This is a genomic window from Streptomyces sp. YIM 121038 (assembly GCF_006088715.1).
GTDB lineage: Bacteria > Actinomycetota > Actinomycetes > Streptomycetales > Streptomycetaceae > Streptomyces.
On sequence record NZ_CP030771.1, the window covers coordinates 6619364 to 6677034 of the forward strand.

Here is a 57671-nt window from a genome sequence, read left to right on the forward strand (position 1 = left end):
GGCCCCTGTGGTCCCTGGGGACGCACGGGTGCGGCAGCAGGGGGGCGTGGCTGCGCATCCAGGAAGACGCCAACATGGTCCTGTACGACCGCGACTGGCGGGCGCTCTGGGCGCGCTACGACGGCCCCTCGTCGCGCCCCTGCTGAGCCGCTGGGCGCCGCCTGAAGCCGCCTGAAGGGAGCGCGGCCGGTCAGGTCACCTGGAGCACGATCTTGCCCTGGGTGCGGCCGCGCTCCCCGTAGGCGTGGGCCTCGGCCGCGTCCTTCAGGGGCAGGACCTTCGCGATCTCCGCGCGCAGCTTGCCCTCCTCCACCAGGCGGGCGATCTCCAGCATGCCGTGGCGGTCGGGCTCGACGACCGTCCAGCCGGTGTGCACGCCCAGCGCCTCGGCCCGCGCGGCGTCGGGGAGCCCGCCCGGGTCGGGGAGGGTGACCAGGTGGCCGCCCCTGCGCAGGACGGGCAGCGACCGGGGGCCGTACGCGCCGCCGACGCCGTCCAGGACGACGTCCACGTCCCGCACCGCCGCCGCGAAGTCCGTCGTCGTGTAGTCGATCAGCTCGTCCGCGCCCAGGCCCCGCAGGAAGTCGTGCTTGTCGGCCCGTGCCGTGCCGATGACGTACGCCCCGTGCGCCTTGGCGATCTGCACGGCCAGGTGGCCCACGCCGCCCGCGGCCGCGTGGATCAGGACCCGCTGCCCGGCGCGCAGGCCCGCCGTCTCCACCAGGCCCTGCCAGGCGGTCAGCGCGGCCAGGGGCAGGGCGGCCGCCTGGACGTGGTCGACGGCGGCGGGCTTGCGCGCGAAACGGCGCGCGGGCGCCGTCACGTACTCGGCGTAGCCGCCCGCCTGCTCCGGGAAGCGCGGCATGCCGAACACCTCGTCGCCGGTCGCGAAGAGGGTCACCCCGGGGCCCACGGCCTCGACGGTCCCCGAGACGTCGTAGCCGAGGATCGGCGTGTCGCCCCAGGTGCCGAACTCGCCCGCGGCGCGGGTCTTCCAGTCGACGGGGTTCACCCCGGCCGCGTGCACCTTGACCAGGATCTCCGTCAGTCCGGGCACGGGGCGGTCCACCTCCACGGGGACCAGGACGTCGGGGGCGCCCCACGCGCGCGGGCTGACGGCACGCATGGTCGGGCGGGTCGGGCGGGTCGGGCGGTCGCTGGGCGAGCTCATTGAACGTGTCCTTTGCGGTGAGCGGACGCCGGAGTTCCGGCGCATGCCCACCAGCGTGCGGCCCCGCGGCCCGCCGCAGTGCTGGCAGCCTGGCCATCATGTGACAGGATCTGGCCATGAGCACGTCCCCCGCACCCGACCGTCCCCACCGCGTCGCCGTCCTCGCCCTGGACGGCGTCTACGCCTTCGAGCTGGGCATTCCCTCACGCGTCTTCGGCAACGCGGAGGACGCCGCGGGGCGGCCGCTGTACGAGGTCGTGGTGTGCACGGCCGACGGGCGCCCGGTGCGGACGGACGCGGGCTTCTCCGTGGCCGCCGAGCACGGCCCCGAGGCCCTCGGGCACGCGGACACCGTGGTGATCCCGCCCGCGGCCCCCTGCGACCGGGCGACGGCCGCCGACGGGCTGCCCGCGCCCCTGGCCGCCGCGCTCGGCCGGGTGCGCCCGGGCACGCGCCTGGTGTCGTTCTGCAGCGCCTCGTTCGTCCTCGCGGCGGCCGGTCTCCTGGACGGGCGGCCCGCGACCACGCACTGGCAGGTCGCCGAGCAGTTCCGGCGCGAGTTCCCGCGCGTGCGCCTCGACGAGGACGTCCTGTTCGTGGACGACGGCGACATCCTCACCTCCGCGGGCGTCGCCGCCGGGGTGGACCTCTGTCTGCACCTGGTGCGCCGCGACCACGGCAGCGCCGTCGCCAACCACGTGGCCCGGCGCTGCGTGGTCCCGCCGTGGCGCGACGGCGGGCAGGCGCAGTACATCGAACGGCCCGTCCCGGAGCCGACGGTCGCCACCACGGCGCCCACGCGCGCGTGGGCGCTCGAACGCCTCCAGGAGCCGCTGACGCTCGGCGAGATGGCGGACCACGCCCGCATGAGCCTGCGCACGTTCACGCGCCGGTTCCGCGACGAGGTGGGCACCACGCCGGGCCGCTGGCTCACGGGCCAGCGCATCGAGGTGGCCCGCCACCTCCTGGAGAGCAGCGACCTGCCCATCGACCTGGTGGCCCACCGCGCGGGCTTCGGCACCGCCAACTCCCTGCGCCAGCACATGCGGTCCGTGCTCGGCGTGTCACCGGCGGCGTACCGCAGGACGTTCGCGGCCGTCCCTCAGGAGGCCCGCGCCACCTCCTCGGTCGCGTAGAAGCACAGGTGGTCCTTGATCTCGGCCACCTCGGCCTTGGGGTCCGGATACGCCCACACCTGGTCCTCGCCGCCGGGCAGCGACCAGTACGAGGCCGTGCCCTTGAACGGGCAGTACGTGTGCGTGCCGGACGGCGTGAGCAGATCGGTGCGCACGTCCTCCGGCGGCAGGTAGTAGCGCACCGGACAGCCCGTCTCGCGCAGCACCAGGGGGCGCTTGCTCTCCGCCACGACCTGTCCGTCGTGCTCCACGCGCACGTGCTGGGTGCCCTGCTCGATGGTGATGCGATGTCCTGCGGTCACGGTCATCCCTTTCGCCGGGGTCGCCTCGTCTGTGCCGGGGGCGCTCCGTACAGCGCGCGGGGCGGCGCACTTCTTCCGCGGCCCCCGGGGCGCCCGTGGCGAACCGTACGGTAGGGCGCATGAACATCTGCGTCTTCCTCTCCGCGGCCGACCTGCCCGAGACCTACACCCGCCCCGCCCGCCAGTTCGCCGAGCTGCTCGGCAAGGGCGGCCACACCCTGGTGTGGGGCGGCTCCGACACGGGCCTGATGAAGGTCGTGGCGGACGGTGTGCACGAGACGGGCGGGCGGCTCACCGGCGTGTCGGTGGACTTCCTCGCCGCCAAGGCCAGGACCGGCGTCGACGACATGGTGATAGCCAGGGACCTCGCCGAGCGCAAGGCGCTGCTCCTGGAGAAGGCCGACGCGGTCGTCGTCATGGTCGGCGGCACCGGCACCCTCGACGAGGCCACCGAGATCCTGGAGCTGAAGAAGCACGGCCGCACCACCAAGCCGGTCGTGCTGCTCAACACGGCGGGGTTCTACGACGGGTTGCGGGAACAGTTCCGCCGCATGGAGGACGAGGGCTTCCTGCCGGTGCCGCTGACCGACCTGGTCTTCTTCGCGGAGGAGCCGGTGGGCGCCCTGGCGTACCTGGAGGAGTCCCTGGGAGTGCGCTGAGGCGCCGGGGGCCCCGGGACGGCGCGGACGGCGCACACGGGCACGCGGGCCCGGCGGGAGCGCCCCGCTGCCACCGGCTCGCTCCCGGCTGCCCGCCGCACCCCGCCGCCGGGCGCCCCGCCCCGGCTCGCATCCGGGAGCGCGCGGCCGGAATGCGACCATAAGCGCATGGCAACTCATGTGATCACCGGGGCGGGCTCCGGCATCGGGGCCGCAGTGGCCCGCCGTCTCCACGCGCGCGGGGACGCCCTCGTGCTGCACGCGCGCGACGCGGGCCGCGCCAAGGAGCTCGCCGCCCAGTTCCCGGGCGCGAGCACCCTCGTCGGCGACCTGAACGACCCGGACAAGCTCTCCTGGGCCTTCTCCCACCAGACGCTCCCGGACCGCGTGGACTCCCTGCTCCACATCGCCGGCGTCGTCGACCTCGGCCCGGTCGGCGACCTCACCCCCAAGGCCTGGCGCCACCAGCTGAACGTGAACCTGATCGCGCCCGCCGAGCTGACCCGGCACTTCCTGCCCCAACTCCGCGTCTCCCAGGGACACGTGCTCTTCGTGAACTCCGGCGCGGGCCTGCACGCGGGCGCCGAGTGGTCCGCGTACGCCGCCTCCAAGCACGGCCTGAAAGCCCTGGCGGACTCCCTGCGCCAGGAGGAGCACGGCAACGGCGTCCGCGTCACCTCCGTGTACCCCGGCCGCACCGCGAGCCCGATGCAGGTCAAGGTGCACCAGCAGGAGGGCAAGGAGTACGACGCCGCGCGGTGGATCGACCCCGAGTCCGTGGCGACGACGATCCTGATGGCCCTCGACCTGCCGCGCGACGCGGAGGTCAACGACCTGACGGTGCGGCCCGGACGGTGAGCACGGCGGTGAGCACCGAGGACACCTGGACCCTGGGCCCGGCCACCGGCGTCGGCTCGATGCCCGGCGGCGACGCCCGGGAGAGCGCGAAGACCGTCACCGGCACCTTCGAGACCCCCGAGCAGGGCATCCCGTACCTGCCGGAGCTGCCCGCGCGCGGCCCCGGCGCCGACATGATCGGCCGCACCGCGGGGCTGCTCGTCGAGCTGTACGCGCGCGTGGAGCCCAGCGGCTGGCGGGTCGGCGACCGGCCGGGACGGGACACGCGGCGCGCGGTGTCCTGGCTCGGCGAGGACCTCGACGCCCTGGAGGAGTTCACCCAGGGCTACGAAGGCCCCCTGAAGGTCCAGGTCGTCGGCCCGTGGACGCTCGCCGCCGCCCTGGAGCTGAGGAACGGCGAGGCGATGGTCTCCGACCCCGGCGCCTGCCGGGACCTGGCCGGGTCCCTCGCCGAGGGCCTGCGCGCCCACCTCGCGCAGGTGCGCAAGCGGGTGCCGGGCGCCCGGCTCGTGCTCCAGCTCGACGAGCCGTCGCTGACCGCCGTGCTGCGCGGCCGGATCAAGACCGCCAGCGAGTACCGCACCCACCGCGCCGCGGACCGCCAGGTCGTGGAGAGCGCCCTGCGCGACGTCATGGCCGTGCACGACGGCCCGGTCGTCGTGCACTCCTGCGCGCCGGACGTGCCCTTCGCGCTGCTGCGCAGGGCGGGCGCGCACGGCCTGTCGTTCGACTTCTCGCTTCTCACCGAGCGTGACGACGAGGTCCTGGGCGAGGCCGTCGAGGCCGGGACGAAGCTGTTCGCCGGTGTCGTGCCGGGCACGGACGGTCCATTGTCAGACCCTGCCGGTAGCGTCATGGGTGTCAGGACGCTCTGGCGCAGGCTGGGGCTGAATCCGGGGTCGCTCGCGGAGTCGGTCACGGTCACGCCGTCGTGCGGTCTCGCGGGTGCTTCGCCCGCATATGCCCGGGCGGCGCTCGCGCACTGCGTCCGGGCGGCGAGATCGCTCGCGGACTCTCCTGAGTGACGCTGAGCAACTGGGTCTGAAGGTAACGGGAGGACGAGACGGTGGCTGTCGAACAGGAAGGCGCGGTGCCGGCGAAGGCGCGCGAGCAGCACGCCCAGCTGGCCGAGCGGATCGAGGAGCACCGCTTCCGGTACTACGTGAAGGACCAGCCGGTCATCAGCGACGCCGAGTTCGACAAGCTGCTGCGCTCGCTGGAAGCCCTGGAGGAGCAGCACCCGGAGCTGCGCACACCGGACTCGCCGACCCAGAAGGTCGCCGGGGCGTACGAGACGGACTTCGCCTCCGTCGAGCACCGCGAGCGCATGCTCTCCCTGGACAACGCCTTCGACGACGAGGAGCTGGCCGCCTGGGCCGACCGCGTCGCCAAGGACGTCGGCTCCCCGGACTACCACCTGCTGTGCGAGCTGAAGGTCGACGGCCTCGCGGTCAACCTGACGTACGAGCAGGGCAGGCTCACCCGCGCCGCCACCCGCGGCGACGGCCGCACCGGCGAGGACATCACGCCGAACGTGCGCACCATCGCCGACATCCCCGACCGCCTCCAGGGCGACCGCGTCCCGGCCCTCGTGGAGATCCGCGGCGAGGTCTTCTTCCCCATGGAGAAGTTCCAGGAGCTCAACGCCCGCCTGGTCGAGGCGGGCGACAAGCCCTTCGCCAACCCGCGCAACGCGGCGGCGGGTTCGCTGCGCCAGAAGGACCCCCGCGTCACCGCCACGCGTCCGCTGCACATGGTGGTGCACGGCATCGGCGCCCGCGAGGGCCTCGACATCGACCGCCTCTCGCAGGCGTACGACCTGCTGCGCGAGTGGGGCCTGCCCACCGCCCGGCACAACAAGGTCGTCGAAGGCCTCGACGGCGTGCGCGAGTTCATCACGTACTTCGGGGAGAACCGCCACTCCGTGGAGCACGAGATCGACGGCGTCGTCGTCAAGCTCGACGAGATCCCGCTCCAGGGCCGCCTCGGCTCCACCTCGCGCGCCCCGCGCTGGGCCATCGCGTGGAAGTACGCGCCGGAGGAGGTCAACACCAAGCTGATCGACATCAGGGTCGGCGTCGGCCGCACCGGCCGCGTCACGCCCTACGCCCAGGTCGAGCCCGTCACCGTCGCGGGCTCGGAGGTCGAGTTCGCCACGCTGCACAACCAGGACGTGGTCAAGGCCAAGGGCGTCTTCATCGGCGACACCGTCGTGATCCGCAAGGCGGGCGACGTCATCCCGGAGATCCTCGGCCCCGTCGTCGACCTGCGCGACGGCAGCGAGCGCGCGTTCGTCATGCCCGCCGAGTGCCCCGAGTGCGGCACGGCCCTTAGGGCCATGAAGGAGGGCGACATCGACCTTCGCTGCCCGAACGGCCAGACCTGCCCCGCCCAGCTGCGCGAGCGCCTCTTCTACCTCGCGGGCCGCAAGTGCCTGGACATCGAGAACTTCGGCTATGTGGCCGCCGCCGCGCTCACCCGCCCCCTGGAGCCCGCGACGCCCCCGATCCTCGACGAGGGCGACATCTTCGACCTGAAGGTCGAGGAGCTGCTCCCCATCAAGTCGTACGTCCTCGACCAGGACTCGGGCCTGCCCAAGCGGGACCCGAAGACCGGCGAGGAGAAGGTCGTGACCTTCTTCGCCAACCAGAAGGGCGAGCCGAAGAAGAACACCCTCGCCATGCTGGAGAACATCCAGGCCGCCAAGGAGCGTCCGCTGGCCCGGATCCTCACCGGCCTGTCCATCCGCCACGTGGGCCCCGTGGCCGCCGAGGCGCTCGCCCGCGAGTTCCGCTCCATCGACCGCATCGAGCAGGCCACGGAGGAGGAGCTGGAGGCCACCGACGGCGTCGGCCCGATCGTCGCGAAGTCTCTGAAGGAGTGGTTCGCCGAGGACTGGCACCAGGAGATCATCCGTAAGTGGCGGGCCGCGGGCGTCCGCATGGAGGAGGAGGGCGGTGGCGAGGACGAGGGCCCGCGCCCCCTCGAAGGCCTCACCGTCGTAGTCACCGGAACGCTGCAGAACTACACGCGGGATGGCGCGAAAGAGGCGCTCCAGAGCCGCGGAGCCAAAGTCACCGGTTCCGTTTCAAAGAAGACCGGATTCGTCGTGGTGGGGGACAACCCCGGCTCGAAGTACGACAAGGCCATGCAAGTGAAGGTTCCCGTACTCGATGAGGACGGCTTCGCGGTCCTGCTGGAACAAGGGGCGGACGCCGCCCGGGAAGCCGCGCTTCCGACCGAAGAATAGCGGTTGAAGGCCACCCGTTCAGCGCATACCAGATGCATACGGGTGGCCGGGTCGCATTCGGGCAACCGTAGACGACCGCTGCCCGTGGAAGCCTTCTGCGGCCTACTGTTGAGGTGTGCGCCTGCCGTGCCCCGCATGCGGACGGGGTGTTCCCCTGCTCGTGTCGTGGAGAGCCGGGGGAAGGGTTTTCAGACGCGGCTGTCAGGACGTGAGTCCGCGTGGCGTGGGCACCGCCGGCTGTGAGAGGGACGGGAATGGAACCGACCGAGAGCGTCGCCCCGGACTCATGGCTGCGGTCGCGCCTGCGGCGCGGGCTCGGCGGGTGGCGGTGCCGCCGCGCCGCCCGGTCGGCCGCGGGCGCCCCCGCCGACACCGACGAGCGGGCCGAACGGCCCGCCCAGGCACCCGAGATCCGTCCCAGGGAGCGGGCGTGGACACACGGCGGCACCCTCCTCGACGACGGCGCCCCAGCGGCCTGGGGGGCGTCTCCCGGCTGCGGAACGGGCTTTTCCGGCCCAGCTGGTGCCGTACAGGGGGGAGTAACGGGCATTCGGGGTACGGCAGTTGGTGAGGGACCGGAAGCAGGCGGGCGGGACGCGCCCGGGCGGGGCGGCGGAGGTCGAGGAACGTCAGGCCCGGCGGAGGCTGGTGTGACGGCGAGTGCCGAAGACGCGCGGCGGAGTGCGGCCGGTGGTGCCGCCGGCCCTGCCCCCGTGCGGGAGGTGGCGGGCGGCGCGAGCGGCGCCCCCGCCGTGCGTGGTGCGACGGGCGCGGGCGCCCCGGGAGCGCGGGCCGCGGCAGCCGGGCCCGCCGCCGGACCGTCCGGTGTGCGGGGCGCGGTGAGCGCGGCCGCGGGCGGGCCCGGCGCCGCGCGAGGGAGCACGGCCGGACGGCGCGGACGGTGGCGCGGCGGGCCCGGCGCGCACGAGCGGGCCGCGGACCAGCCGGACGGCCTGGACGGTCTCGACGGCCTCGACGGCATGGAGCAGGACGGCCGCGGCTGGCAGCTGCTGCCCATGGCCGTCGTCGCGGCCGCCGCGATCGTCCTCGGTACCGGCTTCTTCCACGCCTTCACCGGCGGCCACCCGCTGTTCCCCTCCGGCACGGTCGGCTGGTCGCTCGCCGTCCTGACCGGCCTCATCGTCGGCCACCTCGTCGCGCTCGGCCGCGACCGCTGGTGGGGCGGCACCGGCTCCGGCGGCGCGCTCACCGTCGCGGTCCTGCTGCTGTACGGCTGGATGCCCGCGGGCATGGTCAGCCTCACCGTCGTCGTCCTCGTCGGGGTCGCGCGCCGCCACCGCTGGCGCCAGGGCGTGCTGCACGGCGCCGTCGACATCCTGGGCATCGGCGCGGGCGCGCTCACGCTGGCCGCGTTCGGCACCGCACCGGCGGCCGACGCGCCCTGGAATCCCGAGAGTTGGGACCTGTACACGGCGCCCGAGGTGGGCCTCGTCGCCGTCGCGTATCTGGCCGTCACCCGCGTCCTGCTCTGGTACGTGCACGCCCCGCGCACCGGCGCGCTGCCCACCGTCACCCGCACCGCGCTGGTCCGCCAGGGCCTGCTCGGCGTGGCCCTGCTCGGCATCGCCCCGCTGATCTGCGTCGTCGCGATGTCGCTTCCGCTGCTCCTGCCGCTGTTCACGATCCCGCTCGTCGCGCTCGACTCCACGCTGTGGATCGCCCGCGCCAGAGCGGAGGAGCAGCTGCGCGACCCGCTCACCGGACTGCCCAACCGGCAGTGGCTCCTGGAGCGGACCTGGACGGCCCTGGACGACGCGGAGCGCATCGGCGCCCGCTCCGCCCTGATGCTGATCGACATGGACCGCTTCCGCTCGGTCAACGACACCCTCGGACACCTCGCGGGCGACCGGCTGCTGCTCCAGATCGCCGACCGGCTGCGGCTCGCGCTGCCGCGCGGCGCGGAGGCGGCCCGGCTCGGCGGCGACGAGTTCGCGGTGCTGCTGCCCGTCGCCGACTCCACCACGTCCGCGCAGCGCGTCGCCCGCCAGCTCGTCGGCGCGCTCGGCTCCCCGCTGGACCTCGACGGCCTCACCCTGGTCCTGGAGGCGAGTGCCGGACTCGCCGTCTTCCCCGACCACGCGCTCGACGCGGAGGGCCTGCTGCGCCGCGCGGACGTCGCGATGTACCAGGCCAAGCGGGACCGTACGGGCGTGGAGGTGTACGAGTCCAAGCGCGACTCCAACACCCCCGACCGCCTGGGCCTGTTGGGCGATCTGCGCCGCGCCCTCGACGCGGGCGACGTGGAGCTGCACTACCAGCCGAAGGTCCGCTTCGACGGCGAGGTGGCGGGCCTGGAGGCCCTGGTGCGCTGGGTGCACCCCGAGCGCGGCAAGGTGCCGCCGGACGAGTTCATCGCCATCGCCGAGTCGTCGGGCCTCATGCCGCACCTGACCGAGTACGTCCTGGAGTCGGCCCTCGCCCAGGTCGCCAGATGGCGCTCCCAGGGCCTGAACGTGCCCGTCGCGGTGAACGTGTCACCGCGCGACGTGCACACCCCCGGCTTCGCGGGCGCCGTCGCCGCGCGCCTGGCCCGCCACGGGGTGCCCGCGGGCGCGCTCCAGCTGGAGATAACGGAACACGTGCTCCTCGAGGACCCGCAGCGCGCCGCGGACACCCTCGCCGGGCTCACCGGGCACGGCGTGAAGATGTCCCTCGACGACTTCGGTACGGGGTACTCCTCCCTGGTGCATCTGCGCCGCCTGCCGGTGAGCGAGCTGAAGATCGACCGCTCCTTCGTGGCGCGGCTCGCCGTCGACACCGAGGACGCCGAGATCGTGCGCTGCACCGTCGACCTCGCCCACTCCCTCGGGCTGCTCGTCGTCGCCGAGGGCGTCGAGGACGACGAGACCTGGGAGCGGCTGCGGGACCTCGGCTGCGACGCGGTGCAGGGGTGGCTCGTCGCCGCGGCGATGCCGCCCAGCGAGACCACGGCCTGGCTGCGCGCCCGCGGCGAGGGCGCCACGCACCGGCCCGTCGACCCGGCGCCCGGGCCCGCCGCGCCCGACCCGGCGCCGCCGTCGCCCAGCCGCGCGGTGCAGTGACCCGGCGGGCGCGGGCCGCGTTCAGCGCGCCGCGCGCTCGTCCGCACGGACCGGACCCGCCGGGTCCACCATCGCTTCGCGGCTCGTCCGTCCGCCCGGGACGGTCCTGACCGGCCGTGGCCGGAACGCCACGGCGGCCCACACCACGAAGCCGACGCCCAGCCACACGTACGCGTTGCCCACGACCACGTGGAACGGATCCCACTGGAGCTCGCGCTGCCAGTGCGGCACGTACCAGAGGAGGCCGTACGGCAGGAGCGGGCGGGACGGGTCCCAGGTGCCGAAGCCATCGATACGGATCGGCCACGCCGCGAACAGCGCGAACAGGCCAGCCGTCCATAGCCACGCCGCCGCCGTGCGCCGCCGCAGCGCCGCGTCCGCCGCCAGGACGAACCCGGGCACGATCCACACCCAGTGGTGGGTCCACGACAGGGGCGAGCAGACCAGCGTCAGGGCGCCCACCACACACACCGCGACCAGCTCCCGGCCCCGCCGCGAGGCCCGTGCCGCCGCGCCGAGCCCCGCCACGGCGAGCACCCCGCACACCGCTCCCCACACGGGCCCGCCGACGCCGTCGGCGCCGAGGCCGAAGCGGACGAAGAGCCCGTTCAGGGACTGGTTCGCCAGATACTCGCGGCCGCCCGCGCTGCCCGCGAACGCCCCGCCCCAGAAGTCCGCCGACGCCTCCGGCAGCGCCCACCAGCCCGCCGCGACCGTCCCGGCGAAGACGGCCGTGGCCACGCCCGCGGCCCGGTACCGGCGGGTGAGCAGCAGATACACCACGAACAGGCCCGGGGTGAGCTTCAGGCCCGCCGCGACGCCGATGCCCACGCCCTTCCAGGGGAGGCGGTCGGGCGTGGCCAGGTCGGTGACGACGAGCGCGAGCAGGATCAGGTTGACCTGCCCGAAGTCCAGGTTCTGCAGCACCGGCTCGGTCCACAGCGCGAGGCCGCAGACCGCGAGCGCGCACCCCGCGGTGGCCGCCCCCGGGCGCCGCCCCGCCATGCGGGCCGCGGCCCAGGCCGACAGCGCCATCGCCGCGAGGGACAGGCCCGCCATCAGCCGGGCGGCGACGGTCAGGTCCAGCTCGCTCACGGCGCGGAAGGGGAGCAGGGCGACGGGCGGATAGAGGTACGGCAGGGAGTGGACGCCGAATTTCCCGCCGTACAGCTCGTGCTCCGGGGCCCTCGCCGCGTCCAGGTAGACGCTGAGGTCGGCGGGGGTGCGGTGCGACGCGTACGTCGGGTCGTTGATCAGGGTCCACCACGCGGTGAGCGACAGGGCCAGGGCGAGGGCCCCGGCTCCGAGTGCCACCGGGCCTGGCCAGGGGCCTTTCGCCCCGGGGAATTGCATGCGCATGCCGGGCATGCTGCGCCTCCCCGGGGCGGGGGGCGGGGCAGCGCACCGGGGCCGGGCAATTGTCGTACCGCGACATCCCCCCGCGGGGCGCCCCAGGCCCGCCCCTTCCCGAACCGGGGGCTGCCGCCCCCGGGCCCCCGCCCTTATCGGCGCTCCGCGCCTCGTCCTCAAACGCCGGACGGGCTGAAACTCTCCGGTGCGGGCCGGGAAAGGGGCGGGCGGGCGGGGAAAAGCCCGCGGCGCGACGCCCGGTCCGGGGCGGTAGCCCCGGGCCTGATCCGTCGAGCGCGCCCCCGCGAGAGGAAAGCGTTTCGCGGTCAGCCGCGCGCGCCCCATAGGATTGGGTCCACATCCATCACGCTCACCCCAGAGGATCGCTGCATGCCTGGCATCACGCGCGAGGAGGTCGCTCACCTCGCCCGCCTTGCACGTCTGGAGTTGAAGGACGAAGAGCTCGACCACTTCGCCGGACAGCTCGACGACATCATCGGCGCGGTCGCCCGCGTCTCGGAGGTCGCCGACCAAGACGTACCGCCGACCTCGCACCCGCTGCCGCTGACGAACGTCATGCGCGCGGACGAGGTCCGTCCGTCGCTCACCCCCGAGCAGGCGCTCTCGGGCGCCCCGGCCCAGGAGCAGCAGCGTTTCAAGGTGCCGCAGATCCTGGGGGAGGACTAACCGAACATGACGGACATCATCAAACTCACCGCCGCCGAGATCGCCGCGAGGATCGCTTCCGGCGAGCTCACCGCGGTCGAGGTCACCGAGGCCCACCTGGCCCGCATCGAGGCCGTTGACGAGAAGGTGCACGCCTTCCTGCACGTCGACCGCGAGGGCGCGCTCGCGCAGGCCCGCGCCGTGGACGAGAAGCGCGCCAGGGGCGAGCAGCTCGGCCCGCTGGCCGGTGTGCCGCTGGCGCTCAAGGACATCTTCACCACCGAGGGCGTCCCGACGACCGTCGGTTCGAAGATCCTCGAAGGCTGGATCCCGCCGTACGACGCCACGGTGACGAAGCGGCTCAAGGAAGCCGGCGTCGTCATCCTTGGCAAGACCAACATGGACGAGTTCGCCATGGGGTCCTCCACCGAGAACAGCGCGTACGGACCGACCGGCAACCCGTGGGACCTGACCCGGATCCCCGGCGGCTCCGGCGGCGGCTCCAGCGCGGCCCTCGCCGCGTACGAGGCCCCGCTCGCCATCGGCACCGACACGGGCGGCTCCATCCGCCAGCCCGCGGCCGTCACCGGCACGGTCGGCGTCAAGCCGACGTACGGCGGCGTCTCGCGCTACGGCATGGTGGCCTTCTCCAGCTCCCTGGACCAGGGCGGCCCCTGCGCCCGCACCGTCCTCGACGCGGCGCTGCTGCACGAGGCCATCGCCGGGCACGACCCGCTGGACTCCACCTCCATCGACGCCCCGGTCCCCGCGGTCGTCGAGGCCGCGCGCAACGGCTCGGTGGACGGCATGCGCGTCGGCGTCGTCAAGCAGTTCTCCGGCGAGGGCTACCAGGCCGGTGTCGTCCAGCGCTTCAACGAGTCCGTCGAGCTGCTGAAGTCGCTCGGCGCCACCGTCGTCGAGCTGGACTGCCCGTCCTTCGACCTGGGCCTGTCGGCGTACTACCTGATCGCGCCGTCCGAGTGCTCCTCGAACCTCGCGCGCTTCGACGCCATGCGCTACGGCCTGCGCGTCGGTGACGACGGCACGAAGTCCGCCGAGGAGGTCACCGCGCTGACCCGCGAGGCCGGCTTCGGCGACGAGGTCAAGCGCCGCGTCATGCTCGGCACGTACGCGCTCAGCTCCGGCTACTACGACGCGTACTACGGCTCCGCGCAGAAGGTCCGCACGCTGATCACGCGGGACTTCGAGAAGGCCTTCGAGCAGGTCGACGTCATCGTGTCGCCGACCACGCCGACCACCGCCTTCCCGATCGGCGAGCGCGCCGACGACCCGATGGCGATGTACCTGGCCGACCTGTGCACGATCCCGACCAACCTGGCGGGCAACGCCGCCATGTCGCTGCCCTGCGGCCTCGCGCCGGAGGACGGCCTCCCGGTCGGTCTGCAGATCATCGCTCCCGCCATGAAGGACGACCGCCTGTACAAGGTGGGGGCAGCCGTCGAGGCCGCCTTCGTGGAAAGGTGGGGCCACCCGCTGCTTGAGGAGGCACCGTCGCTGTGAGCAACAAGACGCTGGCCAAGGCCAAGGGCTTCAAGAAGTCCAGGACCGGCACGTATCTGTCCATCGGCACCACCGCCTTCGGGGCGCTCAGCACGCTCAAGCAGGTCAAGAAGGCCCGTGCCGAGCACGACGCGCTGCAGCTCGTCGACGCCGTCGTCTCCGCGGCCGCCATCGTCACCGGCATCGCCATCCTGGTGCGCGAGCTCAAGCGCATCGGTGACGACGACGTTCTGCTCGGCTGAGAGGGAAGTTCCAACACCGTGACTGTCACGACCACCCCCGACCTGGTGCCGTACGAGGACGCGCTCGCGTCGTACGACCCCGTCATGGGCCTCGAGGTCCACGTCGAGCTCGGCACCAAGACGAAGATGTTCTGCGGCTGCTCCACCGAGCTCAAGCAGGACGCCAATTCGCAGACCTGCCCGACCTGCCTCGGCCTGCCCGGTGCGCTGCCCGTGGTCAACGCCGTCGGCGTCGAGTCCGCGATCAAGATCGGTCTGGCGCTGCACTGCGAGATCGCCGAGTGGTGCCGCTTCGCCCGGAAGAACTACTTCTATCCGGACATGCCGAAGAACTTCCAGACCTCCCAGTACGACGAGCCGATCGCCTTCAACGGCTATCTGGACGTCCAGCTGGAGGACGGCGAGGTCTTCCGCGTGGAGATCGAGCGCGCCCACATGGAGGAGGACACCGGCAAGTCGACGCACGTCGGCGGCGCCACGGGGCGCATCCACGGCGCGTCCCACTCCCTGCTCGACTACAACCGCGCGGGCATCCCGCTCATCGAGATCGTCACCAAGCCGATCGTCGGTGCCGGGGAGCGCGCCCCCGAGGTCGCCAAGGCGTACGTCGCCGAGCTGCGCGAGCTCATCAAGGCGCTCGGCGTCTCCGAGGCGCGCATGGAGCAGGGCCAGATGCGCTGCGACGTGAACCTCTCGCTGCGCCCGCACGGCCGGGAGAAGTTCGGCACCCGCTCCGAGACGAAGAACGTGAACTCGCTGCGGTCCGTGGAGCGCGCCGCGCGCTACGAGATCCAGCGGCACGCGGCCGTGCTCTCCTCCGGCGGCACGATCATCCAGGAGACCCGGCACTTCCACGAGGAGGACGGCTCCACCACGTCGGGCCGGGTGAAGGAGGAGGCGGAGGACTACCGCTACTTCCCCGAGCCCGACCTGGTGCCGGTGGCCCCGTCCCGCGAGTGGGTCGAGGCCCTGCGCGCCGAGCTGCCGGAGCTGCCGCTCGCCCAGCGCAACCGGCTGCGCGAGGAGTGGGGCGTCTCCGCCCACGACATGCAGTCGATCCTCAACGCCGGTGCGATCGGCCCGATCGTCGCCACCATCAACGCGGGCGCGGACGCCGTGTCGGCGCGCAAGTGGTGGATGGGCGAGCTCGCGCGCAACGCGAACGAGCAGGGCGTCGACCTCGGCGCGCTGCCCATCACGCCGGAGCAGGTGGCCCGCGTGAGTGAGCTCGTCGCCTCCGGTGACCTGAACGACAAGCTGGCCCGTCAGGTCATCGACGGCGTGCTCAAGGGCGAGGGCGACCCCGACCAGGTCGTCGAGAAGCGCGGCCTGAAGGTCGTCTCGGACGACGGCGCCCTGACGGCGGCCGTCGAGGAGGCCATCGCGGGCAACCCGGGCGTCGCGGACAAGATCCGCGGCGGCAAGGTGGCCGCGGCCGGTGCGCTGGTCGGCGCGGTCATGAAGGCCACCCGTGGCCAGGCCGACGCGGCCCGCGTCAAGGAGCTCATCCTGGAGAAGCTGGGCGTCGAGGGCTGACACCCGCGCTTCCCGCGCACGGCAGGGGCGCCGCATCCGGACCGGGTGCGGCGCCCCTTCGCGTACGCGGGGCCCGAAGACGGCGGCAAAGCGCCGACGTTCACCGCGACTTTGGTCAACAGCCTTCCCCCTGCCACCGAGAGTCACTACCGTCCCAGCTCAGCAGACCAATGGATCACCGGACAACCATTGGGTGTCGACTGGAGGTTGGGCGTGGCAGCGGAGATTTCGCGCAGACGGTTGATGGCAGTGGGTGGCGGCGCGCTCGGCGCCGCCACGGTCGGGTCCTTCCTGCCGCCGTCCCTTCAGGAGGCGCTCGCGAAGGAGCCGCCGAAGGGCGGGCTCGACGCCATCGAGCACGTGGTCATCCTGATGCAGGAGAACCGCTCCTTCGACCACTACTTCGGCTCCCTGCGCGGCGTCCGCGGCTTCGGCGACCGCAACGCCGTCCAGCTCCCCAGCGGCAAGAGCGTGTTCGAGCAGCCCGGCGCCGGGCGGTCCGTGCTGCCGTTCCCGGTGCGCGAGGCCGCCGCCACGCAGAAGAAGGACCTCCAGTACATCGGCGCCCTCGACCACTCCTGGAGCGGCGGCGCCAAGGCCTGGCACGACGGCTGGATGGACGGCTGGGTGACGGCCAAGACCGCCGCCACGATGGCGTACTACACGCGCCAGGACATCCCGCTGCACTACGAACTCGCCGACACCTTCACGGTCTGCGACGCCTACCACTCGTCCATCCACACCTCCACCAGCCCCAACCGCAACCACCTGTGGAGCGGCAAGACGGGCTTCGAGGCGTCCGGCAAGCGGGCCGTCGACAACGACGCGTACGACGAGGGACGGCACCCGGGCTACGACTGGGGGACGTACGCCGAGCGCCTGGAGAAGGCGGGCGTGAGCTGGCAGACGTACACCGAGTGGGAGAACTTCACCGACAACCAGATCGAGTTCTTCACCACCTTCAAGGCCATCGCCCGCAAGGCGCTCGCCCAGACGGAATTCACCTTCATGGAGGCCTTCTACGCCAAGGTCCGCGACGCCAAGGACGAGCCGGAGCGGACCCGGCTGCTCGCCGCGCTCGACGCCGGGGTCAAGACGCTGACCAGGCGCGAGCGTTCGCTCTTCGAGCGGGGCCTGAGGCGGGTGCCGACCGGCACGCTCGCCGAGACCTTCGCGCGGGACGTCGCCCGGGGCAAGCTGGCGAAGGTCAACTACCTGGTGCCGTCCGCCGTCGACTCCGAGCACCCTTCGGTCTCCTCGCCGATCCACAGCGCCACCATCGTCTACAAGGTCCTGGACGCGCTCGCCTCGCACCCGGAGGTCTGGCGGCGCACCGCCGTGTTCATCAACTACGACGAGAACGACGGCTTCTTCGACCACGTGCCGCCGCCCGTGCCCGGCACCGACGACCCCGACGGCGCCGAGGAGCGCTGGCAGGGCCTGCCGACCGGGCTCGGCGCCCGTGTGCCGATGCTCGTCGTGTCGCCCTGGAGCGTCGGCGGGTACGTGTCCTCCGAGGTCTTCGACCACACCTCCGTGGTGCGCTTCCTGGAGCGCTGGACCGGGGTGCGCGAGCCCAACATCAGCGCCTGGCGCCGCCGGGTCACCGGCGATCTGACCGGCGCCTTCGACTTCGACCGCGGCCACCGGCAGCCGGAGGTGGAGCAGCCCGGCGCGATCCCGCCGTTCAGCGGCCGCTGGCAGCCCCAGCCGCCCGTCCAGCAGTCGATGCCCCGCCAGGAGCCGGGCGTGCGCCGGGCGCGCCCGCTGCCGTACCAGCCGGACGCCGACGCCAGGACCGCCAAGGACGGCACGCTCTCGGTGCGGCTGCGCAACGGCGGCCGGCGCAGCGCGCACTTCGCGCTGTACCCGTACGCCGGGGAGTTCCCGATACCGCAGCACCAGGACGTCCGGCACGAGGGCCGCTGGTCCGTGCCGGTGCGCGGGGACGCCTACCGCTTCACGGTCACCGGGCCGAACGGGTTCCGCCGCGAGTTCGCGGGCGGCAAGGACGGCGTCGCCGCCCTCTCCTCGGTGATCACCCGGCGCGAGCTGCACCTCACCGTCGCCAACCGGGGCGAGGAGCCGCTGGTCTTCACCGTCAGGCCGCTCGGCTACGTGGACGCGGACGAGGTCCGGCGGCGCACCCGGACCGTGCGCGTGCGGCCGGGCAGCAGCCGCACCGTCGCCTGGCGGACGTCGGACGAGCGCGGCTGGTACGACGTCGAGGTGACGGCCGCGGGCGACAAGGCCTTCCGGCGGCGGCTGATGGGCCACATCGAGAACGGCCGCGCCAGCGTCTCGGGCTGATCCGCGAGACCGTCTCGGGCTGATCCGCGAGACCGGTGAGCGTGGTGCGGGGGCATACGGGCGTGGCCCGTGTGCCCCCGCGTGGCGGCTGCGGTGCCGGGCGCCTGGGCGGACCCGCCTGAGCTGTTGTGAGGCTGGACACGAAACGGACTAAGGATCTCCGGTGGCTGTCAGAGTGGCTCCCGCATGGCCCATCCCGGTCATGTCGCCGCACAAGCGGCCACATGATCTTTATCTGGCCATGCCGATCATGTAGTACTTCAAGCAGTAGGCGTGTTCTTTTCGGGTCAATTGCGACGCTTCCCGGCTGTCCCGACGAGGATCCACGAGTCACTCAGGGAGCCAGTCCGTGGCAGCACTCGCCCGGTGGTGCGTCCAGCACCGCCTCGTCGCCGTACTGCTCTGGCTCCTCGCACTCGGCTCCACCGCGACCGCTGCCGCCGTCGTCGGATCGGCGTACTCCAACGACTACGAGGTGCCCGGCACCGAGTCCAACCGTGCGAGCCAGCTCCTCAAGGACGGCTTCCCGAGCCTCGGCGGCGACAGCAACACCGTCGTCTGGCACACCGGCGGGGACCAGTCCGTGCGGGCCGCCGCCGTCGAGCAGACGATGACCGCGACGCTCGACGAGATCGCCGAGCTGCCGGGCGTGGCCTCCGTCACCAGCCCCTACACCGAGCGCGGCGCCACCCAGATCAGCGCGGACGGCCACACCGCGTACGCCACGGTCACCTTCCGTGACCAGCTCGAATCCGTCGCCCCCGGCGAGGCGCGCGCCGTCGTCGAGACCGCCGGGGCCGCCGCGACCAAGGGCCTGGACGTGGCCCTCGGCGGCGGCGCCGTCGGCCTCACGGAGACCAAGAGCGCCAAGACCGCCGAGATCGTCGGTGTGGCCGTCGCCGCCGTCGTGCTGTTCCTCGCCTTCGGCTCGCTCGCCGCCTCGGCCCTGCCCATCGCCACGGCCGTCGTCTCCGTCGGCACGGCGTACGCGGGCATAGTGCTGCTCGGCCACGTCATGACGGTCGCCGACTTCGCGCCCATGCTCGGCACCCTGATCGGCCTCGGCGTCGGCATCGACTACGCCCTGTTCATCGTCACGCGCCACCGCAAGGGCCTCAAACGCGGCCTGCCGGTCGCCGAGGCCGCCGAGCGGGCCGTCGCCACCACCGGCCGCGCCGTCGTCTTCGCGGGCGCCACCGTCTGCATCGCGCTGCTCGGCATGCTGATCCTGCGCCTGAGCTTCCTCAACGGCGTCGCCATCGCCGCCTCCCTGACCGTCGTCCTCACGGTCGCCGCGTCCGTGACGCTGCTGCCCGCGCTGCTCTCGTTCATAGGGCCGCGCGCCCTCAGCCGCCGCGAGCGGCGCAGGCTCGCCGAGCGCGGGCCCGAGCCGGAGGTGCCCACCGGGCTCGCCGCCCGCTGGTCGGCGTTCGTGGAGCGCCACCCCAAGGCGCTCGGCGCCCTCGCGGTCGTGGTGATCGCGGTGCTCGCCGTGCCGACGCTCTCGCTCCGCCTCGGCACCTCCGACCAGGGCAACAACCCCGCGACGGCCACCACGCGGCAGGCCTACGACCTGCTCGCCGACGGCTTCGGCCCCGGCGTGAACGGCCCGCTCACCCTCGTCACGGACGTCCGCGGCGCCCCCGACCGGCTCGCCCTCGACAACCTCGGCGCGACCCTGGAGTCCACCCCGGGCGTCGCCTCCGTGAGCCCCGTGACCTACGCCGACGGCGGCGGCGCGGCCTTCCTCACCGTCGTACCGGACTCCGCGCCCCAGTCGAAGGCCACCAGCGACCTCGTCGACCGGCTCCGCGGCGAGGTCCTGCCGCGCGCCGAGAGCGGCACCTCCCTCGACCTCCACGTCGGCGGCGTCACGGCGGGCTACGACGACTTCGCGGAGATCATCGTCGGCAAGCTGCCGCTGTTCGTGGGCGTCGTCATCGGCCTGGGCTGCGTCCTGCTGCTCCTCGCCTTCCGCTCGGTCGGCATACCGCTGAAGGCCGCGGTCATGAACGTCGCGGCGGTCGCGGCCGCCTTCGGCGTCGTGGTCGCGGTCTTCCAGTGGGGCTGGGGCAGCGAACTGATGGGCCTGGGACGCGCGGGCCCCATCGAGCCCTTCCTGCCCGTCATCATGGTCTCGGTCCTCTTCGGCCTCTCCATGGACTACCAGGTCTTCCTGGTCAGCCGGATGTACGAGGAGTGGCTGGAGACCGGCGACAACCGCGTGGCCGTCCGCGTCGGCCTCGCCGAGACCAGCCGCGTCATCAACTCCGCGGCCGTCATCATGATCTCGGTGTTCCTCGCCTTCGTGCTCAGCGGGGACCGGGTGATCGCGATGTTCGGCATCGCCCTGGCGGCGGCCGTCGCGCTCGACGCGTTCGTGCTGCGCACGCTGCTCGTGCCCGCCCTCATGCACCTGCTCGGCGGGGCCAACTGGTGGCTGCCGCGCCGCCTGGACCGCTGGCTGCCGCGGATCAGTATTGAGGTGCCCGAGCGCCGGACACGTGCGAGGATCCCCGGACACCGCGAGCGCGAAGAGATCGCGTACGCACCGCTGGAGAAGCGCTAGCCGCAGCACCGCCGAGGGAGATCCGGATGTTCGCCATACCCGTGGGGGAGGGGGCCGAACTGCGGCCCCTGGAGCCGTGGAACGCCGAGGAGTTCCTGGAACACATCGACCGGGCACGGGAGTTCGCCAGTCCCTGGGTGCCGATGACCGCCAAGGTCACCGACCTGGAGTCCGCCCGCGCGGTCCTCCAGCGGTACGCGGACAAGCAGGCCGCGGACACCGGCCGGATGTACGGCGTCTGGCTGGACGGCACGCTCGTCGGCGGTGTCTTCTTCCGGATCTTCGACGCCGAGACCGACTCCTGCGAGGTCGGCGTCTGGCTCGAACCCTCCGCCACCGGCCGCGGCCTCGTCACCGCCGCCGCCCGCGTCCTCATCGACTGGGCCGTCGACCAGCGCGGCATCCACCGCGTGGAGTGGCTCGTCTCCTCCCGCAACGACCCCAGCAAGGCCGTGGCCAAACGGCTCGGCCTGATCCGCGACGGCGTGCTGCGGGAGAGCTTCCCCTGGCAGGGCATCCGCCACGACATGGAGGTCTGGTCGGTGCTCGCGCCCGAGTGGCGGGCCGCCCGCGCCGCGCGTTAAGGGGCTTCTCAGACTCCGTCCGTACGGTGCGGAGCATGGGAACGAAGAGTGTGGACGAGACGGAAGCGACGGACGAGGCACCTAAGGAGGTACCTCAGACCCCGGAGCCGTCCAAGGCCCTTACCGAGGCCGACGGGCCTGAGGGCGGGCTCGCCGAGGCCGGCCGGCCTGAGGACGGGCTCGCCGCGGCCGCCGAACCCGAGGGCGAGTCCGCCGAGGACGAACCCGCCCCGGCCCCCGCGCCGTCGGGCGTCGGGCAGGGGGCGGCCGCCCTCGTCGCCGCCGCGCTCGGCCTGATCGGCCTCTCCGGAGGGTGGCTCGGCACGGTCGCCTCGGCCCGCGAGTCCCTGATCGGCCAGCTCAACACCTCCCAGGGCGTGAGCGTGGCCCGCCAGGTCGAGGAGGTCTACGGCGACTCCTGGAAGACGACGGCCCTGGTGGCGGGCGCGTTCGCCCTTGCCGCCCTGGTGGTCGGCGCCGCCACCCTGCTCCGCCCGGCCTTCGGTGCCCCCGACCGCGTCCAGGCCCCCTGGATCAAGTCGGTGGCCTGGGCGGGCGTGGCCCTCGGAGCCATCGGTCTGCTCTTGGCGGTGGCCAAGTACACGGACCTGTTCCTGGGCCTGCCGTCGACGAGCTAGGCCCCTGCCGCCGCTCCCGGGGCAGGGGATAAGGCCCCTCCTCATACCTAAGGCCCCCCGCCCCCGGAAGATGCGGAACCTTCCCGATGTGCCGGACCCCCCTGGGAAACGAAAGTGGAGTCATCGCAGAGAGCGAGACACCAACTCCGCAGGGGGAAAAGAAAATGTTCGACTACGAACTCCACCAGCTCCGCACCGCCGAGCTCGCCGCCCAGGCCGCCCACCACCGCCTCGTACGGGAGGCGCGCAAGGCCGCGAAGCCCCGCTGGGCGCTCGGCCGGGAAGAGGCCGAGGCCCGTCTCGCGGCGGACCGCACCGGCGCCGTCCGCGAGGCCGACCGCTTCACCCGGGCCGCCTGACCGGGCCCCGGCCCACCCGCCCATGTCGCGCACAGCGAAACCCACTCCCACAAAACCGCAGCTCTGTGCGATGCTCACCGCTGTGGAGACCAAGTCCGTCAGCCCCGTCTTCGTCGGTCGAGCCGATGAACTGCGCGTACTGAACGACGCGCTCGCCCGTGCCGCCGAACCCGCCACGGGCGAGCCGCAGGCGCTGCTGCTCGGTGGCGAGGCGGGCGTCGGCAAGACCCGGCTCCTGGAGGAGTTCGAGGCCGCGGCCGTCGCCGCGGGCGCGCTCGTGGCGGTCGGCGGCTGTGTGGAGATCGGCGCCGACGGACTGCCCTTCGCCCCCTTCTCCGCCGCCCTGCGCATCGTGCGCGAGCAGCTGCCCGCCGAGTTCGCTGCCGCCGCCGCGGGCCAGGAGGAGGAACTGGCGCGGCTGCTCCCGGAGTTGTGCGAAGGGGCCAAGGGCCCGCAGTCCTCCGGCGGCAGGGCGGGCGAGGAGGCCATGGCGCGGCTCTTCGAGCTCACCGCCCGCCTCCTGGAGCACGTGGCCGCCGACCGGACCGTCGTCCTGGTCCTTGAGGACCTGCACTGGGCGGACGCCTCCACCCGCCATCTGCTCTCGTATCTGTTCCGCACGCTGCGCAGCGGCCACCTCGTCGTCCTCGCCAGCTACCGCGCCGACGACATCCACCGCCGGCACCCGCTGCGCCCGCTGCTCGCCGAGCTGGACCGCCTGCGCACGGTCCGCCGCGTCGAACTCGCCCGCTTCAGCCGGGACGAAGTGGCCCGCCAGATGGCCGGGATCCTCGCCGCCGAGCCCACCCCCAAGCTGGTCGACGACGTCTTCGAGCGCTCCGACGGCAACGCCTTCTTCGTCGAGGAACTCGCCGTCGCCTCCCACGGCGGCACCTGCGCCGCCCTCACCGACTCGCTGCGCGACCTGCTCCTCGTCCGCGTCGAGGACCTGCCCGACGACGCCCAGAAGGTGGCGCGGATCGTCGCCGAGGGCGGCTCGACCGTCGAGTACGACCTCCTCGCCGCGGTCGCCGACCTCACCGAGGACGACCTGATCGACGCGCTGCGGGCCGCCGTCGGCGCCAACATCCTGCTCGCCTCGCCCGGCGGCGACGGCTACCGCTTCCGGCACTCCCTGGTGCGCGAGGCCGTCGGCGACGACCTGCTGCCCGGCGAGCGCTCCCGCATCAACCGCCGCTTCGCCACCGCCCTGGAGGCCGACCCCGCCCTGGTCGCCGCCGACCAGCGCACCACCCGCCTCGCCAGCTACTGGTACCACGCCCACGACGCCGCGAAGGCGCTGCCCGCCGTCCTCAACGCCTCCGTCGAGGCCCGCCGCCGGCACGCCTACGCCGAGCAACTGCGCCTCCTGGAGCGCGCGATGGACCTGTGGGACGCGACCCCCGACGACGTGCGCGCGCTGCTGCGCCCCGTCGACTACACCGAGGTCTACCCGCCCTGCGGCTGCGACCCCGCCGCCATGCCGCTGCGCTACCTGGACCTGATGGCCGAGGCGGCCGTCGCGGGCCGCCTGTGCGGCGAACGCGAACGCGCCCTGAAGATCACCAAGCGCGCCCTGCGCCTCCTGGAGGAGGAGCAGGACAACCTGCGCTCCGCCTGGTTCTGGGTGCAGCGCTCCCGTCTGGTGCAGAGCCTCGCCCGCGGCGACGGCTGGAAGGAACTCGCCACCGCGCAGGAACTCCTCAGCGGCCACCCGCCGTCGGAGGTGCACGCCGAGGTGTTCGCCCTGGTCGCGGGCTGGCAGATGCTGCACCAGCCGGGCCCCGACAGCCTCGCCGCCGCCGAGCGGGCCGTCGAGTACGCCCGCATGGTCGGCGCCCACGAGATCGAGCTGAACGCCCGGCTCACCCTGGGCGGCCTGATCGTCGACACCGGCGACATCGACGCCGGGCTCACCGAGATGTACGCCGTCAGGGACCGGGTCACCGCCGAGGAGATCGTCGGTGTGCTCTGCCGCTGCTACATCAACCTGCCCTCCGTCCTCGAAGGCATCGGCCGCCACCGCGAGTCCCTCGCCCTCCTCGACGAGGGCATCAAGCACGCGCAGCGGTACGGCCTGCGCGAGTCCGAGGCCTGGATGTGGGCGAACCGCTCCGAGTCCCTCTACTCGCTCGGCCGCTGGGACGACGCCGTCGACTCGGCGAGCCGCGCCGTCCTGAGCGCCAAGCCGCGCGGCGGCGCCGGTGTGCGCCTCGCCCACTTCGCGCTCGCCCGCGGCGACATGGCCGAGGCCGCCCACCAGCACGCCGAGGCCCGCCGGCACTTCGGCACGCACGACTCCATACCGCAGAACACCCTGCCCCTGGCCCGCATCGCCCTCGGCATCGCCGCGGGCGAGGGCCGCATCCTCGACGCGCGCGCCGAGCTCCTCCAGGCCGCCGGCGACGGCCTGCCGCCCGGCACCCAGCGGTACGGCTGGCCGCTGCTCCTCGCCGCCGCCACCGCCGAGGCGGACGCCCGCGGCCTCGCGATCGCCGCGCCGGGCCGCGACGAGCACCTGGACCTGATCCGCACCACCATGAAGTCCCTGGCCGCCCGCGTGCCGGTCTGGCAGGCGTACGAACGCTGGGTCCGCGCCGAGCTCCTGCGCGCCGAGGGCCGTGCGAGCGCCGACGACTGGCTGGAGGTCCTCACCGCGATCGCCCCGCTGGAGCGGCCCTACGACCTCGCCCGCGTCCGCCACCGTCTCGCGGAGGCGCTGCTCACGTCCGGGGCCCCGGGCGGCAGGACCTCCGCCACCGGCGACACCGACCGGGAGAGGGCCGCCGAGCTGCTGCGGCAGGCGGCCGCGGTGGCCGAGCACCTCAGCGCCCGCCCCCTCGTCGAGGCCGTCGCGCACCTCGCCCAGCGGGCCCGGCTCTCCCTGACCGGGACGGCGGCCACCACCCCGGCCGACCCCGCCGAGGAGCTCGGTCTGACCACCCGCGAGCGCGGCGTGCTCCGCCTGGTCGCCGCGGGCCGCAGCAACCGCCAGATCGCCGAGGAGCTCTTCATCTCCCCGAAGACGGCGAGCGTCCACGTCTCCAACATCCTCGCCAAGCTGGGCGTCGCGGGCCGCGGCGAGGCGGCGGCCCTCGCGCACCGGCTCCGCCTCTTCACCGCGGACGAGGAGCCCGTGGCCGCCGGGTGACCGGCCCCGGCCCGCTTCCCGGGCGCTCGCTTACCCTGGGGAACAGGACCGCCGTCAGCCTTCGGGAGGCACCGTGTTCAACGTGTTCGAGCAGCTCTTCGCTCCCGGGCGCAAGCACACCGACGACGAGAAGAAGCGGCTCGAGCTGTCGCGCGTCGACGTGGACGACGGGGATCCGGGCCGGGGGCCCATAGACCTGTCCTCCGGCAAGGTGGTCGTCCGCGTGCCCCACCAGGCCGCGGAGGAGCCCCACTCGGCCTCCGACAACCCGGCCCCGGCTCCCGCCCCGGCCCCGGCTCCCGCCCCGGCCCCGGCTCCCGCCCCGGCCCCGGCTCCCGCCCCGGCCCCGGCTCCCGCCCCGGCCCCGGCTCCCGCCCCGGCCCCGGCTCCCGCCCCGGCCCCGGCTCCCGCCCCGGCCCCGGACGAGACCCCGCCCGCCACCTGAGCCCGGCCCCGGCCTCGGACGCCTGAGCCCGGCTCCGGCTCGGTTCCGGCTCAGCTCCGGCTCCGGCCCCGGCTCCGCTTGCCGCTCGGGTGCGGCTCCGGCCCCGGCCGCGCGTTCCCCCGCTACTTCACCCGCACCTCCAGGATCTTGTCGTCCCCCTTCTCCGGGGTGCCCCGGGAATCCGTCTCGCTCGTCACCAGCCAGAGCTTGTCGCCGCCCGCGGCGAGCACCGTGCGCAGTCTGCCGTGCTCCTCGGTGAGGAACGCCTGGGTCTTCGGCTCGCCGTCCACCCCGCGCACCGGGACGCGCCACAGCCGCTGGCCGCGCAGGCCCGCCATCCAGACCGAGCCCTCGGCACAGGCGACGCCGCTGGGGGAGGCCTCGGACGTCTTCCACTGGGCCACCGGGGCGTGGAATCCCTCGGCGCCTTCGTCGTCCTCGTCGCCCTTGCCCTCCACCTCGGGCCAGCCGTAGTTGTCCCCCGCCTTGATCTCGTTCAGCTCGTCCCAGGTGTCCTGGCCGAACTCCGAGGCCCACAGGCGCTTGTGTTCGTCCCAGGCGAGACCCTGCACGTTCCGGTGGCCGTACGAGAACACCGGGGAGTTCCCGAAGGGGTTGCCCGGGGCCGGCTCGCCCTCCGGGGTCAGGCGGAGGATCTTGCCGCCGAGGGACTTCTTGTCCTGGGCGAGACCGGTGTCGCCCGTCTCTCCCGTGCCCACGTACAACAGCTTGTCGGGGCCGAAGGCGATCCGGCCGCCGTTGTGGATCATGCCCTTGGGGATGCCCTTGAAGATCGTGTCGGGGGCTCCCAGGCGCTGGCCGGAGGGCTTGGCCTCGTCGTACAGCATCCGGGCCACGCGGTTGTCGGAGGCCGTCGTGAAGTACGCGTACACGAAGTGGTCCGAGGCGTACGTCGGGGACAGGGCGAGGCCCATCAGGCCGCCCTCGCCGCCGGGGTCCACCCCGGGCACCGTGCCCACCTCGGTCTTCTTGCCGGAGGTGCCGTCGACATGGGTGATCGTGCCCTCGTCCCGCGACGACACGAGCAGGTCGCCGCCGGGGAGCGCGGCGAGCCCCCACGGTGACTTCAGGCCCGTGGCCAAGGTCTTGGTGACCTTGGCCGAGCCTTCCTCGGGGGGTGGTGTCGCGCCGTCGTGCGACCGGGAGGCGCCGGGGTCGGTGCGCTTGCCGCCGTCCGGGGTGCCGTCGTCGTCCGACGAGCATGCGGTGGCCAGGAGGAGGGTGGTGGCCAAGGTGGCTGTCACGGCGAAACGTTGAGGACTCGGCACGGTGGGATCCCTTCGGCGCGGCGCTTCTCCTGTTCATACACCGCCGGAGCCCCACGCGTTCCCCGCCCCTGCCGGGACCTCCCCAAGCCCGCCCCTTCCCGATCCGGGGGCTGGCGCCCCTGGCACCCCGCCCTTCATCGCGCCGGCGCGCTCGTCCTCAAACGCCGGACGGGCTGGATGGTTGCCGGTGCGGACCGGTTCTCGTCCGCGGCCCGCACCGGAGACTTCCAGCTCGTCCGGGGTTTGAGGACGAGGCGCGGAGCGCCGATGAACGGGGGTGCGGGGGCGGAGCCCCCGGATCGGGAAGGGGCGGGCTCGGGGAGCCCCCGGCAGGGCTCTGCAGTCAGTCCCACGACCCCTGCGCGGCGGGCAAGGCCGCCAGGTCGGCCAGGTCCTGGGGGGAGAGGCGGAGCCCCGCCGCCCCCGCGTTCTCCCGCGCCCAGCGGTCCCGTTTCGCACCGGGTATCGGCACCACCTGGGCGCCCTGCGCGAGGACCCAGGCGAGGGCCGCCTGCGCGGGCGTCGCGCCGTGGCGGGCCGCGACCCGGCGCAGGCCCACGACCAGGGGCTGGTTGGCGGCCATCATCTCGGCGGTGAAGCGCGGGTGCCGGGCGCGCAGGTCGTCCCGCTCGAAGCCCTGACCCGGCGTCAGCGTGCCCGTGAGGAAGCCGTTGCCCAGCGGCATCGCGGCCAGGAAGCCCACGCCCCGCGCCGCGCACCACGGGAGCAGCGCGTCGAGGGCCTCCGGCGACCACAGCGACAGCTCGGCCTCCACCGCGGTCACCGGGAAGACCTGCTGGACCCGTTCGAGCTGGCGGATCGTGGTGTCGTGCATCCCGGCGCCGGACCGCCGCCGGGCCCGCGCCCCGACCGCGCACAGGCCGAGCGCCCGCACCTTTCCGGCCGTGACCAGGTCGGCCAGCGCGCCCCAGGTCTCCTCGATCGGCACCTCGGGGTCGGCGCGATGCAGCTGGTAGAGGTCGATGGTGTCGGTCTGGAGCCGCCGCAGCGACGCGTCGCAGGCGCGCTTCACATAGCCGGGGCGGCCGTTGGCGACGATGTGCTGATCGCCCACGAGCAGCCCGCACTTCGTCGACACGAAGGCCTCGCCGCGCCGCTCCCTGAGCACCCGGCCGACGAGCAGTTCGTTGGTGAACGGGCCGTACATGTCCGCGGTGTCGAGGAGCGTCGTGCCGTGGTCGAGCGCCGCGTGCACGGTCCGCATCGAGGCGTCACCGCGCTGTCGCGAGCCGGAGTACGCCCAGCTCATCGGCATGCAGCCGAGTCCGACGGCGCCCACCCCGAGCGCCCCGGCGCCGATCGTCCTGCGCTCCACCTGGTCGAACCCTCCCGCTGTCCCGCGATCCCTCGACTGTCTGCGATCTTCCGTCTGGGCGGCACCAAACGTAACCTCTGCGTCCCGGCACGCGGCGTGCGCCCTGTTCGCATTAGCCTCCTGACCATGACAACTGACGTATGGCTGCCGTTCGAAGAGACCGACGTCGAGGGTCTGCCCGCCGCGTCCGAGGCGGGTCTGACGTACCGCTACTGGGACGGCGGTCCGGACTACCCCGCCGATCCGGCCGACTGCGCGTTCTACGTAGTGCCGTACATGAAGAGCACCGACATCGTGGTGCCCCCGATGGCCGCCATGGCGTCGCTTCGGGTCGTGCAGACGCTGACGGCGGGCATCGACGCCCTGGAGCCCGGTCTGAGGTTCCTGCGGCCCGGCGTACAGCTGTGCAACGCGCGCGGCGTGCACGAGGCCAGCACCGCGGAGCTCGCGCTGACCCTGATCCTCGCCTCCCTGCGGGGTGTTCCGCGGTTCGTGGAGGGACAGCGGACACAGGAGTGGCACTCGGGGTTCTATCCGGCGCTCGCCGACAAGTCCGTCCTCGTCGTCGGGTACGGGTCGATCGGCTCCGCGATCGAGGACCGGCTCGCGCCGTTTGAATGCGCGCGGGTGGCGCGCGTCGCGCGCACCGAGCGCACCACGGCGCGCGGTGTGGTGCACTCGCTCGGCGAATTGCCCCGACTGCTTCCCGAAGCGGACGTCGTGGTGCTGTCCACGCCCCTCACGGAGGCCACCCGCGGCCTGGTGGACGCCGACTTCCTGGCGCGGATGAAGGACGGCGCGCTGCTCGTGAACGTGGCCCGCGGCCCGGTGGTCGACACCAAGGCCCTGCTCCCCGAGCTGGAGAGCGGCCGTCTCACCGCGGCCCTGGACGTCACCGACCCCGAGCCGCTGCCCGCCGGTCACCCGCTGTGGCGGAGCCCGGGGGTGCTGATCAGCCCGCACGTGGGCGGTTCGTCGTCCGCGTTCGCGCCGCGCGCCCGGCGCCTGTTGACCGCCCAGCTGCGGCGGTACGTCACCGGGGAGCCGCTGTCCCACGTCGTTCTGACGACCTCGTGACCCCAATGACCTCGTGAGCCCAAGGGTGTCGTAACCCGTCGCAATCCCAATATTCAGGGCTTCGGAGCGCGGCCCTCCGGCCTGCGGCGGCTTCACAAGTCGGTCAGGATCGGTCGATATCCGGCGCACCGTGACCGCCTGGAACCGGCGTTGCGCCTTCTGTGCACGCTCCGCACTCACTCGTGTGCGCCGCGTGTCCATATTGACGAGTGTAGTCACGCAGCGTAGAGCAGACCTGTCCCTGAGTGACGAGGCTGGTGTATCGTCCCGACAGGGGCTGCGCCGTGCACCGTTCGGCGCCGGGGATCGAGTACCGAGACTGCGAGGGGGGCGACGGGCGATGCACGGCCTATGGGCGAACGATCCGAAGCGGCGGGACCACCGCCCGCGACTCTCGCGCACACCGGCCCACGGACGTCGGCACCGCGCCCGGCGGCACCGGCACCCGCACCGCGCCGCCAGGCGCCGTCCACAGCGGTCGGAGGTCGGCGCATGGCAGCCATCAGGGCGGACGAGCGGCCGTCGGTCCACGGATCCGGCGCCCCCCGGCGGACAGCGGCAGGGCCCCTGTACCCCGCCTGTCCCGTCGACGGGACCGGGGTCCTACGGCCCGGTGCCGGATGGAACCCGTGGTGCCACGAAGGGCCTCCCGCGCGCGGTGCGTGGACGCGGCCCCCGTGGCCGTGGCACCGGCGCGCGCAGCGAGGTGGCCCGGTGAGCGGGCAGGCGGCCTCCGCGGCCGTCCTGGAGGGCGGCCTCGGCGCCCCCATGGCCTCGCCGGGCGCCCCCATGGCCCGCCGCCCGGCGCCGAGCGGCGGCACGGGCCTGCTCTCCCAGGTCTTCCTGCTGCTGGTCTGCGGCGGCTATGCGACCGGGTCCGCCCTCGGCTGGGGCTCGGACCGGCTCGCGCTCATCATGGGCGACTTCGGCCTCAGCGCCGCCGCCGCGGCCGCCGCCGTCTCCTGCTTCTTCTACTCCCGCACCCGGCGCAGCCGCTTTCGACCCGCGTGGCTGCTGTTCGCGCTCTCCTCCGCGATGGCGGCCTGCGGAAACGCGGTGTGGGGATGGCACGAGGTCGTCCTGCGGCAGACCGTGCCCGAGCGCGGCTTCGCGGACCTGTTCTTCCTCTGCTTCGCTCCGCCCGCCATCATCGGGCTGCTCGTGCTCGCCAAACGCCCGGTCACCAAGGCCGGATGGGTGTGCCTCGGGCTCGACGCGTGGCTCATCGGCGGCTCGCTGCTCACGCTCTCCTGGAGCCTCGCCCTCGCGCACACCGCGCAGTTCGACGGGCCCGGCGTCGCGCACGCCGCGCTGTCGCTCGCGTATCCGCTCCTGGACATCGCCCTCGTCAGCATGGTCCTGGCGCTGCACTTCAGGCGCTCATCGGCGAACCGCACCGCCGTGAACACCGCCATCGGGGCCCTCGCGCTGACCGTGATGTGCGACGCCCTGTTCACCTCGCCGCTGCTGCACGCCAGTTACCGCTCCGGCCAGCTGCTCGACGCGGGCTGGTTCGCGGGCTCGCTGCTCCTCGCGTACGCCCCGTGGGCGGCGCCCCGGCCGGGACGCATCGAACCGGACCCCCCGCGCGCGGCCCACCGCCCGTACGGCAGGACGCGCATCGCGGGCGTGCACGACGTACGCGGGGCCCGCGACGTCCACGACGTGCGGGGCGCCCGCGACTTCCACGACGTACGCGATCCACGGGACGTACGCGATCCCCACGAGGGGCGCGACCACCGCGACCACCGCGATCTCCGTGATCCGCGTGACCTTCGTGATCCCCGTGACGTGCGCGACGGGCGCGAGGTCCGCGACCACGAGCGGGGCGACGACGGACGGTACGCGACGACGCGGCCCATCGCCGGTTCGCTCGCCGCCCTCACGCCGTACCTGGCCGCCGCGGTCTGCACGCTCGGGATCCTCTACAACGTCCTGAACGGGCGCAGCGTCGACGAGGTCGTGCTCTTCACCGCGGGCACCGTCGTCCTCGCGCTCGTCGTGCGCCAGGGCATCATGCTGCTCGACAACATCACGCTGACCCAGGAACTGGCCCAGAAGGAGAACCACTTCCGCTCCCTGGTGCAGGGGTCCAGCGACGTCATCATGATCGCCGCCCCGAGCGGCATCCTGCGCTACGTCAGCCCGGCCGCCGCCGGGGTCTACGGCCGCGAGGCCGACGACCTCGTCGGCTCGGAGCTGGCCACGCTCATGCACCCCGAGGACCTCGGCCGCGTGGTCCACGAGGTGCGCCGCTTCCTCGCCGCCAACCCCGTGGAGGAGCCCACGACGCGGATCGAATGCCGCTTCAAGTCCGGCAGCGGTGAATGGCTGAACGTGGAGTCCACCGTCAACCGCCACCACGGCGGTCTCATCTTCAACAGCCGGGACGTGACCGAACGGGTGCGCCTCCAGGCGCAGTTGCAGCACAACGCCGAGCACGATCCGCTCACCGACCTGCCCAACAGGGCGCTTTTCACCCGCCGAGTCGCGCAAGCGCTCGGCGGTCGCAGAGTCACCGACCGGGGCACGGCCGTGCTCTTCATCGACCTCGACGGCTTCAAGGCCGTCAACGACACCATCGGCCACCAGGCGGGCGACGAACTCCTCGTGATGGCCGCCCAGCGCCTCCAGGAGGCCGTCCGCGCGTCGGACACCGCCTCGCGCCTCGGCGGCGACGAGTTCGCCGCCCTCATCGTCGGCGACGGCACCCGCGACCAGGCCGCCCGCGAGAAGCACATCATGGAGCTCGCCGACCGGCTGCGGCTCAGACTCTCGCAGCCGTACGACATCGGCGGCAACGATGTCCGGGTCGCCGCGTCCATCGGCGTCGCCTTCGCCGAGCCGGGCGTCGGCGCGGGCGAGCTGCTGCGCAACGCCGACCTGGCGATGTACCGCGCGAAGGCCGCGGGCAAGGGCCGCGTGGAGCTGTACGCCCCGCAGATGCAGGCCGACGTCGCCCGCAAGGCCGAGCTCGCCACGCGCCTGCGCAGCGCCCTGCACGAGGGCGAGTTCGCGCTCCTGCACCAGCCCGTGGTGGCGCTCGACAGCGGCCGGATCACCTCGGTCGCCGCCCAGGCGCGGTGGCGCTCGGCCCAGGGCATCCTGTTCACGCCCGCCGAGTTCCTGCGCACCGCCGAGGACGGCGACCGCACCGCCGAGCTGGGCCGCTGGCTGCTCCAGGAGGCCGTCGAGCAGGCCGCGGAGCGCGCCATCGCCGGGCACGCGATGCCCGTCTCCGTGCGGATCGGGGCGCGCCGTCTGGTCGACCGCTCCCTGCCGCTCGGCTCCCTGGAAGCCCTGCTCACCCGGCACGGCCTGCCCTCCGGCGCGCTCGTCATCGAGCTCGCGGACAGCGACCCGCGGGTCTCCCTCGACGAGCTCGAGCGCCGCCTCACCTCCCTGCGGCGGCTCGGCGTCCGCGTGGCGCTCGACGGCTTCGGCAGCGGCTGCGCGGCGATCACGGCCCTGCGGCGCCTCCCCGTCGACGTGCTGAAGCTGGACCGCGGGCTCGTCGAGGGCGTCGTGGAGTCCGCCCGGCTGCGCAAGATCACGGCCGGTCTCCTGCGCATCGCCACCGACCTCGGCCTCGACTCCGTCGCCGACGGCGTGGACCACCCCGAGCAGGTCGTGGCGCTGCGCGCGATGGGCTGCACCCACGGCCAGGGCATGGCGTTCTCCGGCCCGCTCGACGAGTACCGGCTGCGCCGGGCGCTCGCGATGGGGGAGTACCCGGTGCCGCGCGGCCCCGTGGAGCCGGTGTGCGTGGGCGGCCCCGCCGTGGCGCCCCCGGCCGCCTTCGGCGGCGCGGGCGCGGCCTACGCGGCCGGGACGGTGGCCGGGACCACCCCGTTCGGCCTCTCACATGCTGAGACGCCCGTCCCACCTACTTGACAGGTGTGGCGCGCCGGGGGGAGGGTCAGTGCCATGCGCACCCGAATTCTCGTACTTGGAAAGCGCGTCGGCTGAAGCTGGGAAGTCCGGTTCCTGACACCGGAGAAATCCAGCGACCGCACCCGGCGCGCTCCCCTCGCTTGCCCCACGGCACGAGGGGTTTTTTGTTGCACCAGCACTGCCAAACCCAGGCAAAAACCCCGCTAAATCTCCGCCCGACGTCGGGGCGGAACCTCAGCGAAAACCCTCAGCATCGAGAAGAGAATGCCGATGACCGAGCAGGCCACCGGGGCCAGCCATCCGCAGCCGCGGCCCCGATCCTCTGGACAGCAGCAGTCCGCGCCCGTCGAGCACGTCACGGGTGCGCAGTCCCTGATCCGTTCGCTCGAGGAAGTCGGGGCCGACACCGTATTCGGCATTCCCGGAGGCGCGATCCTCCCGGCGTACGACCCGATGATGGACTCCACGCGCGTCCGTCACATCCTCGTCCGCCACGAGCAGGGCGCGGGCCACGCGGCCACCGGCTACGCCCAGGCCACCGGCAGGGTCGGCGTCTGCATGGCCACCTCGGGCCCCGGTGCCACCAACCTGGTCACGCCCATCGCCGACGCCCACATGGACTCGGTGCCGCTCGTCGCCATCACCGGCCAGGTCTCCTCCAAGGCCATCGGCACCGACGCCTTCCAGGAAGCGGACATCGTCGGCATCACCATGCCGATCACCAAGCACAACTTCCTGGTCACCAAGGCCGAGGACATCCCGCGCACGATCGCGGAGGCCTTCCACATCGCCTCCACGGGCCGCCCGGGCCCCGTCCTCGTCGACATCGCCAAGGACGCCCTCCAGGCGCGCACCACGTTCTCCTGGCCGCCCCAGCAGGAGCTGCCCGGCTACCGCCCGGTGACCAAGCCGCACGCCAAGCAGATCCGCGAGGCGGCCAAGCTCATCACCGCCGCGAAGCGCCCCGTCCTGTACGTCGGCGGCGGCGTCATCAAGGCCGGTGCCACCGCCGAGCTGAAGGTCCTCGCCGAGCTCACCGGCGCGCCCGTCACCACCACCCTGATGGCGCTCGGCGCGTTCCCCGACAGCCACCCGCTGCACGTGGGGATGCCGGGCATGCACGGTGCGGTCACCGCCGTCACCGCGCTGCAGAAGGCCGACCTGATCGTCGCCCTCGGCGCCCGCTTCGACGACCGCGTCACCGGCAAGCTGGACAGCTTCGCGCCGTACGCGAAGGTCGTGCACGCCGACATCGACCCGGCCGAGATCGGCAAGAACCGCGCCGCCGACGTGCCGATCGTCGGCGACGCCCGCGAGGTCATCGCCGACCTCGTCCAGGCCCTGCAGGCCGAGCACACCGCGGGCCACACCGGCGACTACACCGCCTGGTGGGCCGACCTGAACCGCTGGCGCGAGACGTACCCGCTCGGCTACGACCACCCCGACAACGGCCAGCTCTCGCCCCAGCAGGTCATCGAGCGCATCGGCCAACTGGCCCCCGAGGGCACGGTCTTCGCCGCGGGCGTCGGCCAGCACCAGATGTGGGCCGCGCACTTCATCCAGTACGAGCAGCCCGCGACCTGGCTCAACTCCGGCGGCGCAGGGACGATGGGCTACGCCGTCCCGGCCGCCATGGGCGCCAAGGCGGGCCGCCCCGACAAGACGGTCTGGGCGATCGACGGCGACGGCTGCTTCCAGATGACCAACCAGGAACTCACCACCTGCGCCCTGAACAACATCCCGATCAAGGTCGCCATCATCAACAACGGCGCCCTGGGGATGGTCCGCCAGTGGCAGACGCTGTTCTACAACCAGCGCTACTCCAACACCGTCCTGCACAGCGGCCCCGACGCGGACGGCAAGCAGCCGAGCGCCGGCACCCGCGTCCCGGACTTCGTCAAGCTGTCCGAGGCGATGGGCTGCTACGCGATCCGCTGTGAGGACCCGGCCGACCTCGACAAGGCCATCGAAGAGGCCAACGCCATCAACGACCGGCCCGTCGTCATCGACTTCATCGTCCACGAGGACGCCCAGGTCTGGCCGATGGTCGCGGCGGGCACCTCGAACGACGAGGTCATGGCCGCCCGGGGCGTGCGCCCCGACTTCGGCGACGGCGAAGACGACTGACGGCCCACGGAACACGAGGCAGAGGCACGAGAACCATGACTCCCATGTCGAAGCACACGCTCTCCGTCCTGGTGGAGAACACCCCCGGCATCCTGGCCAGGATCGCCGCCCTCTTTTCCCGCCGCGGCTTCAACATCGACTCGCTCGCCGTCGGCGTCACCGAGCACCCCGACATCTCACGCATCACCATTGTCGTGAACGTCGCGGACCTGCCGCTCGAACAGGTCACGAAGCAGCTCAACAAGCTGGTGAACGTCCTGAAGATCGTCGAACTGGAGCCGGGCTCGGCCGTTCAGCGCGAACTCGTCCTCGTGAAGGTGCGCGCCGACAACGAGACCCGCTCCCAGATCGTCGAGATCGTCCAGCTGTTCCGCGCCAAGACCGTGGACGTCTCGCCCGAGGCCGTGACCATCGAGGCCACCGGGTCGAGCGACAAGCTGGAGGCCATGCTCAAGATGCTCGAACCCTTCGGCATCAAGGAGCTGGTGCAGTCCGGCACCATCGCGATCGGCCGCGGCTCGCGCTCGATCACGGACCGCAGCCTGCGGGCGCTCGACCGCACCGCCTGACGTTCCGCATTCCGGAACCCCCCGACCTTCCTGTCCGAGCCCGCCGTACGGTGGGACGCAACATCAGCACACAGAGGAGTTTCCCAGTGGCCGAGCTGTTCTACGACGCCGACGCCGACCTGTCCATCATCCAGGGCCGCAAGGTCGCGGTCATCGGTTACGGCAGCCAGGGACACGCCCACGCCCTTTCGCTGCGCGACTCCGGTGTGGACGTCCGGGTCGGTCTGCACGAGGGCTCCAAGTCGAAGGCCAAGGCCGAGGAGCAGGGCCTGCGCGTGGTCACGCCCGCCGAGGCGTCCGAAGAGGCCGACGTCATCATGGTCCTGGTCCCGGACCCCATCCAGGCCCAGGTCTACGAGGAGTCCATCGCCCCGCACCTCAAGGAGGGCGACGCGCTGTTCTTCGGCCACGGCCTGAACATCCGCTTCGGCTTCATCAAGCCCCCGGCGGGCGTCGACGTCTGCATGGTCGCCCCCAAGGGCCCGGGCCACCTGGTGCGCCGTCAGTACGAGGAGGGCCGCGGCGTTCCCTGCATCGCGGCCGTCGAGCAGGACGCCACCGGCAAGGGCTTCGAGCTCGCCCTGTCGTACGCCAAGGGCATCGGCGGCACCCGCGCCGGTGTCATCAAGACGACCTTCACCGAGGAGACCGAGACCGACCTGTTCGGTGAGCAGGCCGTGCTCTGCGGCGGCACCGCCGCGCTGGTCAAGGCGGGCTTCGAGACCCTCGTCGAGGCGGGCTACCAGCCGGAGATCGCCTACTTCGAGTGCCTGCACGAGCTGAAGCTGATCGTCGACCTCATGTACGAGGGCGGCCTGGAGAAGATGCGCTGGTCGGTCTCCGAGACCGCCGAGTGGGGCGACTACGTCACGGGCCCGCGGATCATCACGGACGCCACCAAGGCCGAGATGAAGAAGGTCCTCGCCGAGATCCAGGACGGCACGTTCGCGAAGCAGTGGATGGACGAGTACCACGGCGGCCTGAAGAAGTACAACGAGTACAAGCAGCAGGACCAGGACCACCTCCTGGAGACCACGGGCAAGGAGCTGCGCAAGCTCATGTCCTGGGTCAACGACGACGAGTAGGGCGTACTCCGGTGGGGCCGGGGCACATCGCCCCGGCCCCCCGGGCACATCGCCCCGGCCCCTCGGGCACGAGGACACGGGGCTCCGCCCCGGACCCCGCTCCTCAAACGCCGGAGGGGCTGGATCTTGCCCTCCGCGGTTGTCCGCCGTGTCCAGCCACGTCCGGGTGATCCTTCCAGTCAGGCGCATAAGGCCCCGGCAGCCGCCACTACACTGCAAACCACATTCGCGTCAGGCCCACAGCGTCGTGCGTCTTCCACGCGGAGCCACCTCCACCGCCTGCGGCCGTCGGGACGGCCGTCCGCATTGGACTTGTGAGGACTCACGTGAGCACTGCTGCCAACGGCAAACCGGTCGTACTCATCGCTGAAGAGCTGTCGCCCGCGACCGTCGAAGCCCTGGGCCCGGACTTCGAGATCCGGCGCTGCAACGGCGCGGACCGCGCGGAGCTGCTGCCCGCCATCGCCGACGTCGACGCCATCCTGGTCCGCTCCGCGACCAAGGTCGACGCCGAGGCCATCGCCGCCGCCCGCAAGCTGCGGGTCGTCGCCCGCGCGGGCGTCGGCCTCGACAACGTCGACGTCTCCGCCGCCACCAAGGCCGGCGTCATGGTGGTGAACGCGCCCACCTCGAACATCGTGACCGCCGCCGAGCTGGCCTGCGGTCTGATCCTCGCCACCGCCCGCAACATCCCGCAGGCCAACACGGCGCTGAAGAACGGCGAGTGGAAGCGCTCCAAGTACACCGGTGTCGAGCTGGCCGAGAAGACCCTCGGCGTCGTCGGCCTCGGCCGCATCGGCGCGCTCGTGGCGCAGCGGATGTCCGCGTTCGGCATGAAGGTCGTCGCCTACGACCCGTACGTGCAGCCCGCGCGCGCCGCGCAGATGGGCGTGAAGGTGCTCTCGCTCGACGAGCTGCTCGAGGTCTCCGACTTCATCACCGTGCACCTGCCGAAGACGCCCGAGACCGTGGGCCTCATCGGGGACGAGGCGCTGCACAAGGTCAAGCCCGCAGTGCGCGTCGTCAACGCCGCCCGCGGCGGCATCGTCGACGAGGAGGCGCTGTACTCGGCGCTCAAGGAGGGCCGCGTCGCGGGCGCCGGCCTCGACGTGTACGCGAAGGAGCCGTGCACCGACTCCCCGCTGTTCGAGCTGGACCAGGTGGTGTGCACCCCGCACCTCGGCGCGTCCACCGACGAGGCCCAGGAGAAGGCGGGCATCTCGGTCGCCAAGTCCGTACGCCTCGCGCTCGCGGGCGAGTTGGTGCCCGACGCGGTCAACGTCCAGGGCGGTGTCATCGCCGAGGACGTGCGCCCCGGCCTGCCGCTCGCGGAGAAGCTCGGCCGGATCTTCACCGCCCTCGCGGGCGAGGTCGCGGTGCGGCTCGACGTCGAGGTGTACGGCGAGATCACCCAGCACGACGTGAAGGTGCTCGAACTGTCCGCCCTCAAGGGCGTGTTCGAGGACGTGGTCGACGAGACCGTCTCGTACGTGAACGCGCCGCTGTTCGCCCAGGAGCGCGGTGTCGAGGTGCGGCTCACCACCTCCTCCGAGTCGCCGGACCACCGGAACGTGGTCACCGTGCGCGGCACCCTCGGCGACGGCGAGGAGGTCGCGGTGTCCGGCACGCTCGCCGGTCCCAAGAACCACCAGAAGATCGTCGCGGTCGGCGAGTACGACGTGGACCTGGCGCTCGCCGACCACATGGTCGTGCTGCGGTACGCGGACCGCCCGGGTGTCGTGGGCACCGTCGGGCGCGTCCTCGGGGAGGCCGGGATCAACATCGCCGGGATGCAGGTCGCTCGCGCTGACGTGGGCGGGGAGGCGCTGGCCGTCCTCACCGTCGACGACACCGTGCCGCCCGCGGTGCTCGCGGAGGTCGCCGCCGAGATCGGGGCGACGTCCGCCCGCTCGGTGAACCTGGCCGACTGACAGGCCTCGCTCCATCGGCGCTGCGCGCCGCGTCCTCAAACGCCGGACGGGCTGGAAACCTCCAGCCCGTCCGGCGTTCGGCGTGTCAGCGCAGGGACTTGGCAGCCAGGCCCGCGGCCAGCAGGAGCACCGCCGCGCCCACCAGGGCCGCGATGTGCATGCCGCTGGTGAAGGCGGAGCGGGCCGCCCCGGTCAGGGCGTCCGCCGCCGTGGGCGGCAGGTGGGAGGCGACCGCCACGGCGCCGCCCAGGGTCTCGCGGGCCGCGTCCGGAGCCGTGTCCGGCATGTCGTGGCGGAACACCGCGGTGCCGATGGAGCCCAGGACCGCCATCCCGAGGGCGCCGCCGAACTCCTGGCCCGTCTCCAGGAGCGAGGAGGCCGCCCCCGCCTTCTCCGCGGGGGCCGCGCCGAGCGCCAGGTCCGTCAGCTGGGAGCCCACGACCACCGCCCCGCAGGCGAGCACCCCGGCCCCGGCGAGCACCGTCCACATCGCGTCCGTACCGGCGAGGAACAGCAGGCCGTAGCCGCAGGCGGAGAGGACGAACCCGCCCGCGACGACCCGGGCCCTGGCCACGCCCCCGCGCACCGCCGCCGTGGCGGCCGGCGCGGCGAAGCCGATGAGGGCCGAGGGGAGCAGCGCCCACAGGGCGGCCTCCAGGGCGCTCTTGCCGAGCACCGACTGGAGGTACTGCGTCGTGAAGTACGCCGAGCCCAGCATCGCGAAGGACGAGATGAGGTTCAGCGCGACGGCGGCGCCGAAGCCCCGGCCGCCGCGGAACAGGGCGGGGGAGATCAGCGGCGAGGACGCCGTGAGCTGGCGGCGTACGAAGAGCACGGCGAACAGGGCGCCGACCGCGAGCGAGACGACGTACGGCCACCGCACCCCCTCGGACGGCAGCTCCTTCAGGCCGTAGACGACGGGCAGCACCGCGGCCATCGACAGCGGCACGCTCAGCAGGTCGAAGCGGCCCGGGTGCGGGTCCTTGGACTCGGGGATGAGCGCGGGCGCGAGGAGCAGGAGCAGCGCCATCGCGGGCAGGTTGACCAGGAACACCGAGCCCCACCAGAAGAACTCGACCAGGCCGCCGCTGAGGACCGAGCCGAGGGCGACCCCGCCGACCATGACGCCGGACCAGATGCCGATCGCCTTGGCGCGCTGTTCGGGGTCGCGGAACATCGTGCGGACGAGCGCCATCGTGGACGGCATCAGGGTCGCGCCGCCGATGCCGAGGACCGCGCGGGCGGCGATGAGCATGCCGGGCCCGGTGGCGTAGGCGGCGGTGACGGACGCCGCGCCGAAGGCGGCCGCGCCGATCAGCAGGAGCTTGCGGCGGCCGATGCGGTCGCCGAGCGAGCCCATGGTCATCAACAGGCCCGCCAGCACGAACGCGTAGATGTCGAAGATCCACAGCTGCTGGGTGCCGCTGGGCCGCAGGTCGGCGTTTATCGCGGGGACCGCGAAGTAGAGGACCGACACGTCCATCGACACGAGCAGCAGCGGCAGCATCAGGACGGCCAGGGCGGTCCATTCCCTGCGGCCCGCGCGCTCGGTGGCGGGGGAGGGCGGCGGCGTGGTTGTCGTGGTCATGGAGCAGGACTGTACGGACGTCTTAGACGCTTGTCTAGAACGAATGTATAAGACGCTTGTCTTGTACGGGTGTCTGGGGCGGACGTAGGGTGCGGGCATGGGACACCGTGAGGATCTGCTCGCAGGGGCCAGGCGCTGCCTGCTGGAGAAGGGCTTCGTGCGCACCACGGCCCGTGACGTCGTCAAGGAGTCGGGCACGAATCTCGCGTCGATCGGCTACCACTATGGCTCGAAGGACGCGCTGCTCGCCGAGGCCTACATCTCGCTCATCGAGGAGCTCGGGGACGGCTTCGGGGCGCCGCCGGACGACGCCGGGGCGGGCGGCTCGATCGAGCGGTTCGAGAAGGTGTGGGGCAACATCGTCCAGTCGTTCCCGCAGGCGCGCGGGATCTGGCTGCTGACCCTGGAGTTCGTCACACAGGGCGAGCGGCTCGCCGGGGTGCGGGACATCATGGTCAAGGCCCAGGAGCAGGGGCGCGCGGGCCTCGCCGCGCTGTTCCTCGACCTCGACGAGGCCGCCCTGCCGCGGGACGTCGTGGACGCCGAGGGACGCTTCTACACCACCCTGCTCAACGGCCTCATGGTCCAGTGGCTCTTCGACCCGGGCTCGGCCACCACGGCCGCCCAGCTCACCGAGGGCCTGCGGCGGGTGGCGGAGCGGGCCTCGGCGGCGGAGGGCGCGCGGCTAGTGCAGCCGTGACGCCTTCAGGGCCATATGCAGGAGCAGCCGGTCCTCACCCTCGTCCAGGTCCAGCTTCGTGAGCTGCTCCACGCGCGACAGGCGGTAGTACAGCGTCTGGCGGTGGATGCCCAGCTCCGCCGCCGCGCGGCCCGCCTGGCCCGCGCAGTCGAGGAACACCTCGGCGGTGCGGGCCAGTTCGCGGTGTGCGGGGGTCAGCAGCGCGCGGGCCACCGCGTCCTGCGCGGCCTCCACGGGCAGCGCGGTCAGAAGGCGGTAGGGGCCGATGTCCGACCAGCGGGCGAGGGGCCCGAAGCGCGGCTCGGCGAGCGCCGTGCGGGCCGCCGCCGACGCCTCCGCCCAGGCCGCGCCCAGGTCCTCCAGGCCGTGCCGGGCGCCCGCGACCCCGGCCGTCGCGCCGCCGCCCGCCGTCTCGGCGAGCCGGGAGGCGGTCGTGATCGCCGGGGTCAGGGCGTCCGCCGAGCGCAGCCGCACCAGCACCGCGAGCGACTGCGCCACGGCGCCCGCCGTGAGCCACGGCACCGTGCACAGGGCCGTCGCCCCCGGCACCGTCCGCAGCGCGGGCGCGTCCTCGGGGCCCGCCGCGGGCCAGGGCGCGACGCACACCACCGCGTGCAGGCCCTCGCCGCGCGGCCCGAGCGCCGTGCGCAGCGCCGCCACCGCCATGTCCCGCTGCCAGCCGCGCTCCGCCGTCAGGACCGCCCGGAACTCGCGGGTCAGGTCGGCGCCCGCCTGGGCCTCGTCGGCGAGCAGCGCGCCGATGCGGGCGGCCACCTCCATGGCGGCGCCGAGCCGCGCGTCCGAGGGGCCCGGCTCGTCGTCGAGGAGCCACACATAGCCGAGGGCGTACCCCCGGTGGCGTACCGGGAGGCAGATGCGGCCGCGGTGCACGCCCGCCTCCGGGGTCGGCGGGATGCGGACCGGCGCGGTGGCGCGCGTGATGCCGAAGCTCTCGAACCAGGTGCGGACCGCCGCCGTGGAGCGACGGGTGAGGATCGAGCGGGTGCGGACCGGGTCGAGGTCGGCCGCCTCGAAGCCGTCGCCGCCGTCGTGCGCGCCGAAGGCGATCAGCTCGAAGTCGCGGTTCTCCAGGGTCGCGGGCGCGCCGAGGAGGGCCGAGATCTCGTCGACCAGTTCCTGATAGTCGCCCTTCACCCGTGCCCTTCCTTCGCTCCGTGCGGGCTGTCGCCCCTACCCGGATACCTCGTCGTCAATGCTTTCGAAAGCCATTCTCGCGCAGTCCGGCGCCGGGCTCAGACATCTGTCTGAGATCCAGCCCACGGATGCGTGACAGGTGTCGATAGCACAGGATCGGAGGGATCCTTAGGTTTCACGGTGGTTCTCCGTGCCGTACCAGTTTTGTCGCAAAAGCGATGTCGGTGCGGCTTCGTTCGTACTCCCGTGGAGGTGCCCCGTGCTGGCTCCCGTGATCCTTGCCGCGTCGCGCAGCGACAAGATGCGCCGTCTCGTGTCGGCGGCGCCGGGCACCAAGCAGGTCGTCGACCGCTTCATCGCCGGCGAAACCGTCGACCAGGTCGTCCCGATCGTCGAGGACGCCGTCGGCAAGGGCCTGGAGGTCACCCTCGACGTCGTCGGTGAGGACATCACCACCGTCGAGCAGTCGCACGCCGCGCGCGACGCCTACCTGGAGCTCATCGAGCGCCTCAAGGACCTGGGCTTCGGCGAGAAGGCCGAGATGTCCGTGAAGCTGTCGATGTTCGGCCAGGCGCTGGAGAACGGCCACGAGCTGGCCCTCGCCAACGTCCGCCCGGTCGTCGAGGCCGCCGCCGCCATCGGCACCACCGTGACCCTCGACGCCGAGGACCACACGACGCTCGACTCGATGTTCGCCATCCACGAGGAGCTGCGGAAGGACTTCCCGCAGACCGGATGCGTCATCCAGGCGTACCTCTTCCGCACCGAGGACGACGCCCGCCGACTGGCCGAGAACGGCAGCCGCGTGCGCATCGTGAAGGGGGCGTACAAGGAGCCCGTCGAGGTCGCGTACCAGGACAAGGCGGAGATCGACAAGGCGTACGTCCGCATCCTGAAGATCCTGATGAACGGCAAGGGGTACCCGATGATCGGGTCCCACGACCCGCGGCTGATAGCCATCACCCAGGAGCTGGCCCGGCGCGCCGGGCGCAAACTGGACGAGTACGAATTCCAGATGCTGTACGGCATCCGCAGCGAGGAGCACCTGCGGCTCGCGGCGGAGGGCCACCGGATGCGCGTCTACACCGCCTTCGGCACCGACTGGTACGGCTACTTCATGCGCCGTCTCGCGGAGAAGCCGGCGAACCTGCTGTTCTTCGGCCGTTCCATCCTCACCAAGGGCTGAGCCGCCCGCCCCCTCCCGTACAGAGCCCCCGCACACAAAGGAGCCAAGGAACTCATGGACGCTGTGACCCAGGTCCCCGCCCCGGTCAACGAGCCGGTACACGGCTACGCCCCGGGTTCCCCGGAGCGCGCCCGGCTCGAGGCCAAGCTCAAGGAGCTGTCCGAGAACCCGATCGAGCTGCCGATGACCATCGGCGGCGTCAAGCGCCTCGGCGGCGGCGAGCCCTTCCAGGTCGTCCAGCCGCACAACCACAAGGCCGTCATCGGCACCGGCCGCGGTGCCACGCAGCAGGACGCGCAGGACGCCGTCGACGCCGCCCTCGCCGCCGCCCCGGCCTGGCGCGCCATGTCCTTCGACGACCGCGCCGCGATCATCCTGCGCGCCGCCGAGCTGCTGTCCACGACGTGGCGCGAGACGCTGGCCGCCTCCACCATGCTCGGCCAGTCCAAGACCGCCCAGCAGGCCGAGATCGACACCCCCTGCGAGCTCGTCGACTTCTGGCGCTTCAACGTGAAGTACGCCCGTGACCTGCTCGCCGAGCAGCCCCCGGCGAACTCCACCGGGGTGTGGAACCGTCTGGACCACCGCCCGCTCGAGGGCTTCGTCTACGCGATCACGCCGTTCAACTTCACGGCCATCGCGGGCAACCTCCCGACCGCCCCGGCCCTGATGGGCAACGTGGTCGTGTGGAAGCCGTCCCCGACGCAGACGCACGCCGCGGTGCTGCTCATGCAGCTCCTGGAGGAGGCGGGCCTGCCCAAGGGCGTCATCAACCTGGTGACCGGCGACGGCATCGCCGTCTCCGAGGTGGCCCTGCACCACCCGGACCTGGCCGGCATCCACTTCACCGGCTCGACCCGCACCTTCCAGCACCTGTGGAAGACGGTCGGCACCAACATCGAGAAGTACCGCTCCTACCCGCGCATCGTGGGCGAGACGGGCGGCAAGGACTTCGTGGTGGCGCACCCCAGCGCCGACCGCGCCGTCCTGAAGACCGCGCTGACCCGCGGCTCCTTCGAGTTCCAGGGCCAGAAGTGCTCGGCGACCTCGCGCGCCTACATCCCGGCCTCCATCTGGAACGACGGGTTCAAGGAGGAGTTCGCGGCCGAGGTCGACGGCATCAAGATGGGTGACGTCACCGATCTGTCGAACTTCATCGGCGCCGTCATCGACGACCGCGCGTTCGCCAAGAACAAGGCGGCGATCGACCGCGCCAAGGCCGACGAGACCTGCACGATCGTCGCGGGCGGCAGCTACGACGACTCCGAGGGCTACTTCGTGCGCCCGACCGTCGTCGAGTGCACCGACCCGGCCAACGAGGTCTTCAAGGACGAGTACTTCGGCCCGTTCCTGGCCGTCTACGTCTACGAGGACGAGAAGTACGACGAGATGCTGACCCAGATGGAGTCGGTGTCGGCCTACGCGCTCACCGGCTCGGTCATCTCCAAGGACCGCGCCGCCGCCGCGTACACGATGGAGAAGCTCCGCTACGCCGCGGGCAACTTCTACATCAACGACAAGTCGACCGGCGCCGTCGTCGGCCAGCAGCCCTTCGGCGGCGGCCGTGCCTCCGGCACCAACGACAAGGCGGGCGCCCCGCAGAACCTGATGCGCTGGACCCTGACCCGCGCCATCAAGGAGACCCTGGTCGCGCCGACCGACTACGGCTACCCGCACATGGGCTGACCTCTGCCCCTGGTGATCCCCGCCCCCGGCCCGGGCCCCACCCCGGCCGGGGGCGGTGCCGTATCCGCACCCGCTCAGCGCGCCCGGCGGCCGAGGAAGTCCTCGATCAGCCCGGCGATCAGCCCGGCGTGCGTCTCCAGGGCGAAGTGCCCCGCGGGCAGCAGGTGCACCTCGGCGTCGGGCAGGTCCCGCTGGAAGGCGAGGGCGCCGTCGCGCACGAAGATCTGGTCGTGCGCGCCCCACACCGCGAGCACCGGCACTCCGCTCTCGCGGAAGTACGCCTGGAAGTCCGGGTACAGCGCGATGTTGCTGCCGTAGTCGCCCATCAGGGCGAGCTGGACGGCGTCCTGGCCCGCGCGCGCCATGTCCGCGGTGTCGCGCTCCCAGGCGTCCGGGCTGATCAGGTCGCGGTAGCGCTCGGGAACGCCGTGCGTGTACTGCCACTTGATGCCCTCGGGGGAGCGGATCTCCCGCACGGCCGCGGCCGTCTCCTCGTTCGGGTCCTTGATGTACGCGAACACCGGCGCCCAGGCCTCCGCGCCGAGCCCCTCCTCGTAGGCGTTGCCGTTCTGCGTGACGATCGCCGTGATCCGCCCGGGGTGGGCGAGGGCGAGGCGCAGCCCGATCGGCGCGCCGTAGTCCTGGACGTACAGCGCGAACCGGGTCAGGCCGATCCGCTCGGTGAACTCGGCGGTGACGTCGGCCAGTTCGGCGAACGTGTACGGGAAGGCGTCGGCGGCGGGCGTCGCCGAGCGGCCGAAGCCGATGTGGTCGGGGGCGATGACGCGGTAGCGGTGGGCGAGCCGCGGGATGAGGTCCCGGAACATGTGCGAGCTGGACGGGAAGCCGTGCAGCAGGAGCAGCACGGGGGCGTCGGCGGGCCCCGCCTCGCGGTAGAAGACCTCGTGGCCGCGGACGGTGGCGGTGCGGTAGTGGACCTGAGTGCTCATTCCTCTAACCCCTCAAGAAGTCTTTGGCGGTTGGCGCGAGACGAGTGGACCACGCCCAGCTCTAACCAGTCAAGATATTTTTAAGGGTTAGGTGGAGGGTGGGGACTTGAATCTGACACCTGTGTCAGCTTCTACCGTTCCGGCATGACGCAGCACACGCTCCTCACCCCGTACTCCGCCCCCTTCGGCCACCTGCCCAACCGCATGGTCATGGCCCCCATGACCCGCTTCCGCGGGGAGGAGGACGGCACCCCGCAGCCGATCGTCGCCGACTACTACGCCCAGCGGGCGGGCGCCGGTCTCATCGTCACCGAGGGCATCTGGCCCAGCAGCCGCGGCCAGAGCGGCTGGCGCATCCCCGGCCTGGAGACGGCGGCCCACGTCGCGGGCTGGCGGCGGGTCACCGACGCCGTGCACGCCGCGGGCGGGCGGATCTACGCCCAGCTCATGCACGGCGGCCGGCACGGCCACCCGCTGTCCCGCATCGACGGCGACGCGCCCGCCGCCCCGTCGGCCGTGGTCTCACCCGAGCTGGTGCACGTGCGCGACGGCGGCAAGGCCGAGCCGGTGACCCCGCGCGTGATGACCCTCGACGACATCCGCACCGCCGTCGACGACCACGTGGCCGCCGCCCGCAACGCCGTCGCGGCGGGCTTCGACGGCGTCGAACTGCACGGCGCCAACAGCTACTTGATCCACCAGTTCCTCGCGGACAACACCAACCTCCGCGACGACGCGTACGGCAGGGGGTCGGTCGAGAACCGCATCCGGTTCGCCGTGGAGGTGGTCCGCGCGGTCGCCGAGGCGATCGGCGCCGGGCGGCTCGGCCTGCGGCTCTCCCCGGGCAACCCGCAGTTCGGCATGGCCGAGGCCGACCCCGGGCCGGTCTACCGCGCCCTGCTCGACGAGCTCGACGGCCTCGGCCTCGCCTATCTGCACCTGACCGACAACGACCGCTACCCGGCCCTGGCCGAGCTGCGCCCGCACTGGAGCGGCACCCTCATCGCCAACGTCGGCGAGAACGGCGACCCGACGACGAAGGAGGCGGGCGAGGCCGTCATCGCCGACGGCCGCGCCGACCTCGTCTCCTACGGCAGGGCGTTCCTCACCACCCCGGACCTGCCGCACCGCTTCGCCGTGGGCGCGCCGCTGAACGACTTCGACGCGGCGCACCTGTACACGAGCGGCCCCGAGGGGTACACCGACTACCCCTCACTGGACGCCCTGGACGCCCTGGACGCCCCGGAAGCGGGGGAGGCCCGCGCGCTTCAGACCTCCACGAGCACCTGATCGAGGGACTTGCGCACCAGGTCCGGCACCTGGCAGTCCGGCGCCGGATAGCCGACGGGTATCACCGCGAACGCCTTCTCGTTCTCCGGCCGCCCGAGCACCTCCGACAGGAACCGCATCGGGCTCGGCGTGTGCACGAGCGCGGCGAGCCCCGACAGGTGCAGCGCGGAAAGCAGCATGCCGACCGCGATGCCGACCGACTCGTCGACGTAGTAGTGCTTGTGCTTGGTGCCGTCCTCGCCCAGCCAGTAGCGCTGCTGGAACACGACGATCAGGGCGGGCGCGTCCGTCAGGTGCGGCTTCACCTCGTCGGTGCCCAGCGGGCGCAGCGCGGCCAGCCACTCCTCGCCGAGCCGCCCGTCGTAGGAGATCCGCTCCTCGTGCTCGGCGGCCTCGCGGATGCGGCGGCGCACCTCGGGGTCCTGTACGAGGACGAACGTCCACGGCTGCTGGTGCGCGCCCGACGGCGCGGTCGCCGCGCACGCGACGGCGTCCCGGACGACCTGCGGCGGCACCGGGTCCGACGAGAACTGCCGCACCGTGCGCCGCTGCTGCATCCGCTGCCTCAACTCGGCCGCGTGCGTCAGGGATTCGGCCGCGGGCATGCGGGCGGGACGGTACGGCACGGAGCGGTACGACTGCCCGTGGATGGGCGTCCAGCGCTCGGCGGGGTGTCCGGTCTCCGGCTTGTGCTGTTCGGTATCAGGCATGCCTAGATTCTGGGACCGGGGGCGGCGGTGCGCCATGGTGCGTACCTATGGAGTGTGCGCGAGGTGTCCGTGCGGGTCCGTGCGCCCGGCCCCTCAGCTCCAGCCCGCCACGATCAGCCCGAGGCCCGTCGCGAACCCGCCGCCCAGCAGGGCCAGATAGGCGCCGTAGTGGCGGCGGAGCCGGTGCGCGAGGAAGCCGAAGGCGCCGAAGCCCAGGCCCACGCCGAGGGTGCGCGCGCCGCGCGAGAGCGCCGACCGGGCCAGCCAGTCGGGGACCGCGACCTCCGCGCGGCCCGCCTCGGCCGCGTACACCTTGAACGGGACGCCGTTCCACGGCTGGTGGCGGACCGCCGCCGCGCCCTCGGCCGCCAGCTCCTGGCGTACTTCCGCGCGCATCCGGTCGGTGGTGAGGGGGTGCGGCACCTGTACGCCGGACGCCGCGAGGTGCAGGGCCAGGAGTCCGCCGGTGAGGCTGCCGCCCAGGGCCGCCAGGGCCAGCTTCAGGGACCTGCGGGGCAGTGCCACACACGCGGTCGCGAGGAAGAGCTCCGGCATCAAAGGCCAGCTCAGCGCCTCCGCGCACGCCCACGCGAACGCCAGCGGCAGGCCCCAGCGGGAGCCGGCCGCCGCCGCGACCCGCCGCCGGGCGCGGGAGTCCCGCAGCGGCTCGGCGGCGGTGCGCCGGTGCAGCTCGGCCACCGCCGCACGCGCCTCCTCGGCCGTCACGGCCGGCGGCAGCGGCTCGCCGATCGTCACGCGCACCAGGGCCGGGCGCAGCCTGCCGTGCTTGGGGAGCAGGCGGTCCGTGCCCGCGATGCCCACGGGGACGACCGGCACGCCCGCCTCCCTGGCCAGGACCAGGGCGCCCCGGTGGAACGTGCCCAGCTCGCCCCGGCGGGCGCGGGTGCCCTCCGGGAACAGCACCACCGCGTGGCCCGCGCGCAGCGCGTCCGCCCTGGCCAGGAGGTCGTCCATGCCGCCGCCCGTGCGCCGCACGGGGAAGCCCGCGGCCAGGCGGGCGCAGACGCGGCGCCGCCAGGGCGAGGCGAACCAGTAGTCGGCGGCTGCGGCGATGGTGGGGCGGTGGCGCGCGTCGAGGGCCGCGAGCAGGGCCGCGGTGTCGGCGTGCGAGGTGTGGTTGGCCACGACCACGCAGCCGCCCTGAGGCAGGGCGCCCTCGCGGGTGATGCCGCCGGTCAGGGTGAGGAGGGTGCGCCACAGGGCCGCCCTCGCGGGGGCGCCCCAGGCCCGCCCCTTCCCGAACCGGGGGCCGCCGCCCCCGGGCCCCCGCCCTTTCGGCGCCGCGCGCCTCGTCCTCAAACGCCGGACGGGCTCGGACACCCCGCTGCTCACAGCGCCGTCCCCATCGTCAGGAGCAGGGCCAGGAGCAGCGAGTCCACCCGGTCCAGGAGGCCGCCGAAGCCGGGGAGCCAGGTGCCCGCGTCCTTGACGCCCGCCTCGCGCTTCACCATGGACTCCAGGAGGTCGCCCAGGACGCAGCCCGCAAGGACCGCCGCCCACAGCGGGACCGTGAGGGCGCCGAGCGCCGCCAGGGCCAGGGCCGTCGCCACCGCGGTGCCCAGGACCCCGGCCCACGTCTTGCGGGGGGAGAGCGGCGAGAGGGGACGGGCCAGCGGGCCCGTGCGGCCCAGGGCCGTGCCCGCGCACCACGCGCCGACGTCGCCGAAGGCCACCGCCACGCCCACCGCCACCGCCGTGCCGTCCAGGAGGACCAGACCGGTGAGGGAGACCGGGATCCAGAGCACCCCGAAGAGCGTGCGGCAGGCCCGGGTGAAGCCGTGCTCGGTGTCGCCCGTCAGGAGCGCGGGCAGGGCCGACATGATCAGCAGGGCCGCGGCCGCGCGAAGGTCCAGGGCGCCGGGCGCCAGCCACGCCGCCGCCGGGAGCAGGACCGCCGCGACGCCCAGCACCGCCCGCTCGCCGCGCGCCGGCGTGGCCATGCGGGCGTACTCCGCCACGGCGACCGCGCCGAGACCGGCCGCCAGGGCGAACGCCCCCGCCCTGCCCGCCCAGAGCGCGCCGAGGAACAGCGGCGCCGCGAGCGCCCAGGTCCGCCAGCGCCTGCGCAGCTCGGTGCGCATCCGCAGCCGGGACGGCAGCGCGGCGACGGCGACACCGCCCGCGCCGAGCGCCCCGGCCACCACCGGCACGGCCCGCGCGGCCGTCTCGCCCGCCAGGAACGCGACGCTCATCGGGTGCCCAACTCCCCCCACAGGCGCCCGCACCGGACGGCCGCCGTCAGCGCGGAGCCCGCGGCGATCACCACGAGCACGGGGGCCGCCCAGGCGGACGCGGCCGCCACCACGACGAGGGCGCAGCGCTCCGTCTTGCCCACCGGGCCGCCGTTCAGGCGCCCGGCGCCCGCCGCCGCACCCGCGAGGGACACCCAGGACGGGAGCGTCGCGGCCAGGGCCGCCGTCGCCACCAGCCACCGCGGGGCCAGCGGCAGGAAGCCCGCGAGCATCACCAAGTCCGCCGCCCTGTCGCCGAGTTCGTTGAGCAGGGCGCCGCGCCGCGTGCTGCGGCCGGTGTCCCGGGCGAGCGCGCCGTCCAGGTTCGCGCACGCCAGGCGGGCCGCGAGCAGCGCCGCCACCGGGAGCGCGGCCAGCGGCGCGGGCAGCCACGCGAGGGCCGCCGCCGCGCCCGCCGCGCACACCACGCCCGCCGCCGTCAGCGCGTCCGGCGACACCGCGCGGCGGGCCAGCGCACCGCGCACGCCCGACAACCTGCGGGCGTACCAGGGCTTGAGGGCGTACAGGCCGAGGCCGTGGGAGCCGGAGGAACCGTTCATGGAGTCGACTCTGCCGCCGCCCGGGCCCGCGCAAATCGGGATGCGTACTCAGATGCCGCCTGAGTACCGTGAGCGCGTGACCACCGTGACCACCCTCCGTACGGCGCACACCGCCGACCTCACCCCCACCGAGCTCGCGGCCGCCCGTGCCCTCATGGACCTCGCCTTCGACGGGGACTTCTCCGACGAGGACTGGGACCACGGCCTCGGCGGCGTGCACGCCCTCGTCCACGACGCCGAGGGTGAGCTGCTCGCGCACGGCTCCGTCGTCCAGCGGCGCGTCCTGCACAACGGCCGGTCGCTGCGCGTCGGTTATGTGGAGGCCGTGGCCACCCGCCCGGACCGGCAGCGGCAGGGGCTCGGCGGGCAGGTCATGGGCGCCCTGGAGGAGGTCGTCGAGCGGGCCTACGACCTGGGCGTGCTCTCGCCGTCCGAGGAGGGCGAGAAGCTGTACCGCGCGCACGGCTGGCAGACCTGGACCGGCCTGGTCGGCACCCTCGGCCCGCAGGGCGTGACGGAGATGCCCGACGAGGACGCGCCCATGATCCGGGGCGCGGACCTCGACCCGGCGCACGCGCTGCTCATCGACTGGCGCGACGGCGACGTGTTCTGAGCCGCCGCCACGGACGGGCGGACGGGCCCGGCTACGCCGGCGCCCCCGCGGCCCGCACGATCATCTTCCCCACGTTCTCGCCCCGCAGCATCCCCAGGAAGGCGTCGACGATCCGGTCGAAGCCGTCCACCACCGTCTCGTCGAGACCGATCCGGCCGTCGCGCAGCCGCGGGACGACGAACTCGTACAACTCCTCCTGCACGTCGTAGTAGTCGCGCACGAGGAAGCCCTCCATGCGCAGGCTCTTCTCCACGATCTCGGAGAGGTTGCGGGGCGCGGCCAGGGCCCGGGTGCTGTTGTACTGCGCGACCGTGCCGACGCGCAGGATGCGGCCGCGGTCGCGCAGGCCCTCGATCGCCGCCTCCAGCTGCTCGCCGCCGACGTTGTCGACGTAGAGGTCCACGCCGTCGGGCGCCGCCTTCGCGAGCAGTTCGGCGGCGGGGCCGTCGTGGTAGTCGAAGGCCTCGTCGTAGCCGACGTGTTCCTTGAGGTAGGAGACCTTCGCCGCCGAGCCGGCGCTGCCGACGATCCGGCCCGCGCCGAGGAGCCGTGCGAGCCGCCCGGCGGCCGTGCCGACGCCGCCCGCCGCGGCCGACACGAACAGGTCGTCGCCCGCGCGCACCGGCGTGATCCTGGTCAGGCCGACGTACGCGGTCAGACCGGTGCCGCCCAGGATGCTCAGATGCGCGGAGAGCGGCACCCCCGCGAAGTCGGGCAGGAGGCGGGCCTCCTGCGGCGTCACCACCGCGTGCGTGCGCCAGCCCTTGCGGTGGAAGACGAGCGCGCCCTCCGGCAGGGACGGCTCGCGGGAGGCGGTCACCCGCCCGAGGGTGCGGCCCTCCAGCGGCGCGTCGAGCGCGAAGTCGCCGTCCATCATCTCGCGGTGGTACGGATCCACCGACCAGTAGAGGTTCTCCACGAGCGCCGAGCCGGGCACGGGCTCCGGCAGCGCCGACTCCACGAACGCGAAGTGCGCGGGGGAGGGGAAGCCGTGCGGGCGTGCGGTCTGGTGGACGGTCAGGGCCATGTCGCTGGTCATGCCCGGAAACGTACGGCGGGAATGGGGGCGCGCGGCAGAGGGTTCGGCTCATGGAACACGACGAACCATGAAAGCTCCTCATGGACGCAGGTGGCACGCCCCTCCAGGGCGGAAAGGACGAGTGGGAACCGATGGCCGGACACGACCTCGCCCCGCACGAGCTGCGGATCATCGTGGCCGTCGAGGACGCCCGCAGCTTCTCCGGGGCCGCCGCGGCCCTCGGTCTGACCCAGTCGGCCGTCTCGCACTCGGTGCGCGGCACGGAGCAGAAGATCGGCGCCCTGCTCTTCGAGCGCGGCCGCGGGGGCGCCGCGCCCACCCCGGCGGGCGAGCGCGCCGTCGCCCACGCCCGGCGCGTGCTGCGGCTCCTGGAGACCCTCGCGGCCGAGGCGCGCGGCGCCGCCGCCGGAGGCCGGGACACCCTCACCGGGCCGCTGCGCGTCGCCGCGTTCCGCAGCGCCGCCCTGCATCTGCTCCCGGCCGCGCTCGCGGGCCTGCGCGCCCGCCACCCCGGCGTCGAGCCCGAGGTCCGCGTCGTGCGGGAGCTGGGGCGCGGCACCGCGGGCGAGGTCGCCGACGGCCGCGCCGACCTCGGCATCGCCACCCTCGGCACGACCTCGCCGGTGCCGCCGGGGCTCGTCGGCGACGTGCTCGTGGAGGAGCCCTACGCGTTCGTGCACCCGGCCGGGCATCCGGACCCGCGCTCGCTGCCGCTCGTGGACTGGGCGGAGAACTGCACCTCGTACACCCGCGACTGGTGGGCGCGGCAGGACTGGCTGCCGCGGGCCACCACGCGGACCGAGGACGACGGCGCGGTCCTCGCGCTGGTGAGCGCCGGGCACGCCATGGCGGTCATGCCCGCCCTGTCGCTGACGGGAGCGCCGCCGAGCGTGACGGTCACCGGCCTCGGGCCGGGGCGGCCGACCCGCTCCGTGGGCTACGTCACCACGCCCGAACTGGCCGCGACGCACGTGGTCAGAGCGCTGATCCGGGAGCTGAGAGCGGTCGCGGCGGAGGCGGCCGTCTCAAATAGTAGGAAGCCCGAGTATTTGTAGAGACAGAAAGCGGAAGCTGTCTTAGCTTTGTAGGAGCCGAACGTCTCGCTCGATCAAGCGAACGGCGGATGTGAGCCCGGCCCCGCGCAGGCGAACCCTGCGGCCCCGCTCCCCGCCCTTTCCGGCGTCTCGTAACCCTGCGCATCCCCGTTCCCCGGATGCCTGGACCGAAGGAGTCGAACACCCATGGCCGAGACGACCGTCCGACGAGTCCGCCGCAGCCTCCGCGCCAGCGACGCCGAGCGCAAGAACGCCGCCGCCGCCCTCCAGCGGGCCCTCGACCGCAGGGACAACGGCGGCGCCACGGGGCACTGAGCCCCGCGCTACCTCCCGCGCTCGATCTCGAAGTGGTCGACGCGCTCGCCGCTCTCGGCGAGCGCGGAGACCGTCAGCCTCGGCCGCGCCCCGGCCGTCACCTCCACCGCGAGGAACGAGAAGCCGGTGTAGCGCACGCGCGACCACTCGACCGTGTCGGGGTCGGGCAGGCGCCGCTTGGTCCAGTGGAAGGTGCGGACCGACTCCCGGTCCCGCACCCGGCCCTCGTAGCTGTCCCGCACCCCGGCGGGGAAGCTGTAGAGGTCCTTGCCCGCGCCGCCCGCGGTGACGTACACGATGCCGTCGCGCGTCGGATCCGTCGACGCGCCGACGGGCACGGGCCTGCCGACCTCGCCGCCCTTGATCGCGTCGGTCCGCTCGTACACGTGGTTGTGGCCGTTGACGACCAGGTCCACCTGGTGCTTGGCGAACAGCGGCAGCCAGGCGTCGCGCACCCCGCCGTCGGAGCCGTGCGTGGCCGTCGAGTACGCGCAGTGGTGGAAGAAGACGACGACGAAGTCGACGTCGGCGTGCGCGCGCAGCTCGCCCAGGCGCCGGTCGAGCCACGCGGTCTGCTTGCCGTCCGAGTAGCCCTTGTTGGCGGGTATCTCGTACGACACGTCGTTGGCGTCGAGCGCCACCACGCCGACGTTGCCGTAGCGGAACGAGTAGACGCCGGGCGCGCCCTCGGGGTCGAAGCCGTTGTCGGGCAGCGACCAGCGGGCCGACTGGCCGCCGTAGCCGTTCGGCGAGTACCAGGCCTCCATGTCGTGGTTGCCGGTCGTCACCATCCACGGCACGGACTTCGCCACCGACTCCGTCTGCGCGAGGAAGGCGTCCCAGACGCGGGCGTCGTAGGTGTCCGTGTCCTTGCCGTGGCCGGTGGTGTCCGCGTAGCAGATGTCCCCCGCGTGCAGATGGAACGAAGGGTTCTGCCCCAGGATCAACTGGTCGTTGGCCAGGGCGTGATAGCTCACCCCCTGGTCGCCGAAGGCAGTGAAGACGAAGCCCTCCGGCCGCGCCGGGGCGGTGCGGAACGTGCCGATGGTGCCCGCGCGCGAGGGCGCGGCCGGGTCGAAGCCGTCGTGGCCGACGCCGTAGTAGTACGTGGTGCCGGGCGTGAGGCGGTCGAGCGCCGCGTGCAGGTAGTACTGCTCGACCGCGGGCAGCTTCTTCGACAGCGAGGGCGTGCGCAGGTCCCGCACCTCCGCGGGGATCTTCCGGCCGAGCTCCCAGGGCCGCAGGCCCACGCGCACGTACGGGTTCCCGACGGCGAACGGCACCTGCCAGGAGATCCGCATCTGCGTGCTCGGCTCGGCCCCGAAGGCCAGATGGCGGCCGAAGGGCGCGACGTGCCCGCCGTCCACCCGCACCGGCGCGGGCGGCGCCGCGGGCGGCCGCGCCGGGCGCCCCGCGTACGCGCTGCCCGAACTGCCCGCGAGCAGGCCGAGGCCGCCCGCGGTGCCCGCGGTCGCGAAGGAGCCGGCGAGCACCTTGCGCCGGGAGAGCTTTCCGCGCAGGTACGCGTGCTGCTCGGCCATGCTCAGCCGCCGCGCGAGCGGCTCGGGAATGCCGACGTTGGGGGTGTCCATGACCGGGGAACTTCCCAGCGGCGCCCAACTCCTGCCCCACGCGCGGGTGAAAAGAGCGTGTCCGTGTGGTGGCGTCCGCACACAGGGGCCCGGGCTGTCCACATCCCGGACGGGCCGTGTCATTGGATGGGACGAACGGTAGGGTGCCGACATGTCTCGCAGCATCAATCTCGCAGTGATCCCCGGAGATGGGATCGGCCAGGAAGTCGTGGCCCAGGGGCTCAAGGTCCTCAACGCCGTCCTCCCGCAGGATGTGAAGCTGGAGACCAAGGAGTACGACTTCGGCGCACGGCGCTACCACGCCACCGGGGAGACCCTCACCGACGCCGACCTCGCGGAGCTGAAGCAGCACGACGCGATCCTGCTCGGCGCCATCGGCGACCCGTCCGTGCCCTCCGGCGTCCTGGAGCGCGGCTTCCTGCTCAAGCTCCGCTTCGCCTTCGACCACCACGTGAACCTGCGCCCGAGCAAGCTCCTGCCGGGCGTCGCGACCCCGCTCGCCGGGCAGCCCGAGATCGACTTCGTCGTCGTCCGCGAAGGCACCGAGGGCCCCTACACGGGCAACGGCGGCACCATCCGCCAGGGCACCGAGCACGAGGTCGCCACCGAGGTGTCCGTCAACACGGCCTTCGGCGTGGAGCGCGTGGTGCGCGACGCCTTCGCCCGCGCCCAGGCCCGCCCGCGCAAGAAGCTGACGCTGGTCCACAAGAACAACGTCCTCGCCTTCGCGGGGCACCTCTGGACCAACGTCTTCAACGCGGTGGCCGAGGAGTTCCCCGACGTCACCACGGACTACATCCACGTGGACGCGGCGACGATCTACCTCGTCACGGACCCGGGCCGCTTCGACGTGATCGTCACCGACAACCTCTTCGGCGACATCATCACCGACCTCGCCGCGGCCGTCTCCGGCGGCATCGGCGTCGCCGCCTCCGGCAACATCAACCCCGCCCGTACGTTCCCCTCGATGTTCGAGCCGGTGCACGGCTCGGCGCCCGACATCGCGGGCCAGGGCAAGGCCGACCCCAGCGCCACCGTGCTCTCCGTCGCCCTGCTCCTGCGCCACCTCGGGTACGACACCGAGGCGACCCGCATCGAGGAGGCCGTCTCCGCCGACCTCGGCGCCCGCGGGACCTCGTCGCGCAGCACCGACGAGATCGGCGACGCGCTCGCCGTACGGGTGGCGGGCTGATCCGTCGGCAGGGCATCCGCCCGTCCCGAAGCCTCCGTGAGGCTCCCCCGAAGCCGCCGGGTCCCCGTGGACACCCGGCGGCTTCTCGTAACCGGGCCCGGGTGTCACCATCGGATCCCAGGGGCCGCAGATCCCGCCGTTTCGTCCACGGAACCCCACGAGCGATAATCGGACGTGGGGCCGCGAAGTGGCGCACACCCGTACGACGTGAGCACCACGCGCGTACGGCTTGAGTGAGCGCGGTCCGTCACACACGAAACCGGTGAAGGACACGCAACCATGACGACGCCCACGATCGAGCTGAAGCCCTCCTCGTCCCCGGCCCAGGCCGCGGAGCGCGAGGCGGTGCTTGCCAACCCCGGGTTCGGCCGCCACTTCACCGACCACATGGTGACGATCCGCTGGACCGAGGGCCGCGGCTGGCACGACGGCCAGCTCGTGCCCTACGGCCCGCTCTCGCTCGACCCGGCGACGAACGTCCTGCACTACGCGCAGGAGATCTTCGAGGGCATGAAGGCCTACCGCCAGCCCGACGGCTCGGTCGCCCTGTTCCGCCCCGAGGCCAACGCCCGCCGCTTCCAGTCCTCCGCGCGCCGCCTCGCCATGCCGGAGCTGCCCGTCGAGACGTTCATCGAGGCCTGCGACGCCCTCGTGCGCCAGGACATCGACTG

General features: G+C 73.0%; 47 protein-coding genes (2 of these 47 running past the window's edge). 33 read left to right on the top strand and 14 right to left on the bottom strand.

The window, feature by feature from the left end:
- Positions 1-146 carry the end of a hypothetical protein gene (locus tag C9F11_RS28585; protein WP_138961954.1) on the top strand. It extends 589 nt beyond the left edge of the window, so the window shows 146 of its 735 coding nt (coding positions 590-735); the start codon falls outside the window, past its left edge; it ends in the stop codon at positions 144-146.
- 44 nt (positions 147-190) lie between these two features.
- Here C9F11_RS28585 and C9F11_RS28590 read toward each other — a convergent pair whose 3' ends face one another.
- Positions 191-1171, bottom strand: coding sequence for an NADP-dependent oxidoreductase (locus tag C9F11_RS28590; protein WP_249401919.1), 981 nt, complete (start codon positions 1169-1171; stop codon positions 191-193).
- A gap of 116 nt (positions 1172-1287) precedes the next feature.
- Here C9F11_RS28590 and C9F11_RS28595 point away from each other — a divergent pair, with 116 nt between their 5' ends.
- Positions 1288-2307, top strand: coding sequence for a helix-turn-helix domain-containing protein (locus C9F11_RS28595; protein WP_138961955.1), 1020 nt, complete (start codon positions 1288-1290; stop codon positions 2305-2307).
- Here C9F11_RS28595 and C9F11_RS28600 read toward each other — a convergent pair.
- On the bottom strand, positions 2274-2615 hold the full coding sequence (locus tag C9F11_RS28600; RefSeq protein ID WP_138961956.1) for a DUF427 domain-containing protein: 342 nt from the start codon (positions 2613-2615) through the stop codon (positions 2274-2276). The genes C9F11_RS28595 and C9F11_RS28600 overlap by 34 nt on opposite strands.
- Positions 2616-2728: 113 nt before the next feature.
- Here C9F11_RS28600 and C9F11_RS28605 point away from each other — a divergent pair, with 113 nt between their 5' ends.
- The 5 genes from C9F11_RS28605 (at position 2729) to C9F11_RS28625 (ending at position 10438) form a co-directional block, all read left to right on the top strand.
- Positions 2729-3268 (top strand): TIGR00730 family Rossman fold protein, encoded by a 540-nt coding sequence (locus tag C9F11_RS28605; RefSeq protein ID WP_138961957.1) that lies wholly within the window; start codon positions 2729-2731, stop codon positions 3266-3268.
- A gap of 168 nt (positions 3269-3436) precedes the next feature.
- Positions 3437-4126, top strand: coding sequence for an SDR family oxidoreductase (locus C9F11_RS28610; RefSeq protein ID WP_138961958.1), 690 nt, complete (start codon positions 3437-3439; stop codon positions 4124-4126).
- Positions 4127-4134: 8 nt separating this feature from the next.
- Positions 4135-5151, top strand: a complete 1017-nt coding sequence (locus C9F11_RS28615; protein WP_212767840.1) for a methionine synthase — start codon at positions 4135-4137, stop codon at positions 5149-5151.
- Between the two features lie 41 nt (positions 5152-5192).
- Positions 5193-7376, top strand: a complete 2184-nt coding sequence (ligA, locus tag C9F11_RS28620) for an NAD-dependent DNA ligase LigA (protein ID WP_138961960.1) — start codon at positions 5193-5195, stop codon at positions 7374-7376.
- 980 nt (positions 7377-8356) lie between these two features.
- Positions 8357-10438, top strand: a complete 2082-nt coding sequence (locus C9F11_RS28625; protein ID WP_138967117.1) for a bifunctional diguanylate cyclase/phosphodiesterase — start codon at positions 8357-8359, stop codon at positions 10436-10438.
- Between the two features lie 21 nt (positions 10439-10459).
- On the opposite strand, the gene C9F11_RS28630 is transcribed toward C9F11_RS28625, so the two are convergent.
- Positions 10460-11797: a glycosyltransferase 87 family protein gene (locus tag C9F11_RS28630; protein WP_171075867.1), complete on the bottom strand. Its 1338-nt coding sequence runs from the start codon at positions 11795-11797 to the stop codon at positions 10460-10462.
- A gap of 381 nt (positions 11798-12178) precedes the next feature.
- Between C9F11_RS28630 and gatC the strand changes: the two genes are divergently transcribed.
- The 11 genes from gatC (at position 12179) to C9F11_RS28685 (ending at position 25809) form a co-directional block, all read left to right on the top strand.
- Positions 12179-12475, top strand: coding sequence for an Asp-tRNA(Asn)/Glu-tRNA(Gln) amidotransferase subunit GatC (gatC, locus tag C9F11_RS28635; protein ID WP_016642027.1), 297 nt, complete (start codon positions 12179-12181; stop codon positions 12473-12475).
- A 6-nt stretch (positions 12476-12481) separates the two neighbouring features.
- Positions 12482-13975, top strand: coding sequence for an Asp-tRNA(Asn)/Glu-tRNA(Gln) amidotransferase subunit GatA (gatA, locus tag C9F11_RS28640; protein ID WP_138961962.1), 1494 nt, complete (start codon positions 12482-12484; stop codon positions 13973-13975).
- Positions 13972-14217, top strand: a complete 246-nt coding sequence (locus tag C9F11_RS28645; RefSeq protein WP_030676354.1) for a membrane protein — start codon at positions 13972-13974, stop codon at positions 14215-14217. The genes gatA and C9F11_RS28645 overlap by 4 nt, the downstream gene beginning before the upstream one ends.
- A gap of 18 nt (positions 14218-14235) precedes the next feature.
- Entirely contained in the window at positions 14236-15753 is a 1518-nt protein-coding gene (gene gatB / locus C9F11_RS28650; RefSeq protein ID WP_138961963.1) for an Asp-tRNA(Asn)/Glu-tRNA(Gln) amidotransferase subunit GatB, read from the top strand.
- Positions 15754-15966: 213 nt separating this feature from the next.
- Positions 15967-18063: a phospholipase C, phosphocholine-specific gene (locus tag C9F11_RS28655; RefSeq protein WP_138961964.1), complete on the top strand. Its 2097-nt coding sequence runs from the start codon at positions 15967-15969 to the stop codon at positions 18061-18063.
- Between the two features lie 349 nt (positions 18064-18412).
- A complete protein-coding gene (locus C9F11_RS28660) occupies positions 18413-20632 on the top strand; it encodes an MMPL family transporter (protein WP_138961965.1) in 2220 nt (739 codons plus the stop codon).
- Positions 20633-20658: 26 nt separating this feature from the next.
- Positions 20659-21216 (top strand): GNAT family protein, encoded by a 558-nt coding sequence (locus C9F11_RS28665; protein WP_138961966.1) that lies wholly within the window; start codon positions 20659-20661, stop codon positions 21214-21216.
- A 26-nt stretch (positions 21217-21242) separates the two neighbouring features.
- Positions 21243-21854: a hypothetical protein gene (locus tag C9F11_RS28670; RefSeq protein WP_138961967.1), complete on the top strand. Its 612-nt coding sequence runs from the start codon at positions 21243-21245 to the stop codon at positions 21852-21854.
- Positions 21855-22018: 164 nt separating this feature from the next.
- Positions 22019-22213: a hypothetical protein gene (locus tag C9F11_RS28675; protein WP_138961968.1), complete on the top strand. Its 195-nt coding sequence runs from the start codon at positions 22019-22021 to the stop codon at positions 22211-22213.
- A 70-nt stretch (positions 22214-22283) separates the two neighbouring features.
- Positions 22284-25364 (top strand): helix-turn-helix transcriptional regulator, encoded by a 3081-nt coding sequence (locus tag C9F11_RS28680; protein WP_138961969.1) that lies wholly within the window; start codon positions 22284-22286, stop codon positions 25362-25364.
- Between the two features lie 73 nt (positions 25365-25437).
- Entirely contained in the window at positions 25438-25809 is a 372-nt protein-coding gene (locus C9F11_RS28685) for a DUF6191 domain-containing protein (protein WP_138961970.1), read from the top strand.
- A gap of 122 nt (positions 25810-25931) precedes the next feature.
- On the opposite strand, the gene C9F11_RS28690 is transcribed toward C9F11_RS28685, so the two are convergent.
- On the bottom strand, positions 25932-27074 hold the full coding sequence (locus C9F11_RS28690) for a PQQ-dependent sugar dehydrogenase (protein WP_138961971.1): 1143 nt from the start codon (positions 27072-27074) through the stop codon (positions 25932-25934).
- Positions 27075-27441: 367 nt separating this feature from the next.
- Positions 27442-28434, bottom strand: coding sequence for an aldo/keto reductase (locus tag C9F11_RS28695; RefSeq protein ID WP_138961972.1), 993 nt, complete (start codon positions 28432-28434; stop codon positions 27442-27444).
- A gap of 126 nt (positions 28435-28560) precedes the next feature.
- Between C9F11_RS28695 and C9F11_RS28700 the strand changes: the two genes are divergently transcribed.
- The 6 genes from C9F11_RS28700 to serA all read left to right on the top strand — a co-directional run bounded on the left by C9F11_RS28700 (position 28561) and on the right by serA (position 39117).
- Positions 28561-29511, top strand: coding sequence for a 2-hydroxyacid dehydrogenase (locus tag C9F11_RS28700; RefSeq protein ID WP_138961973.1), 951 nt, complete (start codon positions 28561-28563; stop codon positions 29509-29511).
- A gap of 768 nt (positions 29512-30279) precedes the next feature.
- Positions 30280-33405 (top strand): EAL domain-containing protein, encoded by a 3126-nt coding sequence (locus C9F11_RS28710; RefSeq protein WP_171076133.1) that lies wholly within the window; start codon positions 30280-30282, stop codon positions 33403-33405.
- Between the two features lie 264 nt (positions 33406-33669).
- Positions 33670-35532, top strand: a complete 1863-nt coding sequence (locus tag C9F11_RS28720) for an acetolactate synthase large subunit (protein WP_138961975.1) — start codon at positions 33670-33672, stop codon at positions 35530-35532.
- 44 nt (positions 35533-35576) lie between these two features.
- A complete protein-coding gene (gene ilvN / locus C9F11_RS28725; RefSeq protein WP_138961976.1) occupies positions 35577-36101 on the top strand; it encodes an acetolactate synthase small subunit in 525 nt (174 codons plus the stop codon).
- Positions 36102-36187: 86 nt separating this feature from the next.
- Positions 36188-37186, top strand: coding sequence for a ketol-acid reductoisomerase (gene ilvC, locus C9F11_RS28730; RefSeq protein ID WP_138961977.1), 999 nt, complete (start codon positions 36188-36190; stop codon positions 37184-37186).
- Positions 37187-37512: 326 nt separating this feature from the next.
- Positions 37513-39117: a phosphoglycerate dehydrogenase gene (gene serA, locus C9F11_RS28735; RefSeq protein WP_138961978.1), complete on the top strand. Its 1605-nt coding sequence runs from the start codon at positions 37513-37515 to the stop codon at positions 39115-39117.
- 85 nt (positions 39118-39202) lie between these two features.
- Here serA and C9F11_RS28740 read toward each other — a convergent pair whose 3' ends face one another.
- Positions 39203-40705 (bottom strand): MFS transporter, encoded by a 1503-nt coding sequence (locus C9F11_RS28740; protein WP_138961979.1) that lies wholly within the window; start codon positions 40703-40705, stop codon positions 39203-39205.
- A 97-nt stretch (positions 40706-40802) separates the two neighbouring features.
- On the opposite strand from C9F11_RS28740, the gene C9F11_RS28745 reads away from it, so the two are divergent.
- Positions 40803-41405 (top strand): TetR/AcrR family transcriptional regulator, encoded by a 603-nt coding sequence (locus C9F11_RS28745; RefSeq protein ID WP_138961980.1) that lies wholly within the window; start codon positions 40803-40805, stop codon positions 41403-41405.
- Here C9F11_RS28745 and C9F11_RS28750 read toward each other — a convergent pair.
- Positions 41391-42560: a helix-turn-helix domain-containing protein gene (locus C9F11_RS28750; protein WP_138961981.1), complete on the bottom strand. Its 1170-nt coding sequence runs from the start codon at positions 42558-42560 to the stop codon at positions 41391-41393. The two genes, C9F11_RS28745 and C9F11_RS28750, sit on opposite strands and share 15 nt — an antisense overlap.
- 259 nt (positions 42561-42819) lie before the next feature.
- Here C9F11_RS28750 and C9F11_RS28755 point away from each other — a divergent pair, with 259 nt between their 5' ends.
- Positions 42820-43746 carry a proline dehydrogenase family protein gene (locus C9F11_RS28755; RefSeq protein ID WP_138961982.1) on the top strand — a complete coding sequence of 309 codons (927 nt, stop codon included), beginning with the start codon at positions 42820-42822 and terminating at the stop codon, positions 43744-43746.
- Positions 43747-43800: 54 nt separating this feature from the next.
- Positions 43801-45432 (top strand): L-glutamate gamma-semialdehyde dehydrogenase, encoded by a 1632-nt coding sequence (gene pruA / locus C9F11_RS28760; protein WP_138961983.1) that lies wholly within the window; start codon positions 43801-43803, stop codon positions 45430-45432.
- 74 nt (positions 45433-45506) lie between these two features.
- Here pruA and C9F11_RS28765 read toward each other — a convergent pair whose 3' ends face one another.
- Positions 45507-46382, bottom strand: coding sequence for an alpha/beta hydrolase (locus C9F11_RS28765; protein WP_138961984.1), 876 nt, complete (start codon positions 46380-46382; stop codon positions 45507-45509).
- Between the two features lie 144 nt (positions 46383-46526).
- On the opposite strand from C9F11_RS28765, the gene C9F11_RS28770 reads away from it, so the two are divergent.
- A complete protein-coding gene (locus tag C9F11_RS28770; protein ID WP_138961985.1) occupies positions 46527-47672 on the top strand; it encodes an alkene reductase in 1146 nt (381 codons plus the stop codon).
- Here C9F11_RS28770 and C9F11_RS28775 read toward each other — a convergent pair.
- From C9F11_RS28775 to C9F11_RS28790, 4 genes are all read right to left on the bottom strand, one after another.
- Entirely contained in the window at positions 47651-48382 is a 732-nt protein-coding gene (locus C9F11_RS28775) for a nitroreductase family protein (protein WP_138961986.1), read from the bottom strand. The genes C9F11_RS28770 and C9F11_RS28775 overlap by 22 nt on opposite strands.
- Positions 48383-48475: 93 nt before the next feature.
- Positions 48476-49702: a lysophospholipid acyltransferase family protein gene (locus tag C9F11_RS28780; protein WP_249401920.1), complete on the bottom strand. Its 1227-nt coding sequence runs from the start codon at positions 49700-49702 to the stop codon at positions 48476-48478.
- Between the two features lie 29 nt (positions 49703-49731).
- Positions 49732-50595 carry a phosphatidate cytidylyltransferase gene (locus C9F11_RS48825; protein ID WP_138961987.1) on the bottom strand — a complete coding sequence of 288 codons (864 nt, stop codon included), beginning with the start codon at positions 50593-50595 and terminating at the stop codon, positions 49732-49734.
- Positions 50592-51194: a CDP-alcohol phosphatidyltransferase family protein gene (locus tag C9F11_RS28790; RefSeq protein ID WP_138961988.1), complete on the bottom strand. Its 603-nt coding sequence runs from the start codon at positions 51192-51194 to the stop codon at positions 50592-50594. Before C9F11_RS28790 ends, C9F11_RS48825 begins: the two co-directional genes overlap by 4 nt.
- Before the next feature lie 76 nt (positions 51195-51270).
- Here C9F11_RS28790 and C9F11_RS28795 point away from each other — a divergent pair, with 76 nt between their 5' ends.
- Positions 51271-51807 (top strand): GNAT family N-acetyltransferase, encoded by a 537-nt coding sequence (locus C9F11_RS28795; RefSeq protein WP_249401921.1) that lies wholly within the window; start codon positions 51271-51273, stop codon positions 51805-51807.
- A 31-nt stretch (positions 51808-51838) separates the two neighbouring features.
- Here C9F11_RS28795 and C9F11_RS28800 read toward each other — a convergent pair whose 3' ends face one another.
- Positions 51839-52846: an NADP-dependent oxidoreductase gene (locus C9F11_RS28800; protein ID WP_138961990.1), complete on the bottom strand. Its 1008-nt coding sequence runs from the start codon at positions 52844-52846 to the stop codon at positions 51839-51841.
- A 131-nt stretch (positions 52847-52977) separates the two neighbouring features.
- Here C9F11_RS28800 and C9F11_RS28805 point away from each other — a divergent pair, with 131 nt between their 5' ends.
- Together C9F11_RS28805 and C9F11_RS49690 are read left to right on the top strand one after the other, a co-directional pair.
- A complete protein-coding gene (locus C9F11_RS28805; RefSeq protein WP_138961991.1) occupies positions 52978-53901 on the top strand; it encodes a LysR family transcriptional regulator in 924 nt (307 codons plus the stop codon).
- A 186-nt stretch (positions 53902-54087) separates the two neighbouring features.
- Entirely contained in the window at positions 54088-54216 is a 129-nt protein-coding gene (locus C9F11_RS49690; RefSeq protein ID WP_138961992.1) for a hypothetical protein, read from the top strand.
- An 8-nt stretch (positions 54217-54224) separates the two neighbouring features.
- On the opposite strand, the gene C9F11_RS28815 is transcribed toward C9F11_RS49690, so the two are convergent.
- Positions 54225-55808 carry a metallophosphoesterase family protein gene (locus C9F11_RS28815; protein ID WP_138961993.1) on the bottom strand — a complete coding sequence of 528 codons (1584 nt, stop codon included), beginning with the start codon at positions 55806-55808 and terminating at the stop codon, positions 54225-54227.
- A gap of 151 nt (positions 55809-55959) precedes the next feature.
- Here C9F11_RS28815 and C9F11_RS28820 point away from each other — a divergent pair, with 151 nt between their 5' ends.
- Both C9F11_RS28820 and C9F11_RS28825 read left to right on the top strand, forming a co-directional pair.
- On the top strand, positions 55960-57000 hold the full coding sequence (locus C9F11_RS28820) for a 3-isopropylmalate dehydrogenase (protein ID WP_138961994.1): 1041 nt from the start codon (positions 55960-55962) through the stop codon (positions 56998-57000).
- 279 nt (positions 57001-57279) lie between these two features.
- Positions 57280-57671 carry the 5' portion of a branched-chain amino acid aminotransferase gene (locus tag C9F11_RS28825; protein ID WP_138961995.1) on the top strand. It continues 697 nt past the right edge of the window, so the window shows 392 of its 1089 coding nt (coding positions 1-392); it begins with the start codon at positions 57280-57282; its stop codon lies off the right edge, out of view.

What these genes read in the sequence shown, in the direction of transcription:
- C9F11_RS28590 (WP_249401919.1), bottom strand. Translation starts at nt 1,171, where the DNA reads ATGAGCTCGCCCAGCGACCGCCCGACCCGCCCGACCCGCCCGACCATG.
- C9F11_RS28595 (WP_138961955.1), top strand. Translation starts at nt 1,288, where the DNA reads ATGAGCACGTCCCCCGCACCCGACCGTCCCCACCGCGTCGCCGTCCTC.
- C9F11_RS28600 (WP_138961956.1), bottom strand. Translation starts at nt 2,615, where the DNA reads ATGACCGTGACCGCAGGACATCGCATCACCATCGAGCAGGGCACCCAG.
- C9F11_RS28605 (WP_138961957.1), top strand. Translation starts at nt 2,729, where the DNA reads ATGAACATCTGCGTCTTCCTCTCCGCGGCCGACCTGCCCGAGACCTAC.
- C9F11_RS28610 (WP_138961958.1), top strand. Translation starts at nt 3,437, where the DNA reads ATGGCAACTCATGTGATCACCGGGGCGGGCTCCGGCATCGGGGCCGCA.
- C9F11_RS28625 (WP_138967117.1), top strand. Translation starts at nt 8,357, where the DNA reads ATGGAGCAGGACGGCCGCGGCTGGCAGCTGCTGCCCATGGCCGTCGTC.
- C9F11_RS28630 (WP_171075867.1), bottom strand. Translation starts at nt 11,797, where the DNA reads ATGCGCATGCAATTCCCCGGGGCGAAAGGCCCCTGGCCAGGCCCGGTG.
- gatC (WP_016642027.1), top strand. Translation starts at nt 12,179, where the DNA reads ATGCCTGGCATCACGCGCGAGGAGGTCGCTCACCTCGCCCGCCTTGCA.
- gatA (WP_138961962.1), top strand. Translation starts at nt 12,482, where the DNA reads ATGACGGACATCATCAAACTCACCGCCGCCGAGATCGCCGCGAGGATC.
- C9F11_RS28665 (WP_138961966.1), top strand. Translation starts at nt 20,659, where the DNA reads ATGTTCGCCATACCCGTGGGGGAGGGGGCCGAACTGCGGCCCCTGGAG.
- C9F11_RS28675 (WP_138961968.1), top strand. Translation starts at nt 22,019, where the DNA reads ATGTTCGACTACGAACTCCACCAGCTCCGCACCGCCGAGCTCGCCGCC.
- C9F11_RS28680 (WP_138961969.1), top strand. Translation starts at nt 22,284, where the DNA reads ATGCTCACCGCTGTGGAGACCAAGTCCGTCAGCCCCGTCTTCGTCGGT.
- C9F11_RS28700 (WP_138961973.1), top strand. Translation starts at nt 28,561, where the DNA reads ATGACAACTGACGTATGGCTGCCGTTCGAAGAGACCGACGTCGAGGGT.
- C9F11_RS28710 (WP_171076133.1), top strand. Translation starts at nt 30,280, where the DNA reads ATGGCCTCGCCGGGCGCCCCCATGGCCCGCCGCCCGGCGCCGAGCGGC.
- C9F11_RS28720 (WP_138961975.1), top strand. Translation starts at nt 33,670, where the DNA reads ATGCCGATGACCGAGCAGGCCACCGGGGCCAGCCATCCGCAGCCGCGG.
- ilvN (WP_138961976.1), top strand. Translation starts at nt 35,577, where the DNA reads ATGTCGAAGCACACGCTCTCCGTCCTGGTGGAGAACACCCCCGGCATC.
- C9F11_RS28740 (WP_138961979.1), bottom strand. Translation starts at nt 40,705, where the DNA reads ATGACCACGACAACCACGCCGCCGCCCTCCCCCGCCACCGAGCGCGCG.
- C9F11_RS28745 (WP_138961980.1), top strand. Translation starts at nt 40,803, where the DNA reads ATGGGACACCGTGAGGATCTGCTCGCAGGGGCCAGGCGCTGCCTGCTG.
- pruA (WP_138961983.1), top strand. Translation starts at nt 43,801, where the DNA reads ATGGACGCTGTGACCCAGGTCCCCGCCCCGGTCAACGAGCCGGTACAC.
- C9F11_RS28765 (WP_138961984.1), bottom strand. Translation starts at nt 46,382, where the DNA reads ATGAGCACTCAGGTCCACTACCGCACCGCCACCGTCCGCGGCCACGAG.
- C9F11_RS28770 (WP_138961985.1), top strand. Translation starts at nt 46,527, where the DNA reads ATGACGCAGCACACGCTCCTCACCCCGTACTCCGCCCCCTTCGGCCAC.
- C9F11_RS28775 (WP_138961986.1), bottom strand. Translation starts at nt 48,382, where the DNA reads ATGCCTGATACCGAACAGCACAAGCCGGAGACCGGACACCCCGCCGAG.
- C9F11_RS48825 (WP_138961987.1), bottom strand. Translation starts at nt 50,595, where the DNA reads ATGAGCGTCGCGTTCCTGGCGGGCGAGACGGCCGCGCGGGCCGTGCCG.
- C9F11_RS28790 (WP_138961988.1), bottom strand. Translation starts at nt 51,194, where the DNA reads ATGAACGGTTCCTCCGGCTCCCACGGCCTCGGCCTGTACGCCCTCAAG.
- C9F11_RS28800 (WP_138961990.1), bottom strand. Translation starts at nt 52,846, where the DNA reads ATGACCAGCGACATGGCCCTGACCGTCCACCAGACCGCACGCCCGCAC.
- C9F11_RS28805 (WP_138961991.1), top strand. Translation starts at nt 52,978, where the DNA reads ATGGCCGGACACGACCTCGCCCCGCACGAGCTGCGGATCATCGTGGCC.
- C9F11_RS49690 (WP_138961992.1), top strand. Translation starts at nt 54,088, where the DNA reads ATGGCCGAGACGACCGTCCGACGAGTCCGCCGCAGCCTCCGCGCCAGC.
- C9F11_RS28815 (WP_138961993.1), bottom strand. Translation starts at nt 55,808, where the DNA reads ATGGACACCCCCAACGTCGGCATTCCCGAGCCGCTCGCGCGGCGGCTG.
- C9F11_RS28820 (WP_138961994.1), top strand. Translation starts at nt 55,960, where the DNA reads ATGTCTCGCAGCATCAATCTCGCAGTGATCCCCGGAGATGGGATCGGC.